Source organism: Halomonas sp. DQ26W, assembly GCF_003339685.1.
In the GTDB taxonomy this organism is placed as follows: domain Bacteria; phylum Pseudomonadota; class Gammaproteobacteria; order Pseudomonadales; family Halomonadaceae; genus Halomonas.
In genome coordinates this window covers 1-57,671 of sequence record NZ_QPKI01000027.1, presented here as the reverse complement: position 1 = coordinate 57,671, position 57,671 = coordinate 1, and the positions used below count along the sequence as shown (strand labels likewise).

Annotated in this window: 48 protein-coding genes and 4 tRNA genes; 27 read left to right on the top strand and 25 right to left on the bottom strand. The window is 61.4% G+C overall.

Annotation, left to right across the window (positions count from 1 at the left end; translation table 11 throughout):
- Positions 1-113: 113 nt before the first annotated feature.
- The gene (locus tag DU490_RS13775; RefSeq protein WP_114574859.1) at positions 114-1,421 is read left to right on the top strand and encodes an MATE family efflux transporter; all 1,308 of its coding nucleotides are present in this window, start codon (positions 114-116) and stop codon (positions 1,419-1,421) included.
- Between the two features lie 106 nt (positions 1,422-1,527).
- Positions 1,528-1,989, top strand: coding sequence for a Spy/CpxP family protein refolding chaperone (locus DU490_RS13770; protein ID WP_114574852.1), 462 nt, complete (start codon positions 1,528-1,530; stop codon positions 1,987-1,989).
- Between the two features lie 676 nt (positions 1,990-2,665).
- Here DU490_RS13770 and DU490_RS13760 read toward each other — a convergent pair.
- The 4 genes from DU490_RS13760 to cfa all read right to left on the bottom strand — a co-directional run bounded on the left by DU490_RS13760 (position 2,666) and on the right by cfa (position 7,091).
- Positions 2,666-3,853 carry an amino acid aminotransferase gene (locus DU490_RS13760; protein WP_114574851.1) on the bottom strand — a complete coding sequence of 396 codons (1,188 nt, stop codon included), beginning with the start codon at positions 3,851-3,853 and terminating at the stop codon, positions 2,666-2,668.
- Positions 3,854-4,192, bottom strand: a complete 339-nt coding sequence (locus DU490_RS13755) for a 4a-hydroxytetrahydrobiopterin dehydratase (protein WP_114574850.1) — start codon at positions 4,190-4,192, stop codon at positions 3,854-3,856.
- A gap of 575 nt (positions 4,193-4,767) precedes the next feature.
- Complete coding sequence (locus DU490_RS13745) at positions 4,768-5,676, bottom strand: sensor domain-containing diguanylate cyclase (RefSeq protein ID WP_114574849.1); 909 nt, start codon at positions 5,674-5,676, stop codon at positions 4,768-4,770.
- Between the two features lie 263 nt (positions 5,677-5,939).
- Positions 5,940-7,091, bottom strand: coding sequence for a cyclopropane fatty acyl phospholipid synthase (gene cfa, locus DU490_RS13740; protein ID WP_114574848.1), 1,152 nt, complete (start codon positions 7,089-7,091; stop codon positions 5,940-5,942).
- A gap of 159 nt (positions 7,092-7,250) precedes the next feature.
- On the opposite strand from cfa, the gene pyrF reads away from it, so the two are divergent.
- Positions 7,251-7,949 carry an orotidine-5'-phosphate decarboxylase gene (pyrF, locus tag DU490_RS13735; RefSeq protein WP_114574847.1) on the top strand — a complete coding sequence of 233 codons (699 nt, stop codon included), beginning with the start codon at positions 7,251-7,253 and terminating at the stop codon, positions 7,947-7,949.
- Positions 7,950-7,966: 17 nt separating this feature from the next.
- Here pyrF and lapB read toward each other — a convergent pair whose 3' ends face one another.
- The 3 genes from lapB to DU490_RS13720 are packed head-to-tail and all read right to left on the bottom strand — an operon-like array spanning position 7,967 to position 9,786.
- A complete protein-coding gene (gene lapB, locus DU490_RS13730) occupies positions 7,967-9,154 on the bottom strand; it encodes a lipopolysaccharide assembly protein LapB (protein ID WP_114574846.1) in 1,188 nt (395 codons plus the stop codon).
- Entirely contained in the window at positions 9,155-9,460 is a 306-nt protein-coding gene (locus tag DU490_RS13725; RefSeq protein ID WP_114574845.1) for a lipopolysaccharide assembly protein LapA domain-containing protein, read from the bottom strand. It lies immediately after the preceding gene.
- Positions 9,461-9,489: 29 nt separating this feature from the next.
- Positions 9,490-9,786, bottom strand: a complete 297-nt coding sequence (locus DU490_RS13720) for an integration host factor subunit beta (protein WP_114574844.1) — start codon at positions 9,784-9,786, stop codon at positions 9,490-9,492.
- Positions 9,787-10,077: 291 nt separating this feature from the next.
- Between DU490_RS13720 and DU490_RS17490 the strand changes: the two genes are divergently transcribed.
- Together DU490_RS17490 and DU490_RS13710 are read left to right on the top strand one after the other, a co-directional pair.
- Positions 10,078-10,305, top strand: coding sequence for a succinate dehydrogenase assembly factor 2 (locus DU490_RS17490; RefSeq protein WP_258801669.1), 228 nt, complete (start codon positions 10,078-10,080; stop codon positions 10,303-10,305).
- Positions 10,265-10,678 (top strand): protein YgfX, encoded by a 414-nt coding sequence (locus DU490_RS13710; protein WP_147270465.1) that lies wholly within the window; start codon positions 10,265-10,267, stop codon positions 10,676-10,678. The genes DU490_RS17490 and DU490_RS13710 overlap by 41 nt, the downstream gene beginning before the upstream one ends.
- Positions 10,679-10,729: 51 nt before the next feature.
- Here DU490_RS13710 and nadB read toward each other — a convergent pair whose 3' ends face one another.
- From nadB to uvrY, 7 genes are all read right to left on the bottom strand, one after another.
- The gene (gene nadB / locus DU490_RS13705; RefSeq protein WP_114574841.1) at positions 10,730-12,301 is read right to left on the bottom strand and encodes an L-aspartate oxidase; all 1,572 of its coding nucleotides are present in this window, start codon (positions 12,299-12,301) and stop codon (positions 10,730-10,732) included.
- A gap of 147 nt (positions 12,302-12,448) precedes the next feature.
- Positions 12,449-12,535: transfer RNA gene (locus tag DU490_RS13700), tRNA-Leu, on the bottom strand.
- Positions 12,536-12,692: 157 nt separating this feature from the next.
- Positions 12,693-12,766 (bottom strand) — tRNA-Cys (locus DU490_RS13695).
- A 13-nt stretch (positions 12,767-12,779) separates the two neighbouring features.
- Positions 12,780-12,854: transfer RNA gene (locus tag DU490_RS13690), tRNA-Gly, on the bottom strand.
- Positions 12,855-12,917: 63 nt separating this feature from the next.
- Complete coding sequence (pgsA, locus tag DU490_RS13685) at positions 12,918-13,466, bottom strand: CDP-diacylglycerol--glycerol-3-phosphate 3-phosphatidyltransferase (protein WP_114574840.1); 549 nt, start codon at positions 13,464-13,466, stop codon at positions 12,918-12,920.
- A gap of 69 nt (positions 13,467-13,535) precedes the next feature.
- The gene (gene uvrC, locus DU490_RS13680) at positions 13,536-15,350 is read right to left on the bottom strand and encodes an excinuclease ABC subunit UvrC (protein WP_114574839.1); all 1,815 of its coding nucleotides are present in this window, start codon (positions 15,348-15,350) and stop codon (positions 13,536-13,538) included.
- A gap of 54 nt (positions 15,351-15,404) precedes the next feature.
- Complete coding sequence (gene uvrY / locus DU490_RS13675) at positions 15,405-16,052, bottom strand: UvrY/SirA/GacA family response regulator transcription factor (RefSeq protein WP_114574838.1); 648 nt, start codon at positions 16,050-16,052, stop codon at positions 15,405-15,407.
- Positions 16,053-16,273: 221 nt separating this feature from the next.
- Here uvrY and DU490_RS13670 point away from each other — a divergent pair.
- Positions 16,274-16,349 (top strand) — tRNA-Ala (locus DU490_RS13670).
- Between the two features lie 172 nt (positions 16,350-16,521).
- Here DU490_RS13670 and DU490_RS13665 read toward each other — a convergent pair.
- On the bottom strand, positions 16,522-18,270 hold the full coding sequence (locus tag DU490_RS13665) for a GGDEF and EAL domain-containing protein (RefSeq protein ID WP_114574837.1): 1,749 nt from the start codon (positions 18,268-18,270) through the stop codon (positions 16,522-16,524).
- 335 nt (positions 18,271-18,605) lie between these two features.
- Between DU490_RS13665 and DU490_RS13660 the strand changes: the two genes are divergently transcribed.
- The gene (locus DU490_RS13660) at positions 18,606-20,612 is read left to right on the top strand and encodes a diguanylate cyclase (RefSeq protein WP_258801668.1); all 2,007 of its coding nucleotides are present in this window, start codon (positions 18,606-18,608) and stop codon (positions 20,610-20,612) included.
- A 113-nt stretch (positions 20,613-20,725) separates the two neighbouring features.
- Here the strand turns inward: DU490_RS13660 and DU490_RS13655 are convergent, their stop codons facing one another.
- The 3 genes from DU490_RS13655 to flgA form a co-directional block, all read right to left on the bottom strand.
- Positions 20,726-21,175, bottom strand: coding sequence for a flagella synthesis protein FlgN (locus DU490_RS13655; protein ID WP_114574836.1), 450 nt, complete (start codon positions 21,173-21,175; stop codon positions 20,726-20,728).
- Complete coding sequence (gene flgM / locus DU490_RS13650; protein WP_114574835.1) at positions 21,172-21,459, bottom strand: flagellar biosynthesis anti-sigma factor FlgM; 288 nt, start codon at positions 21,457-21,459, stop codon at positions 21,172-21,174. Before flgM ends, DU490_RS13655 begins: the two co-directional genes overlap by 4 nt.
- Positions 21,460-21,624: 165 nt before the next feature.
- Positions 21,625-22,323: a flagellar basal body P-ring formation chaperone FlgA gene (flgA, locus tag DU490_RS13645; protein WP_114574834.1), complete on the bottom strand. Its 699-nt coding sequence runs from the start codon at positions 22,321-22,323 to the stop codon at positions 21,625-21,627.
- Between the two features lie 199 nt (positions 22,324-22,522).
- Here flgA and flgB point away from each other — a divergent pair, with 199 nt between their 5' ends.
- The 11 genes from flgB to flgL all read left to right on the top strand — a co-directional run bounded on the left by flgB (position 22,523) and on the right by flgL (position 33,651).
- Positions 22,523-22,936 carry a flagellar basal body rod protein FlgB gene (gene flgB / locus DU490_RS13640; protein ID WP_114574833.1) on the top strand — a complete coding sequence of 138 codons (414 nt, stop codon included), beginning with the start codon at positions 22,523-22,525 and terminating at the stop codon, positions 22,934-22,936.
- A gap of 31 nt (positions 22,937-22,967) precedes the next feature.
- Positions 22,968-23,375: a flagellar basal body rod protein FlgC gene (gene flgC, locus DU490_RS13635; protein WP_114574832.1), complete on the top strand. Its 408-nt coding sequence runs from the start codon at positions 22,968-22,970 to the stop codon at positions 23,373-23,375.
- 5 nt (positions 23,376-23,380) lie between these two features.
- Positions 23,381-24,073: a flagellar hook assembly protein FlgD gene (locus DU490_RS13630; protein WP_114574831.1), complete on the top strand. Its 693-nt coding sequence runs from the start codon at positions 23,381-23,383 to the stop codon at positions 24,071-24,073.
- A 97-nt stretch (positions 24,074-24,170) separates the two neighbouring features.
- Positions 24,171-25,406 carry a flagellar hook protein FlgE gene (gene flgE, locus DU490_RS13625; RefSeq protein WP_114574830.1) on the top strand — a complete coding sequence of 412 codons (1,236 nt, stop codon included), beginning with the start codon at positions 24,171-24,173 and terminating at the stop codon, positions 25,404-25,406.
- Positions 25,407-25,572: 166 nt separating this feature from the next.
- A complete protein-coding gene (locus DU490_RS13620) occupies positions 25,573-26,328 on the top strand; it encodes a flagellar basal body rod protein FlgF (protein ID WP_114574829.1) in 756 nt (251 codons plus the stop codon).
- 193 nt (positions 26,329-26,521) lie between these two features.
- Entirely contained in the window at positions 26,522-27,304 is a 783-nt protein-coding gene (flgG, locus tag DU490_RS13615; protein ID WP_114574828.1) for a flagellar basal-body rod protein FlgG, read from the top strand.
- Between the two features lie 50 nt (positions 27,305-27,354).
- Positions 27,355-28,044 (top strand): flagellar basal body L-ring protein FlgH, encoded by a 690-nt coding sequence (locus tag DU490_RS13610; RefSeq protein WP_114574827.1) that lies wholly within the window; start codon positions 27,355-27,357, stop codon positions 28,042-28,044.
- A 116-nt stretch (positions 28,045-28,160) separates the two neighbouring features.
- Positions 28,161-29,222 carry a flagellar basal body P-ring protein FlgI gene (locus tag DU490_RS13605; protein ID WP_234281444.1) on the top strand — a complete coding sequence of 354 codons (1,062 nt, stop codon included), beginning with the start codon at positions 28,161-28,163 and terminating at the stop codon, positions 29,220-29,222.
- A complete protein-coding gene (gene flgJ, locus DU490_RS13600; protein ID WP_114574826.1) occupies positions 29,222-30,355 on the top strand; it encodes a flagellar assembly peptidoglycan hydrolase FlgJ in 1,134 nt (377 codons plus the stop codon). Before DU490_RS13605 ends, flgJ begins: the two co-directional genes overlap by 1 nt.
- 327 nt (positions 30,356-30,682) lie before the next feature.
- Entirely contained in the window at positions 30,683-32,338 is a 1,656-nt protein-coding gene (gene flgK / locus DU490_RS13595) for a flagellar hook-associated protein FlgK (RefSeq protein WP_114574825.1), read from the top strand.
- Positions 32,339-32,358: 20 nt separating this feature from the next.
- Positions 32,359-33,651: a flagellar hook-associated protein FlgL gene (flgL, locus tag DU490_RS13590; protein ID WP_114574824.1), complete on the top strand. Its 1,293-nt coding sequence runs from the start codon at positions 32,359-32,361 to the stop codon at positions 33,649-33,651.
- Positions 33,652-34,577: 926 nt separating this feature from the next.
- On the opposite strand, the gene DU490_RS13585 is transcribed toward flgL, so the two are convergent.
- Positions 34,578-36,281 carry an AMP-binding protein gene (locus tag DU490_RS13585; protein ID WP_114574823.1) on the bottom strand — a complete coding sequence of 568 codons (1,704 nt, stop codon included), beginning with the start codon at positions 36,279-36,281 and terminating at the stop codon, positions 34,578-34,580.
- Between the two features lie 114 nt (positions 36,282-36,395).
- Positions 36,396-36,836: a MerR family DNA-binding transcriptional regulator gene (locus DU490_RS13580; protein ID WP_114574822.1), complete on the bottom strand. Its 441-nt coding sequence runs from the start codon at positions 36,834-36,836 to the stop codon at positions 36,396-36,398.
- Between the two features lie 259 nt (positions 36,837-37,095).
- Between DU490_RS13580 and DU490_RS13575 the strand changes: the two genes are divergently transcribed.
- From DU490_RS13575 to DU490_RS13545, 6 genes are all read left to right on the top strand, one after another.
- On the top strand, positions 37,096-38,262 hold the full coding sequence (locus tag DU490_RS13575; protein ID WP_114574821.1) for an acyl-CoA dehydrogenase family protein: 1,167 nt from the start codon (positions 37,096-37,098) through the stop codon (positions 38,260-38,262).
- Positions 38,263-38,311: 49 nt separating this feature from the next.
- A complete protein-coding gene (locus DU490_RS13570; RefSeq protein WP_114574820.1) occupies positions 38,312-39,466 on the top strand; it encodes an enoyl-CoA hydratase/isomerase family protein in 1,155 nt (384 codons plus the stop codon).
- A 57-nt stretch (positions 39,467-39,523) separates the two neighbouring features.
- Positions 39,524-40,426: a 3-hydroxyisobutyrate dehydrogenase gene (gene mmsB / locus DU490_RS13565; RefSeq protein ID WP_114574819.1), complete on the top strand. Its 903-nt coding sequence runs from the start codon at positions 39,524-39,526 to the stop codon at positions 40,424-40,426.
- Between the two features lie 1,178 nt (positions 40,427-41,604).
- Entirely contained in the window at positions 41,605-41,916 is a 312-nt protein-coding gene (locus tag DU490_RS13560; RefSeq protein ID WP_258801666.1) for a hypothetical protein, read from the top strand.
- A gap of 117 nt (positions 41,917-42,033) precedes the next feature.
- Entirely contained in the window at positions 42,034-43,215 is a 1,182-nt protein-coding gene (locus DU490_RS13555; protein WP_114574818.1) for an acyl-CoA dehydrogenase, read from the top strand.
- Between the two features lie 169 nt (positions 43,216-43,384).
- Positions 43,385-44,605 (top strand): CaiB/BaiF CoA-transferase family protein, encoded by a 1,221-nt coding sequence (locus DU490_RS13545; RefSeq protein ID WP_114574816.1) that lies wholly within the window; start codon positions 43,385-43,387, stop codon positions 44,603-44,605.
- A 63-nt stretch (positions 44,606-44,668) separates the two neighbouring features.
- On the opposite strand, the gene DU490_RS13540 is transcribed toward DU490_RS13545, so the two are convergent.
- A complete protein-coding gene (locus tag DU490_RS13540) occupies positions 44,669-45,502 on the bottom strand; it encodes a pyruvate, water dikinase regulatory protein (protein WP_114574815.1) in 834 nt (277 codons plus the stop codon).
- Between the two features lie 259 nt (positions 45,503-45,761).
- Between DU490_RS13540 and ppsA the strand changes: the two genes are divergently transcribed.
- Entirely contained in the window at positions 45,762-48,134 is a 2,373-nt protein-coding gene (ppsA, locus tag DU490_RS13535) for a phosphoenolpyruvate synthase (protein WP_114574814.1), read from the top strand.
- Positions 48,135-48,239: 105 nt separating this feature from the next.
- Positions 48,240-50,069, top strand: a complete 1,830-nt coding sequence (ggt, locus tag DU490_RS13530) for a gamma-glutamyltransferase (RefSeq protein WP_114574813.1) — start codon at positions 48,240-48,242, stop codon at positions 50,067-50,069.
- Positions 50,070-50,086: 17 nt separating this feature from the next.
- Here ggt and DU490_RS13525 read toward each other — a convergent pair whose 3' ends face one another.
- From DU490_RS13525 to DU490_RS13510, 4 genes are all read right to left on the bottom strand, one after another.
- The gene (locus DU490_RS13525; RefSeq protein ID WP_114574812.1) at positions 50,087-51,946 is read right to left on the bottom strand and encodes a glycerophosphodiester phosphodiesterase family protein; all 1,860 of its coding nucleotides are present in this window, start codon (positions 51,944-51,946) and stop codon (positions 50,087-50,089) included.
- Between the two features lie 469 nt (positions 51,947-52,415).
- Positions 52,416-52,904, bottom strand: coding sequence for a ribonuclease E activity regulator RraA (gene rraA / locus DU490_RS13520; protein ID WP_114574811.1), 489 nt, complete (start codon positions 52,902-52,904; stop codon positions 52,416-52,418).
- 159 nt (positions 52,905-53,063) lie between these two features.
- Positions 53,064-53,666, bottom strand: a complete 603-nt coding sequence (locus tag DU490_RS13515; protein ID WP_114574810.1) for a porin family protein — start codon at positions 53,664-53,666, stop codon at positions 53,064-53,066.
- 379 nt (positions 53,667-54,045) lie between these two features.
- Positions 54,046-56,121 (bottom strand): sensor domain-containing diguanylate cyclase, encoded by a 2,076-nt coding sequence (locus DU490_RS13510; protein WP_220270506.1) that lies wholly within the window; start codon positions 56,119-56,121, stop codon positions 54,046-54,048.
- 133 nt (positions 56,122-56,254) lie between these two features.
- Here DU490_RS13510 and DU490_RS13505 point away from each other — a divergent pair, with 133 nt between their 5' ends.
- Positions 56,255-56,860, top strand: a complete 606-nt coding sequence (locus DU490_RS13505; protein ID WP_114574809.1) for a biliverdin-producing heme oxygenase — start codon at positions 56,255-56,257, stop codon at positions 56,858-56,860.
- Positions 56,861-57,671: the final 811 nt, after the last annotated feature.

The following is a 57,671-nucleotide window of genomic DNA, read 5'->3' as shown; positions in this document are numbered from 1 at the left end:
GAGTCTCGCAGGTGGGCTGATCGTCCCCATTCCTGAACACTGGAGAGCCTGTGACGCCCCAGTCTGCCAATTCTCCCTCCCTCGGCTTGACCCTGTGGCGCCAGACCTGGCCCATGGCCATCGGTGTGCTGGCGCTGCTCGGCTTCCAACTGGTAGACAGTGCTTTTATCGCCCGTTTGGGTACCGCCCCCCTGGCCGCTCAGTCTTTCACCTTTCCGCTATCGTTTCTGGTAATCGGTGTGCAGGTCGGACTGGGGATCGCGATTGCCGCGATGATCTCCCGTACGCTGGGGGCAGGTGAACAGGAGCGCGCTCGGCGGCTGGGTCTGCTGGTGCTGTTGGTGGGCACGGCTCTTATTGCACTGCTGGCGCTGCTGCTGTGGTGGGTGCAGGAACCTGTGTTTGCACGCCTGGGAGCCGATGCAGCAACGCGAGAGTTGATTCGTATCTATTGGGCGCCGCAGCTGCTGGCTGCATGGTTGGGTGCTGTGCTCTACTTTGGCTACAGCCTGTTTCGAGCCCATGGCGATACCCGGCTGCCCGGCAAGCTGATGGTGTTAACCAGCCTGGTGAACCTGGTGCTCGATCCACTCCTGATCTTTGGTATCGGCCCTTGGGGTGGGCTGGGGCTGCCCGGTGCGGCCTGGGCTACGGTCATCGCCTTCTCGTGTGGACTGCTGGTGCTGGGGCGTCGCCTGGCATGTATGGACTGGTTGTCGCGTTGGGGGCTGGGTGGTGAACTGGCTCGTTCGGCTCGCCCCTTCGCCGGTATTGCGGGTCCGGCCATGGTCAGCCAGTTGATGCCGCCTCTGGCGGCCATGCTGGCGATTTCAGTGGTGGCGGGCCTTGGTGAAATTGCAGTGGCAGCTTGGGGGCTGGCCAGCCGACTCGAGACGGTCTCCCTGATGATCGTGCTGGCCATGACCATGTCCCTTCCTCCCTGGCTGGGTCGATGTTACGGCGCCGGGGACTGGGAGCAGGTGCATCGTCTTATGCGGCTGGCACTGAAAGTGGTCGTTCTCTGGCAGTTGGGGCTCGGCGTGGTGATGGCCATTTCAGCCCCCTGGGTAGCGCTGGCACTCGCCGGCAATCCCGAGGTGCGTGATGATCTGGCCACGTTGATCCGTTTGCTGTTGCCAAGTTATGCCCTGCTCGGTGTCTGCATGCTGGTGGTTTCGGCTGGCAACGCCCTGGGTTGGCCTCTGCGAGCCATGCTGCTTTCCTGTGCGAGACTCTTCCTCTTCTACCTGCCCTGCCTATGGCTGGGGGCGCAACAGGGAAGCCTGACCGGGCTGGCGCTGGGCGCAGCGGTAGGCAACCTGCTGGCTGGCTTGGCTGCCTGGCACCTACTTCGGCGAATTCTTGGTCGTCCCCATCGGCGTCATCGTGGCCGGGAAGGTGCCGGGCCCATCGTCCGGTGAAGGGTGCCAGAGATGCAACGGGCCGAACTAATTGTGTTTTTCCGTGTCATGGTAGGGTGAGTGGCCATTCAGCCACAGACTTGTCCATGACGAATTGGAGTAATAAATGAAAGTAGTCAAACTTGTAGCAACGGCCCTTGTGGCACTGGGCATGGCGTCACCGGCCATGGCACAGCAGTCCATGCAGGCTCCGCCGCAACAAGGTGACCAGGTGGATCAGCTCCACGAACTGCTGGACCTGGCTGATGGCCAGCAACAGGAAATTCGTGGGCTTCTGGATGACGCCCAGCAGCGTCTGCAGCCCATGGAACAGGAGGCTCAGGCCCTCCAGGCCGCACTGGGCGATCATATCGACCCCAATTTCGATGAGTCAGCGATTCGTCAGGATGCGACAAGGCTAGGTGAATTGACCGGCGAACTCGCCGCCGAGACGACCCTGCTGCAGGCCAGGGTTGAAGCCGTGTTTACCGAAGAGCAGCGTAATCAGTTGGAAGAGGTAATGGCGCAGCAGCAGCAACGAATGAATCAGATGCAGCAGCAGATGCAGCAGGCTCCGCCCGCTCAGTAAAGATGTCTGGCCAATGCGCACATGTCGCTGATTGGCCTACTATGGGCGCCGCCGGGCCGAGAAGCCTGGTGGCGTCCTGCCAGTTTCTGACGATGGTTGGCTCAATTCCCTTTTCCTATGTTATTGCCCCACGTCTCTCTCCCAAGTCATTACCCCTGTTCCTGCTTGCTCCATCCGACCGCAGGTTGATGGTGCCTTTCTCGATGACATGATCGCAGTCGGTAACACCCGCTGCGGTTATTCTCCGGTGGAGTCCCCAGTCCACTGTCATGGACGAGACCTTTAAAGTGGCGATCTCGCGTTTCGATGGTCGCATTCGGGTGGGTGGTGCCGCGGAACTGGCTTTCTATGATCTGAGCCTGCTGGAGAAGCGGCGTGCCACCATCAGCATGGTGGTACGTGACGTCTTTCCACTAGGTGGCGACGAGGCGAAGGCCGAGCCCTGTGCAGTACAGGACCCAGGCCTTGAGCGCCGGCTGAATGAACCGTCCAACTATTGGGGGTCAGTTCAAACCAGCGGCAGGGCCTTTCTGCGATTGGCCACTGGCTCAGTCGGCCGGAGGCAACAGTTCGGATGCTGGCGCCGTTCGACTTGTGCTAGCAGAGCGCGGTGCGGCCAGCATCGCCTATAAGGGCCGGGGTTTTGTCGCTTGAGGTGGTGTGGACAGCGCCGCGATCAGTTGACCGCAGCGATCGCCTTGGCCAGGTAGGGAAGGTTCTCGTGTGAGAAGCCTGCCACGTTGGCACGGCCTGAGCGAACCATGTAAATGCCGAATTCGTCACGCAGGCGGTCGACCTGCTCCGGAGTCAGGCCGGTATAGGAAAACATGCCACGCTGCTCTGCCACACAGGCATACTTCTGATCGAGGTCGTAGGGCTTGAGGGCTTCGACAAAGTCGCGCCGCAGCGTATTGATGCGGTCACGCATTTCGGTCAACTCCTCACGCCACAGGGCAGTGAGTTCAGCGGAGTGCAGGATCTCGCTGACGATGGCGCCGCCATGTGACGGCGGGTTGGAGTAGTTCTCGCGAGCGACGATGGCGACCTGCGAGCGCACGTTCCCCATCTGCTCGTTGTCTTTGGCCACCATGATCAAGCAGCCGGTCCGTTCGCAGTAGATGCCGAAGTTCTTGGAGCAGGAGCTGGTGATGATCACTTCGTCGAGGTTCTCGGCCATCAGGCGAACCCCATAGGCGTCCTCATCCAGGCCCTCGCCGAAGCCCTGGTAGGCGAAGTCGATCAGCGGCAGCAGGTTGCGCTCGCGGACAACCTCCAAAACCTGCTGCCACTGCTCGCGGGAAAGATCAAAGCCGGTGGGGTTGTGGCAGCAGGCGTGCAGCAGCACCACATCGCCTTCGGGGATCGACTTCAAGGCTCCCAGCATGCCGTCGAAATCCAGGCGGTTGTCAGCATCAACGTAGGGGTACTTGTGCAGCGTCAGGCCCGCGGCGGGGAAGATGCCCAGGTGGTTTGGCCAGGTCGGATCACTGACCCAGATGTCCTTGCCGGGCAGCTGATGCGCGATGAAGTCCGCTGCCAGGCGCAGGGCACCGGTGCCGCCCGGCGATTGAGTGGCACTGGCACGCTTTGCCGCCAGTACCGGGGAGTCTTCTCCCAGCACCATGGGTAGGACCACTTCGCCATAGCTGGGGGCACCGTGGGAGCCAATGTAGGTCTTGGTGGTCTCGTTTTTGAGCAGCAGGGCCTCGGCTTCCTTGACGGCGCGCATTACCGGGGTGTTGCCCTTCGCGTCCTTGTAGACGCCGACGCCGAGATCGACTTTCTGGGGATTGGTGTCCTTCTTGAAGGCCTCGATCAATCCGAGGATGGCATCCCCGGGGACCCGCTCAATATGTTCGAACATTTAATTCGCTACCTCGTCGGTTCTGGCGGCAAGTATGAAGTCGTTGCGGTGCAGGCCTTGAATCTTGTGCGACCACCAGGTCACTGTAACCCTTCCCCATTCGGTCAGCAGGGCCGGATGATGACCGGCCGCCTCGGCAATGTCACCGACACGGTTGGTGAAGGCCAGCGCCTGTTGAAAGTCCGTGAAGGTAAAGACCCGCTCAAGCTGCATGATGCCATTGCGCTCGAGGATCTGCCACTCGGGAACCTCTGGTTTGAACAGCAGGATCTCTGCCTCACTGACGGTCGGTGCGTTGCGGCGGCAGGCTTCGCAGGGCTGACGAGAGAGCCGGGCCATGTCAATCTCCTCAAGCAAGGGCGAGGTTATATTAACCTTGGGCCTAGGTCGACACGGTGTCAACGAAGCAAGCAGCTAGCATACGAGGGGCTAGGCTTCGAAAGTCTGCGATTAAGGGGGGGGCGCTACGCCAGCGGCATCGCCTGGGCACCGTTAAGTCACCAACCCTGGTGCTCACCCAGCGCTGCCACCTGGCAGTGCCGGTGGAAATGAAGCCTGAAGCACTCCCCGATCAGCAGCGTGTATGCGCAGTGGATGTCGGGATCAATACGCTGGCCACGGCCAGCATCGTGACGCCCGAGGCACCTCTGCCTGGGCGTTCGACGGCTCGGGTCGCGTCAAGCGGGACAAAGGTCAGCACGAACTGGCCTCTTTTAACAGCGGGAAGCAGTATAACGCGGACCCCAACGCCAGCTATAACATCGGTGCCCGCTACTGGGCCTGGAAGCACAAGCTGACCCGCCGCAAGGACGGGCAGTTGCCAGTGGGCAGAAGCTCCCCTGGCAAACCGAGAATGCCGGTCACGCTCTCAACGCTCTAACGGCGAGAGCCTGAAGCCCCGCATCAATGCGCCGTCAGCTCTCGACCCGATTGCGTCCCTGATGCTTGGCCGCATACAGGCGGCGGTCGGCGCGCTCGATCAGTACATCCCGAGGCTCCTCTGGCCGGTACTCGGCCAGGCCAATGCTGGCGGTGATCTGTCCGGGCTCGATGCCGAAGGCGTGCTCGGCAATGCTCTGACGCAACCGTTCGGCGAGGGGAAGGCTGTGCACAAGGGGGGTTAGTGGCAGAATCACGGCAAATTCCTCGCCGCCCAGTCGTGCGATGGTATCTTCTTTGCGAAGCAGTTTACGGCATAGCTTGGCAAGTTCGGCCAGTACCTGATCGCCCTGCAGGTGTCCCCAGGTGTCATTGACGCGTTTGAAATGGTCCAGGTCGATGAGCATCAGCGACAGGGGAGAACCATGCCGGTTGCATCTGGACATCTCTTCGGCGAGTCGAACCATCAGCTTGCGGCGGTTGGCCAGTCCGGTCAGGTCATCGGTGTCAGAAAGGCGACGAAGACGTGCTTCCTCCACCATCTGCTCGGTGATATCGATCATCAGGCCATACCAGAGCACACCCGAGTGTGCATCCTCCGGCTGGGCGCGCAGGGCAACCCAGCGACAACGGCCATGGGGCAGGCGGATACGGAACTTGGTCGTGATGGGAACGCCCCAGCGAGCCGAGCGCTCGATGGCGGCCATCAGCTTTGGATAATCCTCGTCATCGAGCCGGTCGAGCATGTGCCGTGCGTTTTGGCCCATTACGTTACGGTCGATGCCTGGCAGGCCGGTACCGCTACCGGCTAGGTAGGGGAAGTGCATGTGGCCATCGAGGTCACGATGAAACTGGAAGATGACGCCGGGCAGCCGTTCGGTGAAATCGCGAAGGTTGCCAGGTATATCTAGCCCCCCACCCGTCATGGCGTTCTCTTCGGTCATGCGGGCGTCCTATAGTTCCTGCTGCGTGCAGGCCTGTCATTTTTTGTCGGCTCGGCATGCCAAGAAAGCCAAGACATTGAAAAATAAAAACATTAAGAGTCGAGCCGTTGGTGAACGACTAATATACGTTGTAACCGAGAGTAAGACATCTGGCTATTGTTGTAGGAGATTGCCGACAGGAATTGTAGGGTGGATCCGTATTGGTGGCAGGGTGGACCCGTATACTGGGTGTACCGTATAGATGTGGCGGCTAGCAGTTTGGCTCAGCGTGGAGCGTCGTAGCGATAGACACGATCGCGTGAGAAGACAACTTGCCAGAGCTGCAGGTCTCTGGCGCGGAATGCGCCAGCGCATACTGAAAGATAGTAGCGGAACATGCGGTGCGTACGCTCGCTGTAGCGCTCGGCAAGCTCCGACCAGAAGTGCTCGAAGTTCATCAGCCAGGCCATCAGGGTCGTATCGTAGTCGGGCCCGAAATTCTGCCAATCCTCCATCAGCAGCAAGTCTTCGCTGGCATCTGCCACCTGTCGGGCAGAGGGCAGGACGCCATTGGGAAAGATATAGCGGTCGATCCAGGGGTCGACGGTGATGTTTGAGTTGTTCGAGCCGATGGTGTGAAGCAGAAACAGGCCATCATCGGCTAGCACACGCGCGATGGTTTCGAAGTAGGCGCGATAATTGCGGTGTCCCACGTGCTCAAACATGCCGATGGACACGATGCGGTCAAAGCAGCCTTCGATATCGCGATAATCCTCGAGTTGTATCTCGACAGGCAAGCCCGAGCAGCGTTGCCGGGCCAGAGCGGCCTGTTCACGGGAAATGGTGATTCCGGTGACGGACACGCCATGGTGCAGCGTGGCGTACTGGGCAAAGCTCCCCCAACCACAGCCAATATCGAGTACCCGCATCCCGGGTTGTAGTTCAAGCTTGCGACAGGCGAGTTCCAGCTTTGCCAACTGTGCCTCGTGCAAGGAGTCGGCTTCCTTCCAGTAGCCACAGGAGTAGCACATGGTGGGGTCGAGCATGCGCTCAAAGAGATCGTTGCCCAGGTCGTAGTGGGCCTCGCCAACCATGTAAGCGCGCGCCTTGCTTTGTAGATTCATCAACCCTGCCTGGAGTCGATACATCAGCCGGTCTGAGGGTGGGCGGGCATGTCCACCGAGGCCATGCTGCACTAGGCGCCGGGCCAGTTCGTCGAGATGCTCACATTCCCACCACCCATCCATGTAGGATTCGCCCAGCCCCAATGAGCCTTGGCGCAGAAGCCTGTTACAGAAGTCGGGGTTGTAGATCTGCGGGTCCCAGGGGGCATCGCCGTTCAGTGTGATACCGGAGCCTTCCAGCAATGACTCGAGTACTCGTCGGGCGCGGCTATCGGGCAGGGCGATGGGGCCGATTCGATGATCGCTGGTCATGGAGTCCTCCCGGTCCATCACGCAAGGAAAAGTTGCTGATTCTGTTACTGTGGTTTGTTCTCCTTGGATTTGAGCATAGCCCAGGTGGTGGGGAACGGTTAACCGATAGGGCTGATATACTGCCGACATCCTACCAAGATGCCGACTGGAGCCTTCATCGTGTCTAGTGACTCGCCGCTGATCATCGCCCTCGATCACCCTTCGCTTGATGCTGCCCTCTGCCTTGCCGACCGGCTCGATCCGACCCGCTGTCGGGTCAAGGTGGGTAAGGAGCTGTTTACCCGTAGCGGTCCAGATGTGATCGAGGCGCTGCATGGGCGCGGCTTTCAGGTCTTCCTGGATCTCAAGTTCCATGACATCCCCAATACTGTGGCCGGCGCCGTTCAGGCAGCCGCCGAGCAGGGCGTCTGGATGGTCAATGTTCATGCCGGAGGAGGCCAACGCATGATGGAGGCCGCCCGGGAACGCCTTGAACGCCATGACCTGGCCACCCACCTGATAGCCGTGACGGTATTGACCAGCATGGAGGCGACGGATCTGCAAGAGGTGGGCATTACGGTGTCACCCGCGGAACAGGTCGAGCGCCTGGCGCGTTTGGCCAAAGACAGTGGCATGGATGGCGTGGTCTGCTCGGCTCAGGAGTCGACACGGTTACGCGAGCTGTGTGGCGATACCTTCTTCAAGGTCACGCCGGGGATTCGCCCGAGTTTTGCAGCAGCGGACGATCAGCGGCGCATCATGACGCCTCGCGGGGCCATGACAGCAGGTAGTACCCATCTCGTCATCGGCCGGCCGGTGACACAGGCCAAGGACCCCATGGCAGCGTTGGAGGCCATTGAGAAAGAGTTGCTGCGCTGAGGCACGCCGCTTGTCAATCATTCTCCCTCGATGCCGGTTATGGGGCGGGTAGTGCCCCAGCTGCGGCAGCGCGGGCACTGCCAGTGAAGCGGTTCGCCGGCGAAACCGCAGCGTCCGCAGCGATGGCGAGGGCGTGCCTTGAGCAGGGTGTGGGTGTGCTGCTTGAGTAGTTGAATCCGGCTATCGGGCGTACCCCGCTCATGCTGCTGGTGCTGATAGAGGTCGAGCAGGTAGTCGAGTGCCCCCAGGCTCGGTGAGCGATTGAGCTGTTCGCTGACCAGGTCGATGGCGGGCTGGATGCCATGTCGTCTGCGCTGCGTCTCGGCCAGCCTGATGATCAGGCTGGTAAAATGGGCACGATCCAGCAGGCCTTCCAGGTGGCACACTAACCCTTCTTCGTCACCAAGTAACTGATAGGCGTGTTGCAGAGGTTCCAGCACCGTGGGGATAAACTGCAGGTCCTGGTCGGGGACGCGCATCAACAGGCGAATGGCGTCCCGGTAATGGCCGGTATCCTGCGCCATGGCCGCCAGCAGCAGATTGGCACGAACGCACTTCGGATCGACGGAGAGCGCCTTTCGCAAATGCTTTCGAGCCAGCCCGGGGCTGGCGGAGTGGCGCTCATGGTCGGCCAGTTCGCAAAGCCAATGGGCGGCGGCGCGCCGGACATCGTCGTGCTGACGGGTCAGGGTGGGGTGAGCCACGTCGAATGCGGCCTGCCACTCGCCCTCACGATCGAAGAGGTCGACCAGCAGGCGCTTGGCGGCATGGCGGATCTCGTCGCGACCGGATTCGCGGATGAGCTGCTGCAGCAGGCGCTCGGCCCGGTCGAGTAGGCCCAGGTTGAGAAAATCACGAGAGAGTTCAAGTTGGACCTGGTCGCTCTGTGCGGCCGTGAGGGTCGGCCTGGCCAGCAGGTTCTGGTGTATTTTGACGGCGCGATCAGCTTCACCTCGGGTACGGAACAGATTGCCCAAGGTGATGTGGGTATCGATCGTTTCACTATTGACTTCGAGTGCCCCGACAAAGGTTTCGATGGCGCGATCCGGCTCCTCGTTGAGCAGGTAGTTCAGCCCAACGAAGTAATCCCGCGACAGCAATGTCGGCGACTCGTCATCACGAGAGCCTCGGCGTTCACGGCGACCAAGCCACCAGCCGATGGCAACGGCTGCCACCAACAGGGTCAGCAGCAGAGCGTCGGGCATTTAGGGCAGTTCCTTGAGCTCCTGCACACGCAGCCGGTCGAGCTCCTTGCGTTGTTGACGATTCTGTCGCTGGGCTCGGGATAGCGCAGTTCGCAGCCTGAGCCATACACCGGTCATGGCCAGCATGCCCAGTAGCACGCCGCAGACCAGGACGGCGAGTAGCCAGACTGAAAGCGACACTGCCGGCAGCTCCATCCAGATCAAATTGAGCGGCACCGTCTGCTGGTTATTCACGGCAAACAGGATGCCGACCAGTAGTACCGCCAGCAGTATGATTGCCAGGATAAGGCCTTTTAGCCAACGCATTTGGGTATCCCTTGTGAAGAAAGATTCGGTTAATAGCCGAGGGCGCGGCTGGCATCGACCTGCTCGCGAAGCTCCTTGCCAGGTTTGAAGTGTGGCACGAATTTGCCCTCGAGCGCGACCGGCTCACCGGTCTTGGGGTTGCGGCCGACCCGCGGCTCGCGATAGTGCAGCGAGAAGCTGCCGAACCCGCGGATCTCCACCCTCCCCCCTTCGGACAGGGTGTCGGTGATGTCGTCGAGGATCAGGCGAACCGCAGATTCGACTTCCTTTATCGAAAGCTCCGGCTGATGCATCGCAATCTGCTCGATCAATTCGGATTTGGTCATCGGTAATCTCCAAGCAGTCCCCGGATCCGGTTGGACCTGGGTGGCATTATTGTTCTTTCATCAGCATACTGCGCAAATCGTGATAAAACAACGCACTACGACCAAGGTCAAGCAATTCTTCGAAAGCGGTCAGCTGTGCTGCCCCCTTCAGGTCGCTCCGGTATAATGAAGACTCACTCACCAGCACAGCCGAGGCAGACATTGAGCAACACGACGAATCCGGATGACCAATTGACAAACCCTGAGCTGGCGGCCCTGCGCAAGCAGCTCTACTGGCACTCCCGGCGTGGGATGTGGGAGCTGGACCTGCTGCTGATCCCTTTCCTGGAGCACTGCTTTGACCAGTTGGATGCCAAGGACCAGAACGCCTATCGACTGCTGATCGAAGGGGAAGATCAGGACCTATTCGCCTGGCTGATGCGACGCGAGCAGCCGGAAGACCCCGCCTTTCATCGCATCGTACGGCTGATTCAGGAACATGCCGAGAACGCCGATAACGATCCACGTCGTCCCGTCTAAGCTGGCACGCTGGGCCCATGGCCTGCTCTCCTTGGCGTTGCTGGCTCTACTGGTCTGCTACGGTTCTGCCTGGCTGGTAGGCCTGGCCATGGCCTGGTTGTTGCTGATGGCGTTGTTGCTGATAGTTTGGTGGCTCGAGCATGGCCGTGCCTGTGGTGAGTTGCGTATCGTGCCCCAGGAAAAAATCGGTTGTCGTTGGGACTGGCGGCCTCGGTCGGGTGATCTGCGACAGGATGTCGCACTGCAATGCCGCTATCTGGGCCCCTGGTTGATAGCCCTTGAAATTGATGGCAGTCGCCTATGGCTATGGCCGGACAGCAGCTCCCGGGAGTCGCTGCGCCAGCTGCGCCGCTGGCTGGTTCAGTCTGACTGACGGTTCTCGTCAGCGTTTGCCGCATGTCTCGGCTTTGCTCGTTCGAGATTCTTATTCGAGATCGGTGATATGCAGCCGGGAAGGTTGTGAATGCGCCGCCGGGTGAGGGCAGTCGGGATTGAAGTGCAGGCCGCGGGATTCACGGCGGGTTCTCGCAGCGGTCACGGTCAGCCTTGCCAGCCTCAAGGCATGCCACAGGCTGGCAAGGGGTGCGCTCGGAGCGGCCTCGTTCACCGCTTTTTCGACCTGGGCGCTCAATGCGCGAAGCTCGCTTGCTGCGGTTTCAAGACCATCATCAAGACGCACGATGGCGACACGATGACTCATGATGCCACGCATGGCCCGCCGCCAGCGACGAACCTGTTCGAGATCCACTTGGCGGTTGCCTGGCTGCCACTGCGCAATCGGCGCCGTGAGTGGCGGTGGTAGCTGGGCCAGGCGAGCCGCACAACTTCGGGCGAAGACCAGGCACTCGAGCAGTGAGTTGCTGGCCATGCGATTGGCGCCATGCAGGCCGGTGCAGGCTGCTTCCCCGATGGCGTAGAGGCGGGGGACGGTGGTGGCACCGTCGAGGTCGGTGGCGACTCCGCCGCAGCTGTAGTGTGCGGCAGGCACCACCGGTATCGGCTGTTGGGTAATATCAATGCCGCGACCGAGGCAGTGTGCATGAATGGTCGGAAAGTGGCGGTGAATCGCCGCTTCTCCCAGGTGGCGTATATCGAGCCAGACGTGGGGCGCCCCGGTGCGCTGCATTTCGGCATCGATGGCACGGGCGACGATATCCCTGGGGGCCAGTTCCGCCCGTGTGTCCAGCGCCGGCATGAAGCGTTCGCCATGCTCGTTCAGCAGGTGGCCACCTTCTCCTCTGACCGCTTCGCTGATCAGGAAGGGGCCGCCTTCCGGATCGTAGAGACAGGTTGGGTGGAACTGCTGGAACTCCAGATTACTCAGCTCGGCGCCAAGCTCGGCCGCCATCAGCATGCCTTCGCCGCTGGCGGGGTTGGGGCTGGTGGTGTGTCGATAGATGCCACTGGCCCCGCCCGTAGCCAGGATGGTGTCGGCCGCCAGCAGTTCGATCGGTTCGCCACGCTCGTTCAGGCAGCGTGCGCCGCGGCACTGGCCCTGGGCATCGGCTAGCAGGCCGATGGCGGAGAGATCATCTCGTATCGTGATGGCGGGATGGGCCAGGGCGTTGGTCATCAGGGTATCGAGTACGGCACGCCCGGTGGCATCTTCGGCATGAATGATGCGCCGTGCTCCATGACCCCCTTCTCGTGTCAGATGGTAGGGGTAGGTCGAGGCTGGGTCGGGGTCGCGTGTAAAGGGAACACCCAGGGAAAGCAGCCATTCGATGGCACCGGGTCCCTGCTCGACGGTGAAGCGGACGGCGTGCTCGTCGCACAGGCCGGCGCCTGCCATCAGGGTGTCGGCCACATGGGCGTCGAAATCGTCCTGGGGAGAGAGAACGGCGGCGATGCCACCCTGGGCCCAGCGGCTGGCGCTCTGATCATCGCTTGCGGGGCGAACCAGTGTCACGCGGCGGTTGTCGGCTGCGTGCAGTGCCAGGGTCAGGCCGGCCACGCCACCGCCGACAACCAGTACGTCATGTTCGCTACGGGGCATGCGGGGTCTCGCTGGATCCTGTTGTATTAGCCGACTGACTCGGCTCGTTAGTGTCCGCTCCAATTAGACCAGTTCAGGGGGCTGTAAGGCTAGAGAGTGGAGCGAATTGCTACCGGGGAGAGCTTGGCTGTAGGGCGAGGAGGGGAGTGGTACGGGTGGCCGGACTCGAACCGGCACGGCCTAACGGCCTTCAGATTTTAAGTCTGATGTGTCTACCAATTCCACCACACCCGCATGATGCTACATGAACGCTGAATAAAAATACAATGACTATTTAAGTCATTGTATTTGCTGTTTTTTCCACTCGCTTGCAAGATTTTAAATTTTTCGCGTCAACCAATTTCGCCATTCGGGCGGCACGGGCTTCGAGCAGACAGCTGAAGGGAATCGATGGAGGCTGGAGTCGGAATCGAACCGGCGTACACGGAGTTGCAGTCCGCTGCATGACCACTCTGCCATCCAGCCTCAATGAGTCGTATGGAGCGGGAAAGGAGATTCGAACTCCCGACCCTCGCCTTGGCAAGGCGATGCTCTACCACTGAGCTATTCCCGCTCGACTCGAGAGCGAATTATACGGATAAGGTCGTTTCTGTCAATCACTTGTTGGCATCAAGTGCTACATGGAGCGGCTAAGGTGTGGCCAGGCCGAGCGTAGGTAAAGCACCATGGACCATAGGGTCAGTACGGCAGCGACGTACAGTGTGGCGACTCCGACCAGGGCTAGCTGGGTGCCTGGCGGAAAAGCCAGCAACAGCAGCAGTGCAATCATCTGCAGTGTGGTCTTGACCTTGCCCAGCCAGGAGACGGCAACGCTGCCGCGCTTGCCCATTTCGGCCATCCACTCGCGCAGCGCTGAAATGACGATTTCACGGCCGATGATCACCAATGCCGGCAGTGTCAGCCACACGCTGTCGAAGCGCTCGATCAGCAGGGCCAGGGCGACGGCAACCATCAGCTTGTCTGCCACCGGGTCTAGGAAGGCGCCAAAGGGGGTGGCCTGATCCAAGAGGCGCGCCAGGTAGCCGTCCAGCCAGTCCGTCACCGCAGCCAGTGCGAAAAGGCCGGCGGCAATCGGCATGCTCCAGGAGAATGGCAGATAGAAGAACACCACCAGCAGCGGGATGAAGGCGATTCTAGCCAGCGTCAGGATGTTGGGGATGTTCATTGACGGGGGAATCCTTGCCTGAGGTCAGGGTTGCCGAGAAGTCCACCATTCTATCTGCAGTGGGCCTTTTCATCCATGCAGCGAACGGTGAATCGTATCGGCCAGTGTGGCACTGATGCCGGGGACTCTGGCCAGCTCCTCGCGACTGGCCTGCTTGACGCCCTGCAGGCCACCGAAGAACCGCAGCAGTTCTCGTCGGCGCTTGGGGCCGATGCCTTCGATGCCTTCCAGTGATGAGCTGCGCCGGGCCTTGTCTCGCCGGGTGCGGTGCCCGGTTATGGCGAAGCGGTGTGCCTCGTCACGCACATGCTGAATGAGATGCAGTGCCGGCGAGGCACTATCCAGGTCGAGCGTGCGGTCTACGGTTTCCACGAAGAGGGTTTCCAGGCCGGCCCGGCGTGTGGTGCCCTTGGCCACGCCGAGCAGCAGGATGTGTTCGAGCCCCAGTTCGGCCATTACCTCGCGGGCCTGATTCAGCTGTCCTTTGCCGCCATCCACCAGCAGGATATCCGGCGCCACGCCTTCTCCTTCGGTTAGGCGTCGAAAACGGCGGCTCAGGGCCTGGCGCATGGCGGCGTAATCGTCACCGGCTGCCACGTCCTCGATATTGTAACGCCGGTAGTCCGATTTTCGTGGGCCATTCAGGTCGAAGACCACGCAGGAGGCTACGGTAGCCTCACCATGGCTGTGGCTGATGTCGAAACATTCCAGTCGCTGGGGGGGCTCAGGTAGCGCCAGGGCCTCGCGCAGCGCATCGAAACGATGTGTAAGCTGCGCCTGGCTGGCCAATTGGCCAGCCAGTTGTTGCTCAGCATTGGTGCGTGCGAGCTCGAGCCATTGCTGGCGATGGCCGCGCACGCGGTGTGTCAGACGAATTCGACGTTCGGCGCGAGACGCGAGTGCGCTTTCCAGGATATCGGTATCGGCAAGCGGCAGGCTTGTGATCACTTCCCGAGGAATTTCTCGGCTCTGGCCGAGGTAGTACTGGCTGACGAATTCAGCCAGCAGGTCGCAGGCCGCCAGGCCCAGGCTGTTGCCGGGTTTGTGATGGCGGGCACCGAGCAGGCGCCCCTTTCGCACAGCCAGCACGGTGATATACAGCACGTCCTCACGCTCCGCCACGGCGAAGACATCGGCGTCGCCGCCGTCGGTGTCGACGAACTGGCGCTGTTGGAGCTGCCGCAGATGCTGTATCTGGTCGCGCAGACGGCCGGCATCCTCGAAGGCCAACGCCCGGCTGGCAGCCTCCATGGCATTGGTCAGCTCGCCGGTGACCTGTTCGCTGCGGCCCTCCAGGCACATGACGGCATGCTCGAGGTCGCGCCGATAGTCTGCTTCGCCGATATAACCGACGCAGGGGGCGCTGCAGCGTTGGATCTGGTACTGCAGGCAGGGTCGTGTTCGGTGCGCGAATACATTGTCTTCGCAGTTGCGGATGCGGAAGATTTTTTGCATCAGCGACAGGCTCTCACGCACTGCGCCGCTACTGGGATAGGGGCCGAGATAGCGGCCGTCCTCGCGACGCCTTCTGGCCCGCTTGTACTCTAGGGCCGGATAGGGGTGGCGGTCGGTGACGAAGACGAAGGGGTAGGACTTGTCGTCGCGAAGCAGGATATTGTAGGGCGGCCGGAGCTCCTTGATCAGGGTCTGCTCTAGCAGCAGCGCTTCGATTTCGCTGCGGGTCACGGTGACCTGGACGTCTGTGATGCGGCCTACCATGGCCTGCGTCTTGGCGTTGAGGGCGCCACGGAAATAGCTGGCCAGGCGAGCCTTCAGGCGCTTGGCCTTGCCGACGTAGAGGGTATCGCCTCGCTCGTCGAGCATGCGGTAGATGCCTGGTGCCTGGGTCAAGTGAGCGAGAAACTGCCGGGAGTCGAAGGTCATCTTGGGGCTGGCTGAAGCTGGAGCGTGAGCCTCCAGCTTACCAGATCGTACGCATCAGTTGGTGGTCTCGAATCCATCGACCAGGCCGTGTTTCAGGCCCAGATGGGTGAGCTCGACATCGGTCTGGACACCCAGTTTTTCGAAGATTCGGTAGCGGTAGGTGTTGACGGTCTTGGGGCTCAGGAAGAGGCGGTCGGATATCTCGGCAACACGCTGGCAGTTGACGATCATCATTGCCACCTGCAGTTCGCGCTGGGAGAGTTGGTCGAAGGGGTTTTCTTCCGAGTCGAAGCGCGAAAGGATCAGGCGTTGAGCGATGTCAGGGCTGATATAGCGATGACCGGCGAATACGCTGCGTATCGCATCCACCATGTCGGGCACCTGGGTGTCCTTGCTGATGAAGCCGCCGGCTCCCGCTTCCAGCAGGCGCTGGGCGAAGTTGTCTTCCATGAATCCGGTCAGCGCCAGTATGCGTATATCGGCACTGTTGCGCATGATCTTGCGCGTTGCTTCCAGGCCGCCTATTCCCGGCATGCGCAGGTCCATCAGCACCACATCCGGGTCGAGCTTGCGACTCAGGGTGATGGCCTCCTCACCGCTGGCAGCCTCCCCGACCACATCGATGTCCTCCTCCTCTTCCAGCAGGCGAGCAAGACTGGTGCGAACCAAGTGATGGTCGTCGACAATGAGAACCTTGATCAAGGCTAACGTTCCTCGTCGTTGCTGTTGATCACGGAAGCGTCCGTGAATAGAGCCGATGATCTTGCAGGCACCAAGCTTGCCATACTACTAGGCCTAGGGAAATTGTCTGTGTGTTGGTACTTGACGTTACCTTCAGTGGGGGGATTAAACCTGGTTGGTGATATTGACTGGCCAGGTTGTGGTCGGTATGCTTTGCCTCGTTCTCACGAGAGCAACAACGTGGGGCCTTAGCTCAGCTGGGAGAGCGCAACACTGGCAGTGTTGAGGTCAGCGGTTCGATCCCGCTAGGCTCCACCAATAAGACATACCGAATCAGCCGCTTAGCGCAACTCGTTAGGCGGCTTTTTCGTATGCGTGGCGTTTGTCTGGTTGGATGTAGTCTGGTTCGATGCAGTGAGCTTGCCAAATGTCATAAATTCCCGGCACGCTATACGGTCCTGCTGGAAATACGGTCTTGGGCGGATATTGACTAGCAGCGAGCTGTCTTGCGTTCCGCCAGCCACCGGTTCAGCTCCTCTGCAGGCAGGGCGGGGCAGTAATGGTCGCCTTGAACGTATTTGAGTGAGAGACCGTTCATGGCGGTGAATTTCGATGCATCGTCGATATCTGTGATGACCGGCTCAATATGGAGTGCCTGTAGCAGCCGGCACAGCACTTCCGCCAGGTTTCGTTCATTCTGGAGGGGTGTCATAGCCAGGTTGGCGCTGATTCTGGCCTTGTCGAAAGGCAGGCGTGACAACCAGGCAAGGTCGACCGGGTTGGTACCCAGCCCATCGATGGCGAGCCGCACGCCGAGTCGCTCGAGCCGCTTGAGCATATGGGAGTTGGCGTCCAGGTTGCTGGACAACCCCTGGCCAGGCACCTGCAGGATTATCCATCCCAGGTTATCGAGCCCCTGAAGGCGCAGGAAGTGGTCGAGAGGTCTGCGGTCGAAGGTATCGTGCGCCAGATGCGACGTGCAGAGACGGATCGAGACTGGCAGTTCACCCAGCGACGAACCGCTTTCAAGCCAGCTCATATGATGGGCGATGACGGTCTGTATAGTCCAGCGATCAAGACGAATACCAAGTCCCAGTCGAGAGATGGTGTCGAGGAGGGCATCGGGTGGCAGCTGCCACTGCTTGGGCTGTCGCCAGCGAAGTACAACTTCCAGGCCGGTGCAGTAGCCCGTGTCGATATCGATTTCAGGTTGGTAATAGAGCTGGAAATGGCGCTCGGGGAGATGAATGGCTTCGCTAAGTCGGCTCTCGAGTCGATGTTTTTGCTTCAGCTTCGTCGTCAACCGGTGGTCGACGAAGGCCAGGCGACCGGGGCCTTTCTTGCGAGCCGTATACATGGCGCTACGTGCTGCGGTGATCAGCGTCTCCTCATTCTGGGCATCTATCGGATAGAGCGCGATGCCGATGGAGGCTGTCAGCAGCAGGTAGCGGTTCTCGGAGAGAAACGGCGGTTCCAGCGCCTCCTGAAGACGCTCTGTTACCAACTGTGCGGCTTCCGCCGTGCCATCCTTTTCCAGAAGGACGATGAACTGGTCGCCACCCAGTCTGGCCAAGGTATCGCGGCTGCGTAACGCCTTCTGCAGTCGCTGGGCCAGCTCGCCCAGCAGGCGATCGCCTTCCAGGTGGCCGGCGGCATCGTTGACCGCCTTGAATCGATCGATGTCGATGAACAGTACGGCGAGGCCGTTTTCTACGCGATCCGCCTGGGCCAGGGCGTGATTGAGGCGATCGCGCAGCAGCAGCCAGTTGGGAAGGCCGGTCATCGGGTCGACGTGAACCCAGTGCCTGTCGCCGAATTGCTTGCCGTTGGGGGTGGCTATGCTGACGAAGGTGCGCAGATAGTGATGAGGGCGCAGCCGGTCATCGAGCATGGCATCCACGGTCATCAGCACCGGCATCGATTCACCGTCACTACGACGGCATAGGACCTCCTGCTGCCAGGAGTTGGGCTCGTTGACGTTATCGTTCGAGTCGGTCGCAAGCGTCGAGGGTGTTCTCAGCGAAACGAAAAAGTGCTCGACTGGCCAGCCTGCGACCTCGCCGTGATCGCAGCCGGCAATTTGGCAGAATGCCTCATTTGCCAGGACGACGAGCCCGGCGGCATCGGTTATGACCATACCGGTCTGACCCTGTTCGAATGCACTCAGGGTGAGTCGTGCGGGGTGCCGGGCCAGGGCAGTGACCCTGTCGCCTGGTGAACGTTTGCCATTATGACTCATCGGTTCGCTTGTTTAGCCCTCGCAGTTTGGGTTTAGACGCCGAGATGGCATTCGATGCTGGCTTTGGTAATTATCGTCATGAATAGCCCGTACTTTAGCTTTACGCGAGGAAAAACTTGGGATTTTTAAAAATAACCCTCAATTAAGATATTCATGCATGGGCAGGTCTCAAGTTCGGAAAGCGGGTGCCGATACCAAGGGGAGGTATCGTTACCCTGAGGCAGGGTCGCAGGGTGGTGTTTCAGGCTTGGCGTCGTTCACGGTGGGTGAACCGCTTGGCCCCCTGTTTTTCGTCAAAGGGGGACGCATTGCGCACCTCGGTTTGGATACAAGCATTGACCCGGTTCCTGTGCTCCCTGCAAGGGCGATTGCTCGCCGGTCTTGCTGCGACGTGGTTGGTCATCGTGGGCATACTACTGGTGCTGGCCTGGCAGTATGGCAAGGCGCTGGTGGATGAGGTCAACCTGGGCCACCTGCGTGACGAGTCTAGCTTGATTGCCGATGGCCTTGCCGAGAAGGTGGATCGGCGTTTCCGTGCCCTGGGGCGACTGGAGGCAGGGCTGCAAGGGGTCAGCCCAGACCGGCTGGGAGCCTTTTTGGAGCACAACCAGGTCCTGCTGGAGTGGTTCGAGGGAATCATGGTCACCGACCCCGACGGTGTGGTGCTTGCCGACTGGCCGGTGGTGGAGAGCAGGGTCGGCCTCGACACGTCGCAGACGGAATATTTCCGCATGCTGAGTCACTCGCCCTGGCCCTACGTCAGTGAGCCCTTCGTGGGACGGGCCAGTGGTGACAAACTGGTCCTGATGCTGGTGCCACGGTTCGATGAACAGGGGGAGTTCGCCGGGGTCGTCGGAGGAATGGTCAGCCTGACCCAAAGCGGCCTGTTTCGATGGCTGGAGCACGGCTTCCTTGGCGCGGGTGAGCGTGTCACGGTGCTGTCAGCCTCGGGAGAGCTGCTGTTTCATCCCAGGAGGTCGTCCTCCGTGGCGAGCAGCAAGGCGTACAATGGGTTGCCGGCCCTCGATTTGGCCCTGGCGGGCTGGGAGGGCGAGACCGTGGCTCGTGGGGTCGATGGCGACTCGACACTGATGGCGTATCGCCAGGTTCGGCCGGCGAACTGGATCGTCAAGTTGGCGCTGCCTCAGGAGCAGGTTCGTGCGCCACTGGGAGATTATCTCGTCACGCTGTGGTGGGCCTGGCTGGTGCTGGCGGTGCTGCTGCTGTTCAGCATGCGCTGGCTGGTCAGGCGTCTGCTCGAACCACTGCATCGACTGGAGCGCCAGATCGCCCAGGTGGGGGCTGGGGAGCGTCGTTACCTGGCGCTCTCGACCAATATGGATGAGTTGAGTCAGGTAGCCGGCAGCTTCAACCGCCTTGAGCGCGAGCGGCTTTTAGCGCTGGAGCACTTGCAGGATCGTCAGGCATTCCTGGATGCCGTGCTGGGCTCCACGCCGGTAGGCATGTTCATCGCCGATCTCAAGGGGTACCTGAACTACTTGAATCCAGCACTGCTGGATTTGCTGGGGCTTGATGCGTCGTCTACCCCAGGTGAATGGTGGGAACGGATTCATCCCGATGACCGCCAGGGCACCCAAGACATGTGGCGACACTCACTGTTGACGGGTAACGATTTCATGCGCCAGGTGCGATTCCATCATCCGGGGGGGGTTACCCTTTGGGTGGAGGTTCACGCCAGCCAGGTGAGGGGCAGCGATGAGCCCCTCGGATTCGTCGGCATGGTGAAGGACATCACCGAGCGACGCCAGCAGGAGGCGCTGCAGCGCTGGGAGGCGGAGCACGATCCGCTGACTGGCTTGCTCAACCGCCGTGGTTTCGAGCGGCGCCTCGAAGAGGCGCTGGCGGAATACGCCAAGACCGGCACGCCGTCAGTACTGATCCTGTTCGACCTTGACCACTTCAAGCCGATCAATGATGAGGGCGGGCACGCCTTGGGCGATGAAATGCTTCGGCGAGTCGCCCAGGTGGTGGCGTGGGAGGTGCGGCGTAGCGATCATGTGGCTCGGCAGGGCGGGGACGAGTTTGCCGTTTTGCTGCCGAGCTGCACCCTCAAGCAGGCCGGGGAAATTGCAGAATCGCTGCGCCGGGTGGTTTCCGAGGTCACCGTGGTCAACGAGAGCAAGGTCTATCATATTACCCTGAGCATGGGGGTGACCGCGTTCCAGGAGGGTGATGATGCCGTTGACACCGTGCTGGCGCGTGCCGATGCCGCCAGCTACGAGGCGAAGGCCAGCGGCCGCAACGCTGTAGTCATGGTCGATCCTGACAAAGAGAGCTCGATCGACGCTTTGTGGCAGGCGGGTCTGTCGAAGAGGGAGTAAGGCTTGGTGAGTTGCTCTGGTAGCGCCCCGGCAGGTTGGGTCTGGTAGCGAGTATCTGGTGGAGACTGGCAAGAAAAGAGACCAGGAGCCTGTCGGATTTGACCAGTAGGTTCCTAGACCGACGTATTGAAACGCCCCGGCTGCGCTTTCACGCGACCGCTGGCCCCGTAGGTCGTCTTCTCGGCGGCCTCATGAATGAATTCGAGCAAGCGCTTGTTCTGGCCCATGCGCAGGCTGACCAACTGACCATTCATGGTGTTGAGCCGTTGGGCCTTCCGGGTCCGCTCCAAGGTATTTTCCCACTCATGGAGGCAGCCGGCTTTCTCGGCCGCCTGGCGCGCGCCAGCGGAACCCTCGGCATAGCCCAAGCGGTGCTGGACGCTATGGCGCAGGGTCTCGGTGGCTTCCAGCTGCTGAAGTCGACGCTGCTTGTGTTCGGCAATCGCGGCCAGTTGGCGTCCGTCGATATCGGCGGCGACAAGCAGTTCGCGCTCCTGCTCAAGCAGCTCTATCACGCCATCGAGGCGCTGCTGCTGCTCGCGGAGAAGCTTGACCAGGCTCATTCGTCACCTTTGCTCGCGGCAGATTGCAGCGACTCTATCAGCCCATCGGCGATGCGCTCGGCGCGAATTTCCATGCGACCCTCGCGAATGGCCTCGCGAATCTCTTCTACCCTGACAGTATCGATGTCGTGGGACGTGTCGGTAGCGTTCTGGCGCAAGTGCGTCGTGGCCGCGGGCCCGGCATTCTGCTGGTTCGGCTGACCGGGGCCCTTGACATGCTGCGTCTCTTCGCGAGGCGTCGTCGGTGTCGGGCGAGTCAGGGGGTTCTGGCTGTTGATCTTCACTGTATTGGCCTCGTGACCGGTGCTTTCACACGCTATCGGCTGCCTCGGGAAAAACTTTAGACATGATATAGCGGATGCTCGCTAGGTGCATCCGCTAGCCATATCTGTTAGCCACAACCGTTAGCCACAATGTAATGGTGTCGGCATGAGGTGTCGAACGCACTTTCAAAAATCGACGATCACTATCCCTTCGCCTGCCACTTGCCCGGTGACTACCTCGCGGGAGTCGAAGCGTATTCGGACACGGTCGCCCATTCCGCCGGGCTCCAGCGCCTGTCCTTCTCGGGTGGCCCGAAATCCTGCGCCCCGGGCTTCGGCCACGACGCGTTGATTGCGCTCTACCAGAGGCAGGCTGCGCAACTGGTGAGCCTGCAGCGGCTGGCCGGCGCGCAACGGTCGAGTCGCGACCTGGCCGATAATCTGCTCAGGATCGAGCAGGGCGTTGTTGGGCAGTTCCGCCAGGTTGCCCTGCTGTTGTACCAGGTGTTCCCGGTGGACCGTATCGCCGGCGTTGAGCGTCGCTGCCAGCACCGGGTGCTCCCCTAGAACGCCGATCTCAGCCTGCATATAGCGCACCTGGCGCCCATCGCTGCCGCAGCGCACCCCCACCGATACCCGCCCGAGAGGCAGCTCGCCGTCGCGGGTCAGGAAGGGCTGGGGCGATACGCACTCCGGCAACCGGGCCGAAGGGGGGCGTAGTTCGATAACGATCTCCTCTCCCAGAGCCTGTGCCTCGCTGTGCAGAAAACCATGCACAGCCTGAAGCAGGGCGTCATCGTCGGTTTTGGCTGCGCCGGAAACCAGCGCCAGGCTGGCGAGGAGCGGCCATTGGATGAGCAAGAGCTTGAAGGGATGACGCTGCATGGTATTCGGCCGAGGTTGGTGATAGCGCCAGTAAATTCTAGCGCTCGGCGATCACGTGAAAGTGTGGAAATGAATGCGGAAAAACGGCCTGTTCTTGGCATTGATGTGACATCACTCTGGCTATTCTTCACTCTCAACAAGTTCCGCACACTGTTCATATGCACTGTTCACATGAGTCTTGACCACGGGGAGTGCCGGCATGATCGATCAGCTCGAAGCCGCCTTTAATTACCACCAGCAGGCGCTTGGCTTGCGCCAGGAGCGCCATAAGGTGCTGGCCAGCAATATCGCCAATGCCGACACGCCGAATTACAAGGCGCGCGACATTGACTTCGCCGGCGAACTCAAGAAGGCGGTCGAGCATGGTCGCTCATCCGGAGGCGGTTTGTCACTGGCCAGGACATCCGCTGGCCATCTTGCCGGGCAGGCCTTGGCGCCGCCAGATCGGGGCCTGCTGTATCGGGTGCCAGATCAGCCAAGTCTGGACGGCAATACGGTGGACATGGACCGCGAACGTACCCAGTTCGCCGATAATTCCGTGCGCTACCAGGCGGCGTTGACCATCCTCAATAGCCGGATTCAGGGGCTGAAGAGCGCCATGCAGCCGGAGTAATCAGCCGGAGCAAACAGAGAGAGATCGTTCCATGTCGATGTTTTCCGTTTTCGATATCGCCGGCTCGGCCATGAGCGCCCAGTCGCAACGCATGAACGTCACGGCCAGCAACCTGGCCAATGCCGACAGCGTGGCAGGACCGGATGGTGAGGCCTATCGCGCCAAGCAGGTCTTGTTCGAGTCGCGCCATCAGGGCGCCCATGGCATAGGTGGTGTGGGTGTGCGCAGCGTGGTGGAAGACTCCTCACCCATGCGCATGGAGTACCGCCCCGAACATCCTCTGGCCAACGAACAGGGCTATGTGACCATGCCCAACGTCGAACCGGTGCACGAGATGGTCAACATGATCTCGGCCTCCCGCTCCTATCAGGCCAATGTCGAAGTCATGAACACCAGCAAGCAGATGATGCTCAAGACACTGACACTGGGTGAGGGCTGATCGTCATGTCCACCACCATTGATGCCAATGTCGTCACGCGCATGAATCAGGGAGGTCCGGCGGCCCGCGATGCCAGCCAGTCTGCCGAACTGCGCAACAACTTCATGACCCTGCTGATTGCCCAGATGCAGCACCAGGACCCGCTCGATCCCATGGACAACCATGAGATGACCACCCAACTCGCACAGATCAACACCGTCAGCGGCATAGAGGATCTCAACAAGACCCTGAAGGGCATCACCACCCAGATGGACGCCGGGCAGACGCTGCAGGCGACCGCGCTGATCGGCCAGGGGGTGCTGGTACCGGGCGATCGTGTACTGATGGAAGCCGGTGAAGACGGCTCCGCCCACACCACGCCGTTCGGTATCGAACTTGGCCAGTCTGCCGAGAACGTGCGCGTGACGATCACCAACGCTAGTGGCCAGGTGGTCAATCGTTATGACATCGGTTCGGTCAAGGCCGGGGTCGAGTCCTTCACCTGGGATGGCAGGACCACAGAGGGTGACATGGCTGTCGCGGGCGCCTATCGGGTTCGTGTCGAAGCCACCAGCGCCGACAAGACATTGAATGCCTCCACGCTCAACTACGCCGTGGTCAGTGGGGTGACGCCGTCCGATGGCAATGGCGGTGTGAAGCTCGACCTCGGCGCCATCTATGGCCAGGTGGGTCTGGGTGACGTCAAGCAGATTCTTTGATTCGCAATATTGGTTTCCTAAGGAAGCGCTGAATAAATTGGTTTCCTAAATAGAACCGCGACAGCGGCATCATATTCGGTAGGCAGAGGAACGAAACATGAGCTTTTCCCAAGCATTGAGCGGCCTGAATGCGCAAGCGTCCAAGCTGGGCACGATCGGCAACAATATCGCCAACTCCCAGACCGTGGGCTTCAAAGGCTCCAACGTGCAATTCTCGGATGTTTTTGCCGGCTCTAAGGTCGGTCTGGGCACCCGGGTATCGTCCGTGTTGCAGAACTTCAATGAAGGCAATGTCGAATCCACCAACCGCAACCTGGATCTGGCCATCGCCGGCGACGGCTTCTTCCGTTTCCAGGACCCCAGTGGCGAAGTGGTCTACTCGCGTAACGGACAACTGACGATGACGGCGCAGGGTGACCTGGTCAACGCCCAGGGTGCGCAGATCATGGGCTATGGCCTCAATGCTGCCGGCCAGGTGCAGGTGGGTGGTCAGCCGGTGCCGCTGAGTGTGGCGACGGAAGAGTTGGGAGCGAGCGCGACGACCGATGTAGCAACCACCCTCAACCTGGATGCGCGCAAGGTGATTGGAGGCGAACGCAGCACCGTAGAGAGCTCTAACGGTGAGGAGATCGAATACCACTATTCGAATAATTTTACCGTCTTCGATTCGCTGGGTAATCCGCGCAACATCACTGTCTACTATGAAAAAGTCGACTCTAATCAGTGGACAGCCAAGATGACCCTGGATGGTCGGGCGTTGATGGATGCTGGTGAAGCTGAAGAATTTCTGCTTGAGTTCAACGAGAATGGACAACTGATAGAGCCTGCTGGCGGTGTGCTCGCCAATGTGACTTTCGATAAAGATGAATTCTTGGCTGGTGAGCCCAATGATCTGATTTTTGATCTCAACCTGGCCGGCACCACCCAGTTCGGCAATACCTCCACGGTCAGCAGCCTGAACCAGAACGGCTATACCTCCGGCACCCTGGTGGGCATCACCATCAACGATGACGGCACCATCATGCGCAACTACTCCAACGAGCAGTCGCGTCCGGCTGGTCAGGTAGCCCTGGTCAGCTTCCGCAATCCTGAAGGGCTGACGCCCTCCGGCGACAATGTCTGGTCGGCCAGTGCCGCTTCCGGCCAGGAACTGATCGGCGCGCCGGGCACCGGCCTGTTGGGCAGCGTGGTCTCCGGCGCCATCGAGACTTCCAACGTCGACATGGCCCGTGAGCTGGTGGACATGATCGTGGCGCAGCGGGCCTACCAGGCCAACTCCCAGACGATCAAGACCCAGGACGAGCTACTGCAGACCGCCATCAACCTCCGCTAAGGAAACACTGCACAAATGCCTACACGAGTGAATCGCTGCGTTGCGCGGTGCGCGGAATCCTCACATATACCCCATATGCTCCGGGTCCTGTGCTCCGTGCGCCTTGCGCTTCCTCTCGCTCGGCAATTTGTTCAGCGTTTCCTCTGAGCGCTAAGGGAGCCAATCCATGGATCGCATTCTCTATACCGCCATGAGCGGGGCCAAGCAGAGCATGGACCAGCAGGCGGTGGTCAGCCACAACCTGTCGAACGTGTCCACTGCCGGGTTCCGCGCCCAGCTGCATGCCATGCGCGCCGTGCCGGTACAGGGCGAAGGGGCACTGCCGACCCGAGTGTCGGTCGCGGCAACCACGCCGGGCAGCGACTTCTCGCCGGGCCCCATCAACCACACCGGACGGCCCCTTGATATCGCGCTGGAAGGCGACGCCTGGATCGCCGTGCAGGCTGACGACGGCACCGAGGCTTATACCCGGCGGGGCGACCTGGAAGTCGATGGCGATGGTCTGGTTTCCGTGATAGGGCGACCGGTGGTCGGCGATGGCGGACCGATTGTCGTGCAACTGGGTGCCAGCCTATCGGTAGGTGCCGACGGTACCCTCAGCGGCATCGGCGAAGGGGAGAACCCAGAGGCGCTGGTGGATATGGGGCGTATCAAGCTGGTCACCCCTGAACAGGCGATGTTGCGTGGCGATGACGGTCTCTTCCGCCCGGCTCCCGATGCCAACGGTGCAGTGGCGGTGTTGCCCGCCGACGAGAATGCCAGGGTCGCCAGTGGTGCCCTGGAGGGCAGCAACGTCAGCGCCATCGAGGCGATGGTTTCGATGATCGACGTGGCGCGGCGCTATGAAATGCAGATGAAAGTGATCAGCACCGCTGATGAAAATGCCCAGCGGGCCAACAACCTGCTTTCCATTCAGGGTTGAGGGTTCTCCATACACAGCTGAGGGCTCTCCATTCAGGGTTGAGGGTTCTCCATACACAGCTGAGGGCTCTCCATACACAGCTGAGGGCTCTCCATACACGGCTGAGGGCTCTCCATACACAGCGGCTGGTTTTCTACTAAAGCTGATGGCCTGACAGCAAGGTACTTTTCGAGCGGTGTGAGAGGAAACGAATATGATCAAGTCGCTTTGGACGGCCAAGACTGGCCTGGAATCCCAGCAGGTCAAGCTGGACGTCATCTCCAACAACCTGGCCAACGTCAGCACCAATGGCTTCAAGCGTTCGCGGGCGGTGTTCGAGGATCTTCTCTATCAGAACCTGCGGCAACCCGGTGCGCAGAACGATGTGCAGAACCGTTTGCCTTCCGGCATGCAGGTGGGTTCCGGTGTACGACCGGTTGCCACCGAGCGCCTGCACACTCAGGGTGGGCTTGAGCAGACCCAGAACTCCCGCGACCTGGCGATCAACGGCAACGGTTTCTTCCAGGTGCTGATGCCGGATGGCTCCACGGCCTACACCCGTGACGGCAGCTTCCAGCTCAACGAGAACGGCCAGATGGTCAACGCCAACGGCTACCCGCTGGAGCCGGCCATCATCATTCCTGACAATGCCCTGTCGATCTCCATCGGGGAAGACGGCATCGTCTCGGTGACCCAGCCCGGTGTGAACCAGGCACTGGAAATAGGCCAGGTCACCATTTCGACCTTCGTTAATGCGACCGGTCTCGAAAGCATCGGCGGCAACCTCTACCGGGAAACCACCTCCTCGGGACCCCGTAACGAGGCCATGCCGGGCATGAATGGCGCCGGTCGCTTGTTCCAAGGCTATGTAGAAACCTCCAACGTCAACGTGGTGGAGGAGATGGTCAGCATGATCCAGACCCAGCGGGCTTATGAGATCAATAGCCGTGCCGTGCAGACCAGCGACGAAATGCTCTCCCGGCTGAGCCAGCTCTGACAGACGACGGCATGACGATTACCACTCCCTGCTACGGGAAGCGAGCAAGCATGAAAGGCGCGGGTTTTTCGACATCGAGTTTGCTCCTGGTTCTCCTCGCCCTGGCGGCGCTGGTCCTGGGTGGCTGCGCACAGGTTCCTCGCGCCTCCGTGGTGGGAGAGCAGGAGCAGATCGCCATCATGGAGCCGCCGCCTCGCCTGGCCAACGGCTCGATCTACCAGGCGCATCGTGGTTCCCAGCCGCTGTTCGAGGATCGGCGCCCGCGGATGGTCGGCGATATCCTCACCATCGTGCTTGACGAGGAGGTCAGCGCCAGCAAGAACTCCCAGTCCAACATGAACCGCAACGGGTCGGCCAACCTGAATCTGGCCGAATTGCCCGATGCGCTAGAGCGTCTGGCCGAGTACGGCTTCGATCTATCCGGTTCCAGTACCTTCAACGGTGGCGGCGGTTCGCAGGCCAACAACAGCTTTACCGGCACCATTACGGTTTCGGTGCTCGAGGTGATGCACAACGGCAACCTGCGAGTGCGTGGCGAGAAGCAGATCGCCATCAATCAGGGCGTGGAGTTCATTCGCTTCGCAGGCGTGGTTAACCCGCGCACCATCACCGGCCAGAATACGGTGCCATCCACGGCAGTGGCCGACGCGCGAATCGAATATGTGGGTAACGGCTACATCAATGAAGCGCAGTACATGGGCTGGATGCAGCGATTCTTCCTCAATATATCGCCCTTTTAGCGGTGACCGAATACCGAGGCTCAGGCATGACGCTGTTCAACACGCTTACCTTTATGTTCCTCCGGCGACATGTACACCACCTTCCGGCAAAGCTGGCGCTGCTGCTGTTAGCCGGCATGCTGGCGCTGCCGGTGCAGGCCGAACGGATTCGCGAAATTGCCAACTTCGCCGGCGTGCGTGACAACGTGCTGGTGGGCTATGGCCTAGTGGTCGGGCTGGACGGTACTGGCGACCAGACCATGCAGGCCCCCTTCACCGGCCAGAGCCTGACCAATATGCTGTCCCAACTCGGCATCACCGTTCCCCCGGGTACTAATATGCAGCTGCGCAACGTTGCCGCTGTCATGATAACCGCCGACCTGCCCCCGTTCTCTCGCCCTGGCCAGCGGCTTGACATCAATGTCTCCTCCATCGGCAACGCACGCAGCCTGCGTGGCGGTACCCTGCTGATGACGCCTCTCAAGGGTGCCGATGGTGACACCTACGCCATTGCCCAGGGCAATCTGCTGGTGGGTGGCATGGGTGCGGATGCCGGCGGTGCCGCCGTTCAGGTCAATCAGCTGGCCGGTGGGCGTATCCCCGGAGGCGCCATGGTGGAGCGGGAAGTGCCACTCAACCTGGGCGCCGAGGCGGGGCTGCTTGAGCTGGAGCTGAAACAGGCCGACTTCGGCACCGCCCAGCGTGTGGTCAACGCCATCAACAGCGAATTCGGCCGACCGGTGGCCGCCGCCCGCAACTCCCGGGTCATCGCCCTGGACGGCCCCATGAACGACAACTCACGGGTCAACTTCATGGCTCAGGTCGAGAATATCCGGGTAACGCCCATGGAGGCGCCGGCCAAGGTGGTCTTCAATGCCCGCACCGGGTCGGTGGTGATGAACAGTGCGGTGACCCTGCGCCGTGCCGCCGTGGCCCATGGCAATCTCTCCATTGTCATCGATACCCGCTTCCTGGTCAGCCAGCCCGCACCGTTCGGCGACGGCGAAACCGTGGTAGTGCCCGACACCGAAATCGAGATCCAGGAGCAGGATGCCTATCTGCGTGTGGTCGAGGGGGCCGATCTGGTCGACGTCGTCAACGCACTCAATGCGTTGGGCGCCACGCCAAGCGACCTGATGTCGATTCTCGAGGCGCTCAAGGCCTCCGGCTCGCTGCGTGCCGACCTGGAGATCATCTGATGAGCATCCAGGACTTCAGTAGCCAGTTCGCCCTCGATGTCCAGGGCCTCGAGCGCCTCAAGCACACTGCACGCAACGACGAAGCCGCCGGATTGAAGGGTGCCGCCCAGCAATTCGAGGCGCTCTTCCTGCAGATGATGCTCAAGAGCATGCGCGATGCCACCCCAACCACCGGCCTGCTCGACAGCGAGCAGACCGAGTTCTACCAGTCGATGCTCGATCAGCAGTGGGCCCAGACCATGGCCGGGCGTGGCATCGGTTTGGCCGATCATCTCGTCGCCCAGCTGCAGAGCCAGGGTGTTGGGGCGGGTCGCCAGACCCAGGACGCCGATCGTGAACTCAACGAGCTGATTGCCGGCATACCCCGCGGAACGCCGCGGGTGCTGAAGGACGCCCTGCAGCCAGCCGAAGGCGATAGCGCAGAGGATGAGATCGACGACGCACACCGTGCCGACAGCATGGTCGAAGCGCTGCCCGCGAGCTTCCTCGATGAGCTGGAAATCGAGCGCGGGGGCTTCATGTCCGCCGTGGATGCCATCCCGGTGACGGCGGCAGCAGCAGGCACAGAGCCTCAGCGTAACGCCACGGCTACTAAGGCCAGCCAAGCCGATTTACGCAGTCGCGGCCAGAGCGGCGAGCACGTCAAGCGTTTCATGGACCAACTGACGGCCCCCGCCCAGGCGGCAAGCCGGCAAACAGGCGTGCCTGCGGAATTGATCCTGGCCCAGGCGGCGCTGGAAACCGGCTGGGGGCGCCACGAGATCGCCAGGGCCGATGGCAGCAACAGCCACAACCTCTTCGGCATCAAGGCCGGCAGCAGCTGGCGCGGGCCCACCACGGACGTGACGACCCACGAGTACATCAATGGCAAGCGTACCCGAGTGGTTGACGCCTTTCGTGTCTACGGTTCCTTCGAGGAGGCCTTTACCGACTACGCACGGCTGATCGGCAACAACCCGCGCTACGCGGAAGTGACCCGGGCGAATAGCGCCGAGCAGGCGGCCAGGGCGCTGCAGGCCGGGGGCTATGCCACCGACCCGGCCTACGCTGACAAGCTGATAGCGATCATGAACACCATGGGGCCGCAGGTCGCCCAGGGTGGCAATGATTCGTTAGTCTTCCTGCGCTACTGAGGTGCTAAAGTTCGATTCATCGCAGACTGGCGTGAATCCGTTCGGCTGGCTGTATTGTGGAAGGGCGCGTGTTGGAGCGCTCGGTTCGGCGCTCCGAGTTCCCATCGCGACTGGCGCCGCCAGGCGCCTTGGCGGAGACCGCACCGCCAGCGATAGTCGCCAGCATAGGCAACACTGCCAGGAGGCTTTCAGCCTCCAGTCGCGAGCTAAAGCTGCTCCGACAGTGCGGCCATCACATCCCTTGCCGTTACACGTCAGTCTGCGAAGAGTCTAAAGTTTTGGGTTTAAGGGCCGATAACTCGGACATTGGCGAAAGGAAACAACACCATGAGCATGTTCTCTATCGGTCTCAGCGGCCTGAATGCCGCTCAGAATGCGCTGAATACCACCAGCAACAACATCAGCAACGTCTATACGCCGGGCTACAATCGTGAACTGACGGTTCTGGGCGAGCAGGGCGCTACCGTAGGCGGCGTACAAGTCAACGACATCCAGCGTCAGTTCAGCCAGTTCGTGGCTTCGCAGTTGAATGCCGCGACCAGCTCGTCCAGTGCGCTTGCAGCCTACGAGAACCAGATCAGCCAGATCGACAACCTGCTGGCCGACCGGGAGGCGGGCCTGGCGCCGCTGATGCAGAACTTCTTCTCTTCCCTGGAGGACCTGGCCAGCGCCCCGTCTGATCCCGCCGCCCGTCAAAGCGTGATTGGTACCGCCAATACGCTGACCGCCCAGTTCCGAGCCTTTGATGGCTACTTGCAGGACATGCAGCAGGGCATCAACGGCCAGATCAGTGACGAGGTCACCCAGATCAACAACACGACAGAGCAGCTGGCGACCCTCAATCGCGAGATCACCCTGGCCCGTGCGCGCAGCGGCGAGGCGCCCAACAGCCTGCTCAACCAGCGCGACCAACTGGTGCATGAACTCAGCGAGCGCATGGATGTACGGCTCAACATCCAGGACGGCAAGTCTTACAACATCAGCCTGCCCAATGGGCAACCGCTGGTGGCCGGCACCAATCACTATCGCCTGCAATTCATGGATGCGCCGAACGATCCGCAGCGCACCGTGCTCGGCTACCGAGATTCCGGTGGCAACCTGGTGGCCATGCCCGAGGACACCATCAAGGGTGGCACTCTGGGTGGCCTGATGACCTTTCGCGCCGAGACCCTGGACAAGACCCAGAACCAGATCGGCCAGCTGGCCGTATCCCTGGTTGTCGGTTTCAATGAGCAGCACCGCCTGGGGCATGATCTCGATGGTAACCAGGGCGCCGACTTCTTCAGCATCGGTAAGCCACAGGCCTACTCCTACCCGCACAATACCGGTGGGGCGGAAGTTGTCGGCACGAGCTTCGATGCGGCCAATATCGACCAGCTGCGCGCGACCGACTACACGGTGCGTTTTGGCGATCCAGCCGATCCACCCCAGGTCTTCCGCAAGGACAATGGCCAGCAACTGGCTGAGAATCAGGTCGACTGGAACGCTGGAGACAGGACGCTGGGCTTCGGAGGCATCACTTTGGAATTCAGCGATACGCCAGACAATGGTAATCGCTATGAGGTCCAACCGGTTCGCCGTGCCACGGCCAACATGGAATCGCAGATCATCGATCTGGACAAGATCGCCGCGGCTCAACCGAATGATGATGGGAGCCTCACCGGCACCGGGGATAACCGCAACGCCCTGGCCCTGCAGAATCTGCAGAGCCAGGCGATGGTGGCTGGCCGGTCGTCGCTCAGCCAGGCCTACGGTGGCATGGTCAGCGATGTGGGCAACCAGGCCAATATCGTTCAGGTCAACCTCGATGCCCGCCAGGGTCTAACCGCGCAGCTCAAGGCGGTGCAGCAGTCGGAGTCCGGGGTCAACCTGGATGAGGAGGCGGCCAACCTGATCCGCTACCAGCAGTTCTACTCTGCCAACGCCCGGGTGATCGATACCGCTTCCACGGTCTTCGATACCATCCTCGGTCTGCGTAACTGATTCGAAGGGAGTCCAGCACGATGCGTATCAGCACCGTCACCATGTTCGAGCAGAGTGTCTCGGCCATGAACCGTCAGCAGGGCGACTTTCTCAAGGTCGGTCAGCAGATCGCCAGTGGGCGTCGGGTGGTCAACCCTTCCGACGACCCCCAGGCTTCGTCACGGGCCGTGGGCGTTTCCCAGGCCAAGGCCATCACACAACAGTTCGCCGATGCACGGATCTCCGCCCGCAATTCGCTGTCACAGGCGGAAAGCGTCCTAAACAGCGTCAGCGATGCCGTGACCAGCGCCAAGACGCTGCTGGTCCAGGCGGCGAGCGATACCCTGAGCGATGTCGACCGACAGTCGGTGGCAAGCGAGCTGCGCGGCATCTACGAGACGCTGATCGGCCAGGCCAATGCCACCGACGGCAATGGTCGCTATTTGTTCGGCGGCTATCGCGACGATTCCGCGCCGTTTGCCCGCACTGCCGGTGAAGGGGTTCAGGGCACGCAGTATATCGGCGACGGCAACACCCGTGAGCAGCGTATCGACGCATCGCGGCTTATGCCGGTGGCCGATAATGGCAAGGCTATCTTCCAGAGCGTGCCCAGCGGGGCCGGCTATGTCGCCAGGGCCGAGCAGTCTTCACCCGGCGCGATCAGCCTCGGCACCCAGCAGGATCACGTTCGCAATGAGGGCACCGTTGCCTTCACCGGGCCCAGCCGCGTGGATCCTGATAACGAGCATTTCGGCAAGTCGTTCGAGCTTACGTTCAGCGCCGATGGTGCTGGAAGCCCGACCTTCTCGGTCAGCGCCATCGAAGAAAATGGCGATAAAACACCAATCGTTACCGACGCGTCGTATGAGACTGGTCAATCGGTCAGCTTCGGCGGTATCAGTATTACGCTGGAAGGTGATCCCGTGGATGGCGACCAGATCCAACTGCGTCCGGCCAATGCCGCAGGCGCCAACCAGGACCTGTTCAAGTCGCTGAAGGACGCCATCGACGTGCTGGAGATGGATCAGGAAGGGGCGCCGGAAAACCGTGCCCACTTCCGTAATACGATCAACTCCGTGATGCGTGAGATGGACAACAGCCTCGACAACGTTCTGACGGTGCGCGCTTCCATGGGCGCGCGGCTCAATGAGTTGGATGTGGTGGATGCGGTAGGCAGCAATCGCATGATGAACTACGACAAGACGCTATCCGATCTGGTGGACCTCGACTATAACGAGGCGATCGCCGAATACAGCCTGCGTCAGGTTGGCCTGCAGGCAGCCCAGAAGGCCTTCGTCGACGTCAAGGGGCTGTCGCTGTTCAACTTTCTCTAATCCCTCCGGGTGACCCTCGTTCCCTGAGACCGGGCGCTGCCCACGGTCTTTTTCCGCCCCGGCTTGCCTGGGCGGTTTTTTTTGGTTCTTCACACTTTGGCGTGAACCTGCTCTGCACAGACTGCATTGTGGAAAGACGCCTCGGCGATAGCGACACAGGCGCTCCTTGTTGGAGCGCTCGGTTCGGCGCTCCGACTCTGCGTCGCGACTGGCGCCGGCAGGCGCCCCGGCGGAGGCCACGGCGTAGGCGATGGTCGCTGTCACTGGCAACACCGCCGGGAGGCCTGCGGCCTCCAGTCGTGATCTAAAGATACTCCTACAGCGCGGTTACTGCTGACCTTGTTGGAGCGCCGCTCTGCGTCGCGACTGGCGCCGGCAGGCGCCCCGGCGGAGGCCGCCGCAACGGCGATAACCGCAACGTAACCAACACCGCCGGGAGTCCTTCGGCCTCCAGTCGCGATCTAAAGATGCTCCTACAGCGCGGTTACTGCTGACCTTGTTGGAGCGCCGCTCTGCGTCGCGACTGGCGCCGCCAGGCGCCTTGGCGGAGGCTGAAACGCTGGCAGTGGTCGCCGGCATTGGCAACACCGCCGGGAGTCCTGCGGCCTCCAGTCGTGATCTAAAGATACTCCAACAGCGGCTTGGCACCGTCGGTGGAGAGGATCGTTGTCGGAGCGCTGCTCCGCATCGCGACTGGCGCCGGCAGGCGCCCCGGCGGAGGCCGCCGCCACGGCGATAACCGCAACGTAACCAACACCGCCGGGAGTCCTGCGGCCTCCAGTCGCGATCTAAAGATGCTCCTACAGCGCGGTTACTGCTGACCTTGTTGGAGCGCCGCTCTGCGTCGCGACTGGCGCCGGCAGGCGCCCTAATAAAAAACGCTCCCCTGCGGGAGCGTTATTTCATCCAACTTCAGAGCAGTTATGTCACGCCAGCCCCAGCTCGTGGGTGGCTTCCTCGCGCATCTTGAACTTCTGGATCTTGCCGGTGACGGTCATCGGGAACTCGTCGACGAACTTCACGTAGCGCGGCACCTTGTAGTGGGCGATTTTGCCTTTGCAGAACTCCTTTAGCTCATCGCCGGTCAGCTGCTGGCCTTCGCTGAGCTTGACCCAGGCCATTACCTCTTCGCCGTATTTCTCATCAGGAACGCCGATTACCTGAACATCGGAGATAGCCGGGTGGGTATACAGGAAATCCTCGATCTCGCGGGGGTAAATGTTCTCGCCGCCGCGAATGATCATGTCCTTGATGCGCCCGACGATGGCCACATAGCCCTCTTCATCCATGGTCGCCAGATCGCCAGTATGCATCCAGCCGGCGGCGTCGATGGACTTGGCGGTGGCTTCTTCGTTCTCCCAGTAGCCCAGCATCACGCTATAGCCGCGGGTACAGAGTTCGCCGGTCTCGCCACGCGGCACCACCGCACCCGTCTCGGGACTGACCAGCTTGACCTCCAGGTGTGGGTGGATCGTACCCACTGTGGTCACGCGCTTATCAAGCGGCGCATCGGTCTGGGTCTGGAAGCTGACCGGGCTGGTCTCGGTCATGCCGTAGCAGATGGTTACGTCTTCCATGTTCATCTTGTCGATGACCTGCCGCATTACCTCGATGGGGCAGATCGAGCCGGCCATGATCCCGGTGCGCAAGGTCGAGAGGTCGTATTCAGCGAAATTCGGATGCTCCAGTTCGGCGATGAACATGGTGGGCACGCCATACAGGGCCGTGGCCTTCTCGTCTGAGACCGCCTTGAGCGTCGCCTCAGGTTCGAAGCCGTCGCCCGGGTAGATCATGGTGGCGCCATGGGTCACGCAACCCAGGTTGCCCATCACCATGCCGAAGCAGTGGTAGAGCGGCACCGGAATGACCAGGCGATCCTTCTCGGTGAAGCCCATGGTGCGGGCGACGAAGAAGCCGTTGTTGAGAATGTTGTGGTGGGAGAGGGTAGCACCCTTGGGAGCTCCGGTGGTGCCGGAGGTATACTGGATATTGATCGGGTCGTCGAACTGCAGGGTACCCTGGACTTCTGCAAGGTTCTCGGCTGAGACCTGGTCGGCATGGCTCAGTAGGCCCTCCCAGGTGAACATGCCGGGCAAGGCAAGGTTGGCATCCAGGCAGACCACCCGCTTGAGCTCGGGAAGGTGTGCGCAGGAGAGGGTGCCCGGTACCCCATCATGCAGCTCCGGGGCCAGCTCAGCGAGGGTGGCCACATAGTCAGACGACTTGAACTTTCCTTGCAGGACCAGCGTCGAGGCGCCCGATTGCTTGAGTGCATACGCCAGCTCGTGGGTACGATAGCTGGGGTTGATGTTGACTAGTACCGCGCCGATCTTGGCGGTCGCGAACTGAGTGATGGTCCACTCGGCGCAGTTGGGTGACCAGATACCCACACGGTCACCTTTCACCACGCCTAGTGCCAGCAGGGCGCGAGCCGCCTCATCCACCGCCTGCTGCAGCTCCGTCCAGGTGTAGCGCAGACCCTGGTGCAGGCTGAGCAGGGCATCTCCGTCGGGAAAGCGAGCGACTGTCTCGTCGAAACAGTCGCCGATAGTTTGTCCTTTGAGGGGGGTATCGCTGATACCGCTGACATAACTGTTCTGGACGCGATTCTGTGAGTGTTGGCGTGTCATGGTGTTACCCGTCTTGTTGTTGCAAGAATAGATCTGAAAACTGGTTTCACAGGCCGTTTGCAGGATTGCAATGCCCGGCCACTATCCGCTGAGCGATAATCCGGCGGTGACGGATCACGCCTGGTCCAGGCGTTCGAGAACGTCGCGCGCCCGTAACTCCACGTCATCGAGCTCTCGCTGCATCAGCCGGATGTCCTCGAGCTGGCGCTCCATGTTGGTGCGCTTGTCGGCGAGTATTTCCAGGAGGCGCTTGAGCTGGCGCGCGTTTCCATCGGGCATGGCGTCATACATCTCGATGACTTCGCGAATTTCGGCCAGCGAGAAGCCAAGTCGCTTGCCGCGCAGGGTCAGCTTGAGACGTACCCGGTCCTTTTCATGATAGATGCGAGTCTGGCCCCGACGCTCAGGCGCCAACAGGCCTTCCTGCTCGTAGAAACGGATGGTGCGTGGAGTCACCTCGAACATCCGGGCCAGTTCGCCGATGGAGTAGGTGCGGCGCTGCCGTGGCAGACTGCCATTGACTGCAGTTGTGGCTTCCGGTTCGGATATGCTCATTGCTACCTTTCCTGTGACTGGGTGGGCCGTCTAACGGTTTCCCTCCACTTACTTCCGCAACACTAGACGACGTTGACGTTAACGTAAAGTGCTTGTAGACCAAGGGATGTATGCGATAAAACCTAGCAAGTGCTAGGTTGGTTGCCATCCGGCGCCTTAATGGGTCTCGCGACACATGGCAATCGGGCGACCACTCAACTACTACTATCGGATCGAACATCTCGGTCGAACCATTCAGTCGATACATGAGGATACCCCGATGGACTTTTCGCTGACCGATGACCAGAAGGCGCTCGTTCAGGCGGCCGCCGATTTCAGCAGGGCCGAACTTGCCGATCATGCTGCCGAATGGGACGCCACCTCGCATTTCCCGGTGGAGGTCATTCGCCGCGCCGGCGAGGCGGGGTTTCTCGGCATCTACATCCCCGAAGAGCGGGGAGGCCTGGGGCTGTCTCGCCTGGACGCCTCGCTGATTTTCGAACAGCTATCCCGGGGCTGCATCTCGACTACCGCCTATCTTACCATCCACAACATGGTGGCCTGGATGGTGGCAAGCTGGGGCAACGAGGTATTGCGCGAAGCGTGGGTGGAGCGGCTGGTCAGCGGAGAGTGCCTGGGTTGCTACTGCCTCACCGAGCCCGGTTCCGGTTCAGATGCGGCAAGCTTGCGCACGAAAGCCGTACGAGAGGGCGACGAATACGTTATCAGCGGTTCCAAGATGTTCATATCGGGGGCCGGGGCCAACGACGTGCTCATCGTCATGGCGCGCACCGGCGGGCCCGATAGCGGGGCGGGCGGCATTTCCGCGATTCTGGTGCCGGCCGATGCAGCAGGTATCGAATACGGCAAGAACGAAGAGAAGATGGGCTGGAAGAGTCAGCCGACACGTCTGGTCAGTTTCGATGGTGTGCGTGTGCCGGTCGGCAATCGCCTGGGTGACGAAGGCGAGGGCTTCAAGTTGGCCATGAAGGGGCTTGACGGTGGAAGGCTCAATATCGCCAGCTGTTCATTGGGTGCCGCTCAGCAGGCGCTGACCCTGGCTCGCGATTACATGGGCGATCGCAAGCAGTTTGGTCGGGAACTGACGAGTTTCCAGGCGCTGCAGTTCAAGCTTGCCGACATGGCCACCGAACTCATGGCGGCAAGGCTCATGGTTCGCCAGGCGGCATGGCGGCTTGATAACAATGACCCTGATGCTACCGCCCATTGTGCCATGGCCAAGCGGTTCGCCACCGATATGGGTTTCAACGTCTGCAACGAAGCCCTCCAGCTTCATGGCGGCTACGGTTATCTCAGGGAGTTCCCGCTGGAGCGCATGGTGCGAGATACCCGTGTACACCAGATTCTCGAGGGCACCAACGAAATCATGCGGGTTATCGTGGCCCGCCGCCTGCTGGCGGATGGCGTCATCGAAGCATTGCAGTAAGACGAGGCATTGCAGTAAGGCTACTGATAATAACCAGGAGAGCAGTTGCATGACGGAACTTGCGGTCATCTTCGACGAGCGCCCCACACGGGATGGTGGGCGGATAGGCGTGGCCACCCTCAATGCGCCGAAATCGCTCAATGCCCTGACGCTGACAATGGCGCAGCAGCTCATGGCCAAGCTCGACGCCTGGGCGGTGGATCGCAGCATCGTGGCGGTGTGGCTGGAGGGGGCGGGGGAGAAGGCCTTCTGCGCCGGCGGCGACGTGGTGGCGCTATATCGCTCCATGACCGAAGAGGGTGAGAACCGTGAGTCAGGGCGTGACAGCGTCTTCGCCGAGACCTACTTCACCACGGAATATCGTCTCGACTACCGGATACATACCTACCCCAAGCCCATCCTGCTCTGGGGTGACGGCATCATCATGGGCGGCGGCCTGGGCCTGATGGCGGGTGCTTCGCACCGGATCGTGACCGAAGCCACGCGCATCGCCATGCCGGAGATCACCATCGGCCTCTATCCCGATATCGGTGCCAGTTGGTTCCTCAATCGCATGCCTCCCGGTGTCGGTGCCTATCTAGGCATCACCGGCGCGCAGCTGAATGCCAGGGACGCCCTGGACCTGGGTATGGCCGACCACTTCGTGCCCGGCGATCGACGCGATGCCCTGCTGGAAGCCTTGGGCGTAGCCGACTACGGCGCGCGCACCCCGCGGGATCTGCGCGCCGGTGTGCAAGCGGCGGTCGACGAGTTGGAGGATCGCTCCCAGGCGCCCCAGGCACAGGTATGGCCGTATCTCGACCATATCCAGAACGTGGTGGGGCAGATCGATGCGCCTACTGCGGTAAAGCAGATCCTTCGCGATGTGCGTGAAGATGCCTGGCTTGCAGCCAACCGAGCGCGGCTCGAGGCCGGCAGTCCGCTTAGTGCGCACCTGGTCTGGCTGATGCTGGATCGCCATCGTCATACCAGCCTGGCCGACGCCTTCCGCGATGAGCTGAACCTGTCGGTACAGTGCTGTCGGCAGGGAGATGTGGCCGAGGGCGTGCGCGCACTGCTGGTCGACAAGGACAAGAACCCCAAGTGGCAGCACGCCGATGTCGACAGCGTGCCGCAGTCTGATCTGGATGCCCTGATGGCCCCATTGTGGAGCAGCGAGGCCCATCCGTTGCGTGACCTCGGCACAGGCGAACGCGTAAATTGAACGCTCGGTCTATCGGCTGGAACCAACAATCATTAATGACTCTCAGGAGCAACTCGCATGAAAATCGCCTTTATCGGACTGGGTAACATGGGCGCGCCGATGGCCGCCAACCTGGTCAAGGCCGGCCATGAGGTCAGCGTCTTTGACCTGGTGGATGCGGCCATGAAGAGCCTGGAGAAGGCTGGTGCCCACGCTTGCGCCAGCGCCCAGAGCGCTGCCAGTGGTGCGGAGGTCGTCATTTCGATGCTGCCCGCCGGCCAGCATGTAAGGCGACTCTATCTCGGCCGTGACACGGCACCGGGCTTGTTCGATGCCCTCGAAGGCAAGCCGCTGATCATCGATGCCTCGACCATCTCGCCGGAGGACGCCCGCTTCGTCGGCGCCGCCGCTGCCGAGCGTGGGCTGACATACCTTGATGCCCCCGTCTCGGGCGGTGTGGGCGGGGCCCAGGCCGGCACCTTGACCTTCATCGTCGGTGGCACCGAAGACGGGTTCGAGCAGGCAAGGTCGGTGCTGGAAGGCATGGGCAAGAACATCTTCCACGCGGGCGAAGTCGGCTCGGGTCAGGTAGCGAAGATCTGCAACAACATGCTGCTGGGGATACTGATGAGCGGCACCGCCGAAGCCCTGGCGCTGGGCGTGAAAAACGGCCTCGACCCCGCCGTGCTCTCGGAGATCATGAAGCAGAGCAGCGGCGGCAACTGGGCGCTGAACGTCTACAACCCCTGGCCCGGCGTCATGGAGGGCTCTGCGGCGTCCCGTGATTACCAGGGCGGTTTCCTGACCGACCTGATGGCCAAGGACCTGGGGCTTGCCTGGGAACTTGCCCTGGGAAGCAAAGCCACAGTGCCGATGGGCTCCCAGGCGCGTAACCTCTTCGCCCTTCACGCATCACAGGGCCACGGCGGCAAGGACTTCTCCAGCATTCAGAAACTCTTCCGCGCCGGCGAGGAGGAGTGAAGCGGGCAACACCGCCGGGAGTCCTTCGGCCTCCAGTCGTGATCTAAAGATTCTCCAACAGCGCGGTTACTGCTGACCTTGTGGGAGCGCTGGTTCCCATCGCGACTGGCGCCGTCAGGCGCCCGGCGGAGGCCACAGCGTTGGCGATGGTCGCCAGCATCGGCAACACCGCCGGGAGGCCTGCGGCCTCCAGTCGTGATCTAAAGATTCTCCAACAGCGCGGTTACTGCTGACCTTGTGGGAGCGCTGGTTCCCATCGCGACTGGCGCCGTCAGGCGCCCGGCGGAGGCCACAGCGTTGGCAGTGGTCGCCAGCATCGGCAACACCGCCGGGAGGCCTGCGGCCTCCAGTCGTGATCTAAAGATACTCCAACAGCGGTGTGGCAGCGTCGGTGGAGAGGATCGCTGTTGGAGCGCTGGTCCCCATCGCGACTGGCGCCGTCAGGCGCCTCGGCGGAGGCCACAGCGTTGGCAGTGGTCGCCAGCATCGGCAACACCGCCGGGAGGCCTGCGGCCTCCAGTCGTGATCTAAAGATACTCCAACAGCGGTGTGGCAGCGTCGGTGGAGAGGATCGCTGTTGGAGCGCTGGTCCCCATCGCGACTGGCGCCGTCAGGCGCCCGGCGGAGGCCACAGCGTTGGCGATGGTCGCCGGCACTGGCAACACCGCCGGGAGTCCTTCGGCCTCCAGTCGTGATCTAAAGATTCTCCAACAGCGCGGTTACTGCTGACCTTGTGGGAGCGCTGGTTCCCATCGCGACTGGCGCCGTCAGGCGCCCGGCGGAGGCCACAGCGTTGGCGATGGTCGCCAGCATCGGCAACACCGCCGGGAGGCCTGCGGCCTCCAGTCGTGATCTAAAGATACTCCAACAGCGGTGTGGCAGCGTCGGTGGAGAGGATCGCTGTTGGAGCGCTGGTCCCCATCGCGACTGGCGCCGTCAGGCGCCTCGGCGGAGGCCACAGCGTTGGCAGTGGTCGCCAGCATCGGCAACACCGCCGGGAGGCCTGCGGCCTCCAGTCGTGATCTAAAGATTCTCCAACAGCGCGGTTACTGCTGACCTTGTGGGAGCGCTGGTTCCCATCGCGACTGGCGCCGATAGGCGCCTCGGCGGAGGCCCCCTTTGGCACGTCTTCAGGAAGCGGGCACAATCGTGAGCCTGTTTCATGTATTCGAGGCTTCATGACGCTTTCATCGCCATCCGCTGATCGGCCAACCCGTCCTCCCGTTCGCCGCGAACTTCTCGAAGGGCCTATCGCGGCGACCCTGCTGCGCAAGAGCCTGTCGGTGGTGGGTGGCATGATCGCCATGCTCAGCTTCAACCTGGTGGACTCCTGGTTCATCGCACGGCTGGGCACCGAGCCGCTGGCGGCGGTCTCCTTCACCTTTCCGGTGGTCTTCGCGGTGATCAACCTGCTGATCGGGCTGGTGGCCTGGCTACTCATTCACCGTCGTCTTCAAGAGCGCGCGCCGCAGATGCCGGCGTCAGGCTAGTCGAGGCCGTGGTCATGCAGGATGCAGTACAGATAAATAGCGACATAGGGGTTGGCAGGGCGGCCTTCATGGTCTACATTCTATAAAAATGTAGACATTTATCAAGGAGAGCTATCAATGAGCCAGATCACCCCCGTCACCTGGGAAGACCCGTTCCGCCTGATCGATCAGTTGGACGAAGACGAGCGCATGGTGCTGCAAAGCGCCCATGATTATTGTCAAGACAAGTTGATGCCGCGGGTGTTGGAAGCCAACCGCCACGAGCGCTTCGACCGCGAGATCATGAACGAAATGGGTGAGCTGGGCCTGCTCGGTGCCACCATCGACGGCTATGGCTGCGCCGGCATGAACTACGTTAGCTATGGCTTGATCGCCCGGGAAGTGGAGCGCGTCGACTCAGGCTACCGTAGTGCCATGAGCGTACAGTCCAGCCTGGTGATGTATCCGATCCACGCCTTCGGCACCGATGCCCAGCGCGACAAGTACCTGCCCAAGCTGGCTACCGGCGAGTGGGTGGGCTGTTTCGGTCTCACCGAACCCGACCACGGCTCCGACCCGGGCAGCATGTCTACCCGTGCCGTACGCACCGACAGCGGCTGGCGCCTAAACGGTACCAAGACCTGGATCACCAATTCGCCCATCGCCGACGTGTTCGTGGTTTGGGCCAGGGATGAGGAAGGCGTGGTTCGCGGCTTCATCCTCGAGAAAGGCACGCCTGGACTCTCCGCACCCAAGATCGAGGGCAAGTTCAGCCTGCGCGCCTCTATCACTGGCCAGATCGCCATCCAGGATGTCGAGGTCTCCGATGACCAGCGCTTGCCCGGCGTCACCGGCCTGAAGGGTCCTTTCTCGTGCCTCAACCGTGCTCGCTTCGGCATCGCCTGGGGCAGCATGGGGGCCGCCGAAGCATGCTGGCATGCCGCTCTTGAGTACACGCTGGATCGCAAGCAGTTCGGTAGGCCGCTGGCCGCCAACCAGCTGATTCAGAAGAAGCTGGCCGACATGCAGACCGAGATTGCCCTGGGCCTTCAGGCCGCGCTGCGAGTGGGTCGCATGATCGATGCGGGCCAGCTGGTGCCGGAGGCGATCTCGCTGATCAAGCGCAACAACTGCGGCAAGGCGCTGGATATCGCCCGGGTCGCCCGCGACATGCACGGCGGCAACGGCATTGCCGACGAATACCACGTGATTCGCCACATGATGAACCTCGAGGCGGTGAATACCTACGAGGGTACCCATGACGTCCATGCCCTGATCCTGGGCCGGGCCCAGACTGGCATCCAGGCCTTCGCCAATTGACTTGCAGGAACTGCGACGTCGTTCCCACGAGGGGCGCCGGGGACAAGCCGAAGAGGAGGTCCGATTCCAGGGAAGGAATCGGTAGCGTACAGGGAGGTATTCACAGCGCCTCCTCGCAGGTTTGTCGCCGGAACAGCCCCGAATGCTACACGCTCTGCAAGGAGTCAAGATGAGCGGACCGCTGGAAGGCATCACGGTGCTCGACATGTCGCGCGTGCTGGCGGGCCCCTGGGCCGGCCAACTGCTCGCGGACCTCGGTGCGCGCGTGATCAAGATCGAGCATCCCCAGCGCGGCGACGACACCCGCGGCTGGGGTCCGCCCTGGCTCAGTGAAGATTTGGAAGCGGGGAGTGACGACCCCGAGCGGGTAGCGGCCTACTTCCTCTGCGCCAACCGTGGCAAACAGTCGCTGGCGGTGGATATTGCCAGCCAGAAGGGGCAGGCGCTGATTCGGCAGCTGGCGACGGGCGTCGATATCGTACTGGAAAACTTCAAGGTCGGCGGGCTGGCCAAATATGGCCTCGACTACGCCAGCCTGCATGAGCTGAATTCCAGGCTGATCGGCTGTTCGATCACCGGCTTCGGCCAGGATGGACCCTACGCCCACCGCGCCGGGTACGACTTCATGATCCAGGCCATGGGCGGACTAATGAGCATCGGTGGCGAGCCAGACGGCATGCCGATGAAGACCGGAGTGGCGATTACCGATGTCACCACCGGGCTCTATGCCACCATCGGCGTGCTGGCCGCGTTACATGAACGCGAGCGCACTGGCCTGGGGCGGCATGTGGACGTAGCCCTGCTCGACGTACAGGTTGCGGCACTGGCTAATCAGTCGCTTAACGTGCTGGTCAGCGGCCAATCGCCCCGGCGGCATGGCAATGCCCATCCAAATATCGTTCCCTACCAGGCCTTCGCCTGTGCTGACGGCCACCTGGTACTGACCGTGGGCAACGATAGCCAGTTTGCTCGGCTAGCCAATCTGTTCGGTCATCCAGGGTGGGCGGCGGATCCCGCCTATGCCACCAACGAGGCCCGGGTAGGCAATCGCGACCAGTTGGTGCCATTGATCCGGGCGATATTTCTCACCCGTACACGTGATGACTGGCTGGCTGAATTGGAAGCCCGCGGCATTCCTGCCGGGCCCATCAACACCATCAGCGAAGTCTTCGACGACCCCCAGGTTCGCCACCGGGGAATGCAGTGCACCCTGAAGCGTGGCGCTCTCGATGTGCCTCAGGTGAGCAACCCGCTGCGCTTCGATGGCCAGCACGCCACCAGTGACGTGGCGCCACCCCGACTTGGTCAGGATAGTGACGCGATACTTGCCGAGATGGGGTTGTCAGCCAACGATATCGCCAGACTGAAACGGGAAGGCGTGGTGCGCTGAGGCTTTGGCGACACCGCCGAAGAGCGCAACCACGATCACGGATACCAGCAGGCCCTTAATGGCCTATCGCGGCGAGAACCGCCGACTCAATCCGGTCTCGGCGATCATGCGGGTCGAGATCTCTTCGATCGAGAAGCGCGTGGTGTCGATGAACGGGATGTGCAATTGCCGATAGAGCCCCTCGGCCTGTTCGACTTCCTGGGCGCACTGGTCCAGCGAGCTGTAGCGACTGTCGGGTCGGCGCTCGTGGCGTATCGCCGTCAGTCGACGTGGGTCGATGGTCAGCCCGAATAGCTTGTGGCGATGGGCCGCCAATACCTTGGGCAACTTGAGCGTTCCATTCTCATCGAGGTCATCCTCGGTGAGCGGATAGTTGGCGGCGCGGATACCGAACTGCAATGCCAGGTAGAGTGAAGTGGGTGTCTTGCCGCAGCGAGAGACGCCCACCAGGATCACGTCGGCCTGGTCGTACTGGTGAGTGCGGGCGCCGTCGTCGTTGTCCAGGGCGAAATGGACGGAGTGGATACGGTCCATGTACACCTCGTCCTTGCCAATGGAGTGGGTGCGGCCGACGCTGTAGCTGGAATGCGTCCCCAGTTCGTGCTCCAGCGGCTTGAGGAAAGTCGAGAAGATATCCACTTTGAAACCGGTGGCGCCGCGTATCACTTCGCGAATACCCTCATCGACGATGGTATCGATGATGATCGGCTGCTCACCGTCGCGTGCCGCCGTGGCATCGATGATCTCGACCAGGGTGCGCGCTTTTTCTACGGTGTCGATATAGGGCTTGGTGAGCATGCTCAGTTCGATGTTCTCGAACTGTGCCAACAGGCTGCGACCGAGGCTTTCGGCGGTGATACCGGTGCCATCGGAAATGAAGAAGGCGGTACGGGACATGGTGAAATCGGCTTCCGTGTACGGGGATTGTTCCCATTGTCGGGGCTGGTGGCGTCTTCGGCAAGGCGTGACTTTTCTCTGGCCGGCCTTCGCTGAGCTGCCGTAAGTCACTACAAAAAAGCGGCAAAAGGGGCCACTGTTGTAAAAATCCTCCAGTGACTTCGATGTTAGACCAATGGCGAATATGGAAGCATGCGGTTAAGGTTGCGACCATTGCATCATTTGCCTGTGACAAGGCTTCGAAGATCAAGGGGGTCTCGTGGAAGATTACATCCTGTGGTTCGATCAGCTCGGCATGGACGACGTGGAACGGGTCGGTGGCAAGAACGCCTCGCTTGGTGAAATGATTTCAAACCTGTCGGGAGCTGGCGTCACCGTTCCCGGCGGTTTCGCCACCACGGCCCACGCCTATCGTGAGTTCCTCGCCCACGAGGGGCTCAACGAGCGCATCAACCAGGCCCTCAACCGTCTCGACGTCGACGATGTCACCGAGCTGTCTCGGGTCGGTGCCGAGATTCGCCAGTGGGTAATCGACACGCCGCTGCCGCCGATCTTCGAGGAGCACTTGCGCACCGCCTATGACAAGCTGGCCACCCTGCATCCCAATCTCAAGGCGGCAGTACGCAGCTCGGCCACCGCTGAAGATCTGCCCGATGCCTCCTTCGCCGGCCAGCAGGAAACCTTCCTCAATATCGAAGGTTTCGACAACATCAAGCGCGCCGTGCATGAGGTCTTCGCCTCACTGTTCAATGACCGCGCCATTTCCTACCGGGTGCACCGCGGTTACGCTCACGAGAACGTGGCGCTCTCGGCGGGCATCCAGAAGATGGTGCGTTCCGAAACCGGCTCGAGCGGTGTGATGTTCACCCTGGACACCGAGTCCGGTTACCGCGATGCGGTCTTCGTCACCGCCTCCTGGGGGCTGGGCGAGACCGTGGTCCAGGGCTCGGTCAACCCGGACGAGTTCTACGTGCACAAGCCGACCCTGGCTGCCGGCCACCCGGCCGTGCTGCGCCGCAACCTCGGCTCCAAGCTGATCAAGATGGTCTATGGCGATGACGCCAGCGCCGGCAAATCGGTCTCCACGGTGGATGTTCCCCTCAAGGATCGTGCTCGCTTCTGCATCAACGACGAGCAGGTGATGGCCCTGGCGCGCCAGGCGATGACCATCGAGGAGCACTACGCCCGACCCATGGACATCGAGTGGGCGCTGGACGGTGACGACGGCGAGCTCTATATCGTCCAGGCGCGGCCCGAGACCGTGGTCTCTCAGCTTGAGGGCGGCAAGCTGGAACGTTTCCACCTCAAGGAGAAGGGGCGCACCCTGGTTATCGGCCGGGCCATCGGCCAGCGCATCGGGAGCGGTGCGGTGAAGGTTGTTTTCTCGCCGGATGACATGGACAAGGTCAAGGCCGGCGACGTGCTGGTCACCGACATGACCGATCCCGACTGGGAGCCGATCATGAAACGCGCTTCGGCAATCGTCACCAACCGTGGCGGCCGCACCTGCCACGCGGCGATCATCGCCCGCGAGCTAGGTATCCCGGCGGTAGTGGGCTGTGGCGATGCCACCGACATTCTCCAGGATGGCCGCGACGTCACCGTCTCCTGTGCCGAAGGCGACACCGGCCACGTCTACGAGGGGCTGCTCGACTACGACCGCCGTGTCTCCACCGTCGACGCCATGCCCGAAATTCCCTTCAAGATCATGATGAACGTGGGTAACCCGGATCGCGCCTTCGGCTTCGCCGGGCTGCCCCATGCCGGCGTCGGCCTGGCGCGACTGGAGTTCATCATCAACCGCATGATCGGCGTCCACCCCAAGGCGCTGCTCGAGTACCAGACCCTGCCGCTGGAGCTGCAGCAGACCATCGACATGCGTACCGCCGGCTACGCCGACCCGGTGACCTTCTACGTCGACAAGCTGGTCGAGGGCATCTCCACCCTGGCGGCTGCATTCCACCCGCAGCGTGTCATCGTGCGGCTGTCGGACTTCAAGTCCAACGAATACGAGAACCTCATCGGCGGCAAGCTCTATGAGCCCGGCGAAGAGAATCCCATGCTGGGCTTCCGCGGTGCCTCACGCTACATCTCTGAGGCCTTCCGTCCCTGCTTCGAGCTGGAATGCAAAGCGCTCAAGCGGGTTCGCGACGAAATGGGGCTGAATAACGTCGAGATCATGGTGCCCTTCGTGCGCACCACCGACGAGGCGCGAGAAGTGGTCGAACTACTGGCGGCCAATGGCCTGAAGCGCGGAGTCGACGGCCTGAAGGTGATCATGATGTGTGAACTGCCGGCCAACGCCCTGCTGGCCGACGAGTTCCTCGAGTACTTCGACGGTTTCTCTATCGGCTCCAACGACCTGACCCAGCTGACCCTGGGCCTGGACCGTGACTCCGGCATCGTCGCCCACCTCTTCGATGAGCGGAATCCGGCAGTGCTCAAGCTGCTGAGCATGGCGATCAAGGCTTGCAAGGCCCAGGGCAAGTACGTAGGTATCTGTGGCCAGGGCCCCTCCGACCACCCGGACCTGGCAAAATGGCTGATGGAGCAGGGCATCGACTCCGTATCCTTGAACCCCGATGCAGTACTGGAAACCTGGTTCATGCTGGCGGGTGAAACCATCGAGTAACCCCGCAACAATAAGTAACTCAAGAGCCCGTTTGATTGACTTCATTCGGGCCTTTTTTCGCCTATGCTGTATACCTCTTACATGGAGTTACCGAGGGCCCTTCTAATGGATTATCCGACAGTCTCCCTGCGTCGCAACTGGTTAGGCATTGTCGTATCGGCCGCTATGATAGGCCTGCCGGTCACTGCCCTGGCCGACGTGACGTTTCAGTACGAGGTCGCCGCTGTTGAGCCGGAGCAGGAATCCGGCTACAGCGAAAAGCCCGGTTGGGCAACCGAGCGTTTCGCGGTGGCAGCGGCCAATCCCCTTGCGACCGATGCTGGCTATCAGGTGCTCAGGGCGGGCGGTTCAGCAGTGGATGCCGCCATTGCCGTGCAGATGGTGCTGACCCTTGTCGAGCCCCAGTCCAGCGGCATTGGTGGCGGTGCTTTTCTGATGTATTACGACGGCAGTGACGTAACGGCCTTCGACGGCCGCGAGACCGCCCCCCGGGCTGCCAGTGAATCGCTGTTCCTCAATGGGGACGGGGAGCCGCTCGAGTTCATGGACGCCGTTGCCAGCGGTCTTTCGGTCGGGGTGCCGGGCACTGTGCGAATGCTAGAGATGGCTCATGATGAGCATGGCAAACTGCCCTGGGCCGAACTCTTCGCTCCCGCCATCACCCTCGCCGAGGAGGGATTCCACGTCAGTCACCGCTTGCATACCAGCCTGGCCGGTGACGAGTGGCTGCGCGACGACGCCCTGGCGGGTAACTTCTACTACACCGAGGAGGGAGAGCCGCTCGAAGAAGGTCACCTGCTCAAGAACCCGGCCCTGGCCTCCATCCTGCGCAAGATCGCGGAAAATGGCAGTAAGGCAATGCATACCGGTGACATTGCCGAGGATCTGGTGCAGCGGGTCCAGGGGCACCCCGAGCGTCCGGGCGCCATCAGTCTTGAGGACATGGCGACCTATGTCGCCAGGCAGCGCGACCCCATCTGTTCCGACTGGCAGGCCTACCGTGTCTGCGGTTTTCCGCCTCCGTCTTCGGGCCAACTGACCATCATGCAGATACTCGGTACCATGGAGCATCTGCCGGAGCTTTTGACGCCTCTGGAAGAGGGGCAGCCGAGTGTCGAATGGCTGCATCGCTTCCTCGAAGCTTCGCGTCTCGCCTTCGCCGACCGAGCGAAGTACATCGCCGACCCCGACTTTGTCGAAGCGCCGGGAGGAAGCTGGAGCACCATGCTCGACCCCGACTATCTGGCCCTGCGTGCCGAGCACATCGAGGACCAGAGCATGGGTCCCGATGGTGCCAGCCCAGGCAACCCCGGCGACGTTGAAACTTCCTGGGCAATACAGCCGAACCAACCGGAGTCTGGTACCAGCCACATCAGCATCATCGACGAAGATGGCAATGGTCTGGCCATGACCACCACCATCGAATCGGCATTTGGTTCGCGCATGCTGGCCGATGGCGGAACTGGTCAGCCGGGTGGCTACCTGCTCAACAATGAGTTGACGGATTTTTCTTTCCGCCCCCTGGACGCCGATGGCACGCCGATCGCCAACCGGGTGGAGGCGAGCAAGCGGCCGCGCTCGAGCATGAGTCCGACCCTGGTCTTCGATCGCGAGAGCGAAGAGCTGATCGCCAGTCTCGGTTCGCCGGGTGGCGCAGCCATCATCCACTACACTGCCAAAGCGCTGGTGGCGATGCTCGACTGGGGGTTGAATGCCCAGGAGGCGCTGAATCTGCCTCATGCCATTACGCTCGGCGGGCCGGCGTTCCTGGAGGAAGGGCGCTTCGACACGGCAGTGCTGGACGCGCTGAACGAGCGCGGCCATGACGCCAGCGAGCGTGAGCTAACTAGTGGCCTGCAGGCGATCATGAAGACCGAGGAGGGCTTCTTCGGTGGTGCTGATCCACGGCGTGAAGGGGTGGTCATGGGTGACTGAGAGTGGGGGATTGACGATCAATTCCGCAACCAGTTGCGCAGCTTGACCAGCAGCAGGGCGCCATCGCTGAGTTCACGCCGGTCCTGCATCAGTTCGGTGAGGCGGTCCGGGTAATCCGTGATGATGGCGTCCACGCCGAGGTCGATCAGCTGCGACATGCGGCCCCGGTCGTTCACCGTCCAGGCATGCACCTCGTAGCCCAGCTCGCGGGCCAGGCGTATCTCGTTATCAGTGATTCGATTGTGACGGAGGCCCAACGCATCGAAGCCGCGGCGCTCCAGGGTGCCCGGCATGACCAGCTGGGCCAGCAGGGTGACGCGCAACTCGGGCTCGCGCTCCTTGACCATTTGCACCACCCTTGGCGACATCGCCGCCACGCGTGTCTCGCCCATGACACCGGGATCTCCGCAGCGCGTCGTTGATGGCGCAGGCGAGAGCATGTCGAAGCACTGCTCTCTTGCCGCCGCCTCTCGCCGGATCGACTCGAGTACCGCTTCCACCAACGCCAGCTCACCGCCCGGGTCGGGCTTCATGTCGATCATCAGGGCGCTACGGCCTCTCACCGCCTGCAGTGCCTCGTCCAGGCTGGGAATGCGTTCGCCAATGAAAGCGTCACCGAACCAACTGCCCACGTCGAAGGCCTGCAGCTCCTCCAATGTCAGGTCGCGGACGTTTCGAGGATCGCCGGTGAGTCTCTGCAGGCTACGGTCATGGTAGAGCACGACCTCGCCGTCAGCCGTAATCTTCACATCGATCTCCACGTAGTCTGCCCGGTCCATTAGTGCCTGTTCGATAGCGGCCAGGGTGTTCTCCGGCGCAGCCATTGAACTACCACGGTGGGCGATGTTGGTCACGTCATCACGCAGTTCGAAACTGTTGACGATCCACCACGCCTGGGCAAGGGCGAATAGCACTACCCCCAACTCCACCCCCCATGCCAGGCGGCCAGGATGGGCGTCTGGCGGTGGTGGAGTGGGCCGGGGTTCCTGATGGGCAAGCCGCAGATAGAGACAGGCCGAAAGCAGCGCATTGGCTGCAATACCAATGAAGGTAATGGCCAGCGTCACCAGCACATAGCCGGTCACGTAGGCCAGCATGGCCGGGATCAGCACCGCATTGCGCTCCGGAAGCCACCAGAGCATGGGTGTGAAAATGCGATCGAATATCCAACTGGCGATGAAGGGCAGGGCGATGATCACCAGCAGCAGGACCAGCACGACCAGCGCCACGTGCCCCTTGCGGTCACGGGTCAGTTCGCGGCTACGGGCCAGCGCAGCGAGCGGCGATTTCTGCTCCAGAGTGACTATCGGCAGCGCCAGGATCCAGCGAAAGTAGAGTGTCGCCGCCACGAAGGCCCAGGCCATGACCAGCGGCGTGGCGATGGCCAGGTACTGCCAGTACTCAGGGGGACGTACCCGGAGCACGTAATAGGAGTCCATTCCGCCAATGATGAGTTCGTAAAACCAACCGAGCAGAAGTACCAACGGCAACAACAACAACAGGTGTGCCCCTACCTGGAATACCACCAACCCGATCAATCCAGGCGCCCTTCGAAAAGTCTGCCACAGAGCGATGAAAGCGAGCTGATAGTGATTGTCCCGGCGGCGCACAGCGACCAGGATCAAGCCCGCCTGTTGCAGGAAGAGCACCACGAAAATCATGGCGATCGCGGCCAGCGACCAGAGAATCCCGGTCGGTGTCAGCAACAGATCGAGTAGCTCCGCGTTAGTGATCACCGGCTGGCTGATACGGCCCAGCAAGCCGGTCAAGGTCCACGCAACGGTTGGCAGCAACAGGCTCGAAGCGAGTAGGGTGAAAAACAGGTGATACGCCACCAAGGGACGCAGGTGCTCGCGCAGGCTACGCAACACGTCCATTGCCAGCGATGAGGGAGTCAGCACGATTGCGAGTCGTTCGGATTCATGACGTTAGAGTGGCATTGAAGAAGCGGATAAGGCAAGAGCGATAGTGGCGATAACCGCTGACCGAAGCGGCCTCCGCCAAGGCGCCTACCGGCGCCAGTCACGAAGAAACTCGGGGCGCCGTACTGAGCGCTCCAACAAGGCCGGCGACTACCTCACTGTTGGAGCATCTTTAGATCGCGACTGGAGGCCGAAGGACTCCCGGCGGTGTCGGTAACGTTGCGGCTATCGCCGTGACGGCAGCCTCCGCCAAGGCGCCTGGCGGCGCCAGTCGTGCGATAAATCGTCCTCCTACAGCGACTTTTTCCTGCCGTGTTAGGCGATTGCTACCCTGTCGGAGCATCTTCAGATCGCGACTGGAGGCCGAAGGCCTCCCGGCGGTGTTGCCAGTGTTGGCGACCACCGTCAACACCGGCGGCTTCTGTCACCCCTCTAGATTTAAACGTGCTTCCGCCACTACGATGCCGTTGTTGTCGGCGTACAACCATTGCCCGGGCTTTAAAGTGGCGCCTGCGAAGGTGACCGGTACGTCCCGCTGCCCTGCGCCGCGCTTTTCGCTCTTGCGCGGATGGGCACCGAGGGCTTGAACACCCAGGTCGGTTTCGGCCAGCACGTCGACATCGCGCACGCAGCCGTACATCACCACGCCGGACCAGCTGTTATCGGCAGCCTGCTCGGCGATCATGTCGCCCAACATGGCACAGCGATGCGATCCGCCGGCATCCACCACCAGCACCGCGCCGTCGCCTGGTTCGGCCGCTGCCTCCTTGACCAGTGAATTGTCCTCGAAACACTTCACGGTACGTATCGGTCCGCAAAATGCCTCGCGGCCGCCGAAGTTGACGAAGACGGGGTCAAGTACCTGTACTTCGGGATTGGCGTCGCAGATGTCGGGCGTAATGATGGCGCTCATGCAAGGCTCCTTGTCTGGGGAGTGGGGATGATAGAGCGATGATGCCACAGTTGGTGCGGGGTCATCGTCGTCGTTTCGTCGGATAAAACGACGACGCCGGGACAGGGCCCGGAGTCATCTTTGGCGACAGTAGGTTAGTACCTGGAAGGGCAGGTCAATCTAGAAATGGAACCCCACCGAGGCCGTGAACGTATCGATGGTATAGTTGCTGTCAAAGTCGTAGCGCTCATACTCGGCACGTAGCATGACCGGGCTGAAGTTGAACTGGGCGCCGACGCCATACACCGGATTGAGGCCATCATTGTCCTGCAGATCCAGTTCGGCATCGCCCATGTTGCCCTTGACCTCGGTCTCCCAACTGGCTGCACCGATCCTGGCATAGGGGCTGAACCAGGTTGTAATCGGGAACCGTCCGACCAGACTGGCACCGTAGGCGGTGGACTCCAGGTTCGCACTGGCGCCATCCTGGCCGCGAAGTCGGACCCTGCCCAGGTCGGCGTAGAAGACTTCGGCTGCCAGGTAGCGGTTAATCTGATAACCGGCGAAGCCTTTCCAGACGTTGCCGTCATCATCGATGCTGAAGTTGCGGCCTCCAATCTCGATGAAGTTGTCGACCTCGTCACGTTCGTTTTCCAGCGAGCTGAAGCCGGTACCCAGGCCAAGATAAGCGTACGGCTGGTGCGGTGGGTTGGCGAGTGCCGCATTAGCGACCAGTAGTGTGGTAGAAGCGAGCGAAGCAGCCAGTAATCTTATTGCCGACATTTTTATCTCCTTGATGTCCTTTTGCCTTGATATCCTTGGCATTTATTGTCATTTGGTAGTTCGGCTTTTACATGGATACGCTGAAAACAGATCATTCGAGTAAGTCATCAATAGTATAACGTTACCCTTAAACAGTTCTATGATCACCTGTGACGTTTTTAACTTAGCTTTGACGCAAGTCAGCCACAAGCTGACTTTGGTTACCAAAGGTGCGCCGGTGTCGATATTTAATGGCATGGAACAGTGAACTCAAAATGGAGAAGTATAAAAAGCGTCCTCGAACGGGAGTGCTTTGGTCATCGGCTCCGGCCGCCACCCTAGGGAAGCGGCCTTGAGTGCTGCAACGGGTGGCTGGCGAAAGACGGCTTTGGTGATGGGCTCAGTCAGCACCGTACACTCTGTTGCGGCCGAGCGTCTTGGCGCGATACATCGCTTGGTCGGCGCGCTTGACCAGTGTCTTGACCGTGTCGTCCGCCCGGCAAGCGGCCACCCCGATACTCACCGTGACGCGACCGACCTCTTCGAAATGGCTTTCTGCCACCTCGTGACGCAGCCGCTCGGCGAGCTCTTCGGCGCCACGGGCGGTGGTGCCGGTCGCCAGTACCACAAACTCCTCGCCCCCCCAGCGACCTAGGCGGTCAGCCTCACGAAGCATGGTATCCATTCGGGTAACCAGCGTAATCAGGACCTTGTCACCGCTCTCGTGGCCATGGTCGTCATTCACGGCCTTGAAGTGATCGACATCCAGCAGCAACAGTGCACAATCCCGTCCGTAGCGTGTCGCGGCGGCGATTTCGGTCTCTATGGCCTGCTCCATGTGGTAGCGGTTCCATACCCCGGTGAGGCTGTCCTGTAAGGCAAGTCGCTTCAGGCGCTCGTTGACCTCGTGCAGACGGGCATTGAGGAGATGGATCTCGTGGCTGGCAATCAGCGCCGCCAGGTTTTCGGCGAGGTCGCTGGCGGCGCGTCGTTCGCTGCGACGCCAGATGCGACAGTGATCGCGAATCCTTTCCTGCCATTCGGCGAAGGAGTGGCGTGGCGCCAGCACACTGTGTTCACCACGGGACGCGATGTGCTTCTGTGGCAGACCGGCCCAGCGGCGCGTCTCAATTTCCTCGTTTCTGAACAGTAGCAGCCAGCTTGGCTCGGCGGTGTCGATAGGCAGTGGAACGGCCAACAATCCGCTGCTGGGGCCGCGCCAGGCGGCCAGCGGTGTCTCCTTGAGGGAGTGGCTGTACCAGACGGTTGGAGCCTCGCACAGAGCGCTCAGCCAAGTGACAATGGACTCCAGCGATTGCGAATCTGGCACTGAGCCGCGCATGCCCTGGCGCGTTCGATGGATCAGGGCCATGCCGTCGGCAGCGAACAGGTCAAGCCACTCCTCGCCACGCTGTTCCACTATCAGCTCAGGATCGATCCATCGTTCGTGGGATTGGTGCAGCAGTTCGCGGCTGACCTGCACCTTCTGAATGAGTTGGTTTTCGCTCCTGGTGCGCAGCAGCCTGAGCTGGGGAACGGTAATCTGTACCAGCGCCTGCACCGTGTCGCGCATCCCCGGCGACAGGCGATGTGGCGTGGCCAAGGCATGGCAGCTCAGCAGGCCGCCCAGGCGCTCCTCGTTTTCATCGTGCAGTGCCACCGAGAGGGCGCTGGCGACGCCCATATTAGCAAGATACTCCAGGTGGATCGGCGAAACGGCGCGCAGCACCCCGGGCGAGAGATCGAGCGGCGTGGCGTCAACAGGGTCGCATTCGGGCAGCAGCGGGACGGCTGCAGCAACGGCATCGGGAATGCTGCGCAGGCAATTGCGATCGTAAAGCGCGCGCACCTGAGGCGGGATATCGCTGGCGGGAAAATAGTGCCCCAGAAAGCCGCCGATGCCGTCGCCACAACTCTCGGCGGTCACGCTGCCATTCCAGCGCTCGTCAAAGCGGTAGATCAGCACCCGGTCGAAACCGGTGAGGTTGCGGACTTCTTCTACCAGCCACTCCAGTAGCTGGTCGGGGGTGGCTGGTTCCCGTACCGTAGCAAGCCAGCGGTTGAGTACCGACAGCAGCTGAGACTCATCATCGTCACGTAGTGGTTCCAGTTCGACGACCACGCGGCTACCACTGCGATAGGAGATGACATGGAAGCCTTGCGTGTCGGGCCCTAGATACGCCGTCAAGGCCCCTGGGACTTCGTGGCGTTCATCGAGTTCACGGGTGATGCGCTCGAGCAGGTCGCTGCCCAGCAGCGCGGCGGGTGAGCAGCGCAGGGCTAGTTCAGCAGGAATGCCCAGCAGGGTTTCCAGGTTGGCGCTGACCTGACGAACCATGGTGAGGCCGACATCGAAGCTTATCAAGCCGCCGCTCGGCTGGATGGCGCCGGGGATATGGACAGGCTCGGCGGCACAAGTACGCAGTGCTTCGGCGAGTTCGGCCTCGTGGTTGCCAAGATCATGGTTACGGTTCACGCGCTGGGAGGCCTCATGGTAAAGGTGTGGGGAACAAGGAGCGCTGGACGTGAATGGTCGGGTTACCCTATCAGAAAGCAGTCGTGAAGGAGTGTGAGTCCATGGCATTTGGCACTGAGTGGCATATATCAGCATGACCCGGATCAACGCCAAGTTCCAGGGTGAGAGCGTGCCCGCTGTGGCGCAAGCGCTGCGCTACAGTACGCGCAGCGCCCATCAGCGGCTGGATCGTCATCCCTTGCTGCAACAATTGGTGCGGCCAGGGCTGAGCCGGGCGTCGTATACCGCCTCGCTTTTGGCGCTGTATCGCCCCCAGGCCCAGTTGGAGGCTGGAGTGACAGTGTCCGCGGTGCGCCTCGGCCTGGCAAGCGGCGAGGCGGCGCCGGCGCCCCCCCGGCTACCGCTGCTAGAGGCGGATCTGTGCGGCCTGGGAGCAGTGTTTTGCTTGCCGGATAGCAGCGAAGCCCGGGAAGCCGGTTCGTCGGCAGCCCTGGTTGGCCTGCGCTACGTGCTGGATGGCTCGCGACTCGGCGGACAAGTGATTGCCCGGCTGGTGGTCGAGCGGCTTGGCGAAGATGTGCCGCATCGTTTTTTTGCTGCCATCGACCCGGATGGGCATTGGCGGCGTTTTCTTGCCTTCAGCCAGCATCATTGCCCGCCAGAGGATGTCGATAATGCGGTGGAGGCGGCGCAGACTGCCTTCGAGGACTACCTTGCCGCACTCGACGCGGCCCTCTGACGGCTTCCAGGTTTCAAGCGTCAAGATTTTTAAGATAAAAAGGCTCTACGCAGACTGGCGTGAAGAGGCCGCAGGCCTCCCGGCGGGGTTGCCGGTGCCGGCGACCATCGCCAACGCCGTGGCCTCCGCCGAGGCGCCTGACGGCGCCAGTCGCGATGGGAACCAGCGCTCCAACAATGATTCTTTCTACCGACGGTGCCACGCCGCTGTCGGAGTAGCTTCAGCTCACGACTGGAGGCCACAGGACTCCCGGCGGTGTTGCCAGTGCCGGCGACCACTGCCAACCTCGGCCGCCTCCGCCAAGGCGCCTGCCGGCGCCAGTCGCGATGCGGAGCAGCGCTCCTACAGCTGCTTTTTCCTGCCATAACAGGCGACTACCACCCTGTAGGAGAATCTTTAGATCACGACTGGAGGCCGAAGGCCTCCCGGCGGGGGTGCCGGTGCCGGCGACCATCGCCAACGCCGTGGCCTCCGCCGAGGCGCCTGACGGCGCCAGTCGCGATGCGGAGCAGCGCTCCAACAGCTGTTTTTTCCATTAAGGCAAACCACACCGCTGTTGGAGTATCTTCAGATCACGACTGGAGGCCGCAGGACTCCCGGCGGTGTTGCCAGTGCCAGCGAACATCGCCAACGCTGTGGCCTCCGCCGAGGCGCCTGGCGGCGCCAATCGCGATGCGGAGCAGCGCTCCTACAGCGGCTTTCTCCACCAACGTTGCCACGCCGCTGTCGGAGTAGCTTCAGCTCACGACTGGAGGCCGCAGGCCTCCCGGCGGTGTTGCCAATGCCGGCGACCACTGCCAGCGTTTCAGCC

Excerpts from the sequence above, each read along its gene's own strand:
- DU490_RS13775 (WP_114574859.1), top strand. The coding sequence starts at position 114 with ATGGCCATCGGTGTGCTGGCGCTGCTCGGCTTCCAACTGGTAGACAGT.
- DU490_RS13770 (WP_114574852.1), top strand. The coding sequence starts at position 1,528 with ATGAAAGTAGTCAAACTTGTAGCAACGGCCCTTGTGGCACTGGGCATG.
- DU490_RS13760 (WP_114574851.1), bottom strand. The coding sequence starts at position 3,853 with ATGTTCGAACATATTGAGCGGGTCCCCGGGGATGCCATCCTCGGATTG.
- DU490_RS13755 (WP_114574850.1), bottom strand. The coding sequence starts at position 4,192 with ATGGCCCGGCTCTCTCGTCAGCCCTGCGAAGCCTGCCGCCGCAACGCA.
- DU490_RS13745 (WP_114574849.1), bottom strand. The coding sequence starts at position 5,676 with ATGACCGAAGAGAACGCCATGACGGGTGGGGGGCTAGATATACCTGGC.
- cfa (WP_114574848.1), bottom strand. The coding sequence starts at position 7,091 with ATGACCAGCGATCATCGAATCGGCCCCATCGCCCTGCCCGATAGCCGC.
- lapB (WP_114574846.1), bottom strand. The coding sequence starts at position 9,154 with ATGCCCGACGCTCTGCTGCTGACCCTGTTGGTGGCAGCCGTTGCCATC.
- DU490_RS13725 (WP_114574845.1), bottom strand. The coding sequence starts at position 9,460 with ATGCGTTGGCTAAAAGGCCTTATCCTGGCAATCATACTGCTGGCGGTA.
- DU490_RS13720 (WP_114574844.1), bottom strand. The coding sequence starts at position 9,786 with ATGACCAAATCCGAATTGATCGAGCAGATTGCGATGCATCAGCCGGAG.
- DU490_RS17490 (WP_258801669.1), top strand. The coding sequence starts at position 10,078 with ATGTGGGAGCTGGACCTGCTGCTGATCCCTTTCCTGGAGCACTGCTTT.
- DU490_RS13710 (WP_147270465.1), top strand. The coding sequence starts at position 10,265 with ATGCCGAGAACGCCGATAACGATCCACGTCGTCCCGTCTAAGCTGGCA.
- nadB (WP_114574841.1), bottom strand. The coding sequence starts at position 12,301 with ATGCCCCGTAGCGAACATGACGTACTGGTTGTCGGCGGTGGCGTGGCC.
- pgsA (WP_114574840.1), bottom strand. The coding sequence starts at position 13,466 with ATGAACATCCCCAACATCCTGACGCTGGCTAGAATCGCCTTCATCCCG.
- uvrC (WP_114574839.1), bottom strand. The coding sequence starts at position 15,350 with ATGACCTTCGACTCCCGGCAGTTTCTCGCTCACTTGACCCAGGCACCA.
- DU490_RS13665 (WP_114574837.1), bottom strand. The coding sequence starts at position 18,270 with ATGAGTCATAATGGCAAACGTTCACCAGGCGACAGGGTCACTGCCCTG.
- DU490_RS13655 (WP_114574836.1), bottom strand. The coding sequence starts at position 21,175 with ATGAGCCTGGTCAAGCTTCTCCGCGAGCAGCAGCAGCGCCTCGATGGC.
- flgA (WP_114574834.1), bottom strand. The coding sequence starts at position 22,323 with ATGCAGCGTCATCCCTTCAAGCTCTTGCTCATCCAATGGCCGCTCCTC.
- flgB (WP_114574833.1), top strand. The coding sequence starts at position 22,523 with ATGATCGATCAGCTCGAAGCCGCCTTTAATTACCACCAGCAGGCGCTT.
- flgC (WP_114574832.1), top strand. The coding sequence starts at position 22,968 with ATGTCGATGTTTTCCGTTTTCGATATCGCCGGCTCGGCCATGAGCGCC.
- DU490_RS13630 (WP_114574831.1), top strand. The coding sequence starts at position 23,381 with ATGTCCACCACCATTGATGCCAATGTCGTCACGCGCATGAATCAGGGA.
- flgE (WP_114574830.1), top strand. The coding sequence starts at position 24,171 with ATGAGCTTTTCCCAAGCATTGAGCGGCCTGAATGCGCAAGCGTCCAAG.
- DU490_RS13620 (WP_114574829.1), top strand. The coding sequence starts at position 25,573 with ATGGATCGCATTCTCTATACCGCCATGAGCGGGGCCAAGCAGAGCATG.
- flgG (WP_114574828.1), top strand. The coding sequence starts at position 26,522 with ATGATCAAGTCGCTTTGGACGGCCAAGACTGGCCTGGAATCCCAGCAG.
- DU490_RS13610 (WP_114574827.1), top strand. The coding sequence starts at position 27,355 with ATGAAAGGCGCGGGTTTTTCGACATCGAGTTTGCTCCTGGTTCTCCTC.
- DU490_RS13605 (WP_234281444.1), top strand. The coding sequence starts at position 28,161 with ATGCTGGCGCTGCCGGTGCAGGCCGAACGGATTCGCGAAATTGCCAAC.
- flgJ (WP_114574826.1), top strand. The coding sequence starts at position 29,222 with ATGAGCATCCAGGACTTCAGTAGCCAGTTCGCCCTCGATGTCCAGGGC.
- flgK (WP_114574825.1), top strand. The coding sequence starts at position 30,683 with ATGAGCATGTTCTCTATCGGTCTCAGCGGCCTGAATGCCGCTCAGAAT.
- flgL (WP_114574824.1), top strand. The coding sequence starts at position 32,359 with ATGCGTATCAGCACCGTCACCATGTTCGAGCAGAGTGTCTCGGCCATG.
- DU490_RS13585 (WP_114574823.1), bottom strand. The coding sequence starts at position 36,281 with ATGACACGCCAACACTCACAGAATCGCGTCCAGAACAGTTATGTCAGC.
- DU490_RS13580 (WP_114574822.1), bottom strand. The coding sequence starts at position 36,836 with ATGAGCATATCCGAACCGGAAGCCACAACTGCAGTCAATGGCAGTCTG.
- DU490_RS13575 (WP_114574821.1), top strand. The coding sequence starts at position 37,096 with ATGGACTTTTCGCTGACCGATGACCAGAAGGCGCTCGTTCAGGCGGCC.
- DU490_RS13570 (WP_114574820.1), top strand. The coding sequence starts at position 38,312 with ATGACGGAACTTGCGGTCATCTTCGACGAGCGCCCCACACGGGATGGT.
- mmsB (WP_114574819.1), top strand. The coding sequence starts at position 39,524 with ATGAAAATCGCCTTTATCGGACTGGGTAACATGGGCGCGCCGATGGCC.
- DU490_RS13560 (WP_258801666.1), top strand. The coding sequence starts at position 41,605 with ATGACGCTTTCATCGCCATCCGCTGATCGGCCAACCCGTCCTCCCGTT.
- DU490_RS13555 (WP_114574818.1), top strand. The coding sequence starts at position 42,034 with ATGAGCCAGATCACCCCCGTCACCTGGGAAGACCCGTTCCGCCTGATC.
- DU490_RS13545 (WP_114574816.1), top strand. The coding sequence starts at position 43,385 with ATGAGCGGACCGCTGGAAGGCATCACGGTGCTCGACATGTCGCGCGTG.
- DU490_RS13540 (WP_114574815.1), bottom strand. The coding sequence starts at position 45,502 with ATGTCCCGTACCGCCTTCTTCATTTCCGATGGCACCGGTATCACCGCC.
- ggt (WP_114574813.1), top strand. The coding sequence starts at position 48,240 with ATGGATTATCCGACAGTCTCCCTGCGTCGCAACTGGTTAGGCATTGTC.
- DU490_RS13525 (WP_114574812.1), bottom strand. The coding sequence starts at position 51,946 with ATGGACGTGTTGCGTAGCCTGCGCGAGCACCTGCGTCCCTTGGTGGCG.
- rraA (WP_114574811.1), bottom strand. The coding sequence starts at position 52,904 with ATGAGCGCCATCATTACGCCCGACATCTGCGACGCCAATCCCGAAGTA.
- DU490_RS13515 (WP_114574810.1), bottom strand. The coding sequence starts at position 53,666 with ATGTCGGCAATAAGATTACTGGCTGCTTCGCTCGCTTCTACCACACTA.
- DU490_RS13505 (WP_114574809.1), top strand. The coding sequence starts at position 56,255 with ATGACCCGGATCAACGCCAAGTTCCAGGGTGAGAGCGTGCCCGCTGTG.